We start from the raw sequence: 55,029 nt of genomic DNA, 5'->3' as shown, positions 1-55,029 counted from the left end.
ATCTTCGGCGAGGTCGACGGGGCCGGCCTGGCCACGCTGGACCGGATCGCCGCCGGGGGAGTGGCACCGACCGCCGAGGACCCGGCACCGGTCGACGGCGCGCCCGCGCTGCCGGTGACCATCCGCAAGGCCGTCCGCTGGCACCACCACCACTGACCGTGCGGCGCGGTGGGTGACCGTCGGTCGCTCACCGCGTCCACCGTCGGTGACTCTCGGTCGGGCCCGGCCTCGTCGGAATTTTCGGGAACGGACCGGAACCGGTCCAACCGGTTTCCGACGCAGTTCCGGCCGTCACGCCGAGGCGGGCGACCCGGTCAGCGGGGCGGCGGTGCTGTCCCGAACGACCAATTCGGTGGCGAGTTCCACCCGGGGCGAGTCGATGCCCTCGCCCTGGGCCAGGCGCAGCACGGTCCGGGCGGCCAACCGTCCCATCTCGACCAACGGTTGGCGCACGGTGGTCAGTGGCGGTGAGGCCCAGCGGGCTTCCGGCAGGTCGTCGAACCCCACCACGCTCACGTCGTCCGGCACGCGGAGCCCCCGGCGCCGGATGGCCTCGTAGACGCCGAAGGCCATCTGGTCGCTGGAGGCGAAGATGCCGGTCGGCGGGTCGGCGAGGTCGAGCAGAGCCGTCCCGCCGGAGAACCCGGAGGCGTGGTAGAAGTCGCCCGGGTAGATCAACGCGTCGTCCACCGGCACCCCGGCGGCCTCCAGCCCGGCCCGGTAACCGTCAAGCCGGGCCCGGCTGCACAGCAGGTGCGTCGGCCCGGCCACGAAACCGATGCGCCGGTGCCCGATCGCGAGCAGGTGTTCGGTCGCGGCGAGCCCGCCGGCCCAGTTGGTGGCGCCGATCGTCGGCACGTCCATGGCCGGCACCCCGGCCGGGTCCACGACCACCACCGGCACGTTGAGGCGACGCAGCTGCGCGTGCAGCGGCGGGCTCAGGTGCGAGGTCACGAAAATGACGCCGTCGGTGGCCCGGGTGCGCAGGTTCTGCAACCACTGCCGGGCCGCGGTGGGCTGCCGGTGGATCGCGGAGACCACAGTGCCGACGCCCGCGCCGTGCCCGACATCCTCCACGCCCCGGATGATCTCCACGGCCCACGGGCTGTCCAGGTCGTTGAAGACCAGGTCGACGAGACCGGCACGGCGAACGCTGCGGCTGGTGCGACGCCGGTAGCCGTGGTGGCGCAACAACTCCTCGACCCGCTCCCGGGTGTCCGGGGCCACATCGGAGCGCCCGTTGAGCACCCGTGACACGGTCGGCACCGACACCCCGGCCTCCCGTGCGATCGCGGTGATGGTCACCCTGCGTCCGTCGTCCGCGCCCACCCGCGTCTCCTTCACCGAGCCGGAGGAACGACCGTCAGGCGTCGCCCACCGTGTGTCCCGAAACGGCGTGCCCGTTCCACGCGCCATCTTGCCTCACCGATGGGGGTTGACGACATGCCAGGTCGTTCGAAGGTTCGCTTGAGTTGCGGAAAAGTTCCGGAGTTTTTCCGGTTACTTTCGGTCTGCGGACCACATCGATCCTGGGATGGTTACCCCAACCGGGCTGATAGACAGGACTCGTGCGCTACCGCCTGGCCGTCGTGCTCGCGCTCGCCGCGCTGCTCGGCGGCTGCTCGCGGCCGGAGCCCCGCCCCCCGCCGGCCACGCCGCAGCCGACGTCGGCGAGCCCCACACCCGCGCCGACCCCGTCCACCTCCGTGGCAGCCCCACTGCCGGGGTTCGTGGTGCTGACCGACCTCGACCCGCGCATCCACGCCGACATCCGGTACGCCACCCCGCACAACTTCGTCGGCCGACCGATCACCGGCTACCGCGAGCCGCTGTGCCTGCTCGCCCGGCAGGCGGCCGAGGCGTTGCGCCGCGTACAGGACGCCGCGCTGGCCGGTGGGCACAGTCTCAAGGTGTACGACTGCTACCGCCCGCAGCCGGCGGTGGACGACTTCGTCGCCTGGTCGAAGCACCCCGGTGAGCAGCAGACCAAGGCCGAGTTCTACCCGGACCTGGCCAAGAACCGGCTCTTCGCCGACGGTTACATCGGCGCGCCCACCGCGCACAGCCGCGGCAGCACAGTGGACCTGACACTGGTCGACGAGCCCGCCGCCAGCCAACCTCCGTACCGGGTCGGGCAACCGCTGGTCGCCTGCACCGCGCCGCGCGGGCAACGCTTCCCGGACAACAGCATCGACATGGGTACGGGCTTCGACTGTTTCGACTCGCGGGCGCACACCGCCGACCCCCGCATCACCGGGACGGCGCGGGACAACCGTCGGTTGTTGCAGCGTCTGATGACCGACGCCGGGTTCGTCAACTACGACCGCGAGTGGTGGCACTACAGCCTGCGCGACGAGCCGTACCCGGACACCTTCTTCGCCGCGCCCGTCGCCCGCTCGTCGGTCGGCTGACCGTCAGGTCCAGCCCCGCGGCCCTGACCCCCGTCCCGGCACCGCGGCCGCCCGTGCCATCCGGCATGATCGTTTCAATGACCACTGAACGGATCGGCCCCCCGGTTACCGGCGACGAGCGGGAGACGCTGCGCGCGTTCCTCGACTTCCACCGCGCCACGCTGGCCCTCAAGTGCGCGGGTTTGTCCGACGAGGACCTGCGTCGGCAGTCGATGCCGCCCTCCGCGCTGTCCCTGCTCGGCCTGGTGCGACACCTGGCCGAGGTGGAGCGCGCCTGGTTCCGGCGGGTCATCGACGGCGAGGACATCGGGTTGGTCTGGTCGGAGACCGGCGACTTCCAGCAGGCGTACGACGCCACCTCGGCCACTCGGGCAGAGGCGTTCGACGCCTGGGAGCGTGAGGTCGCGCATGCCCGCCGGATCGAGCGGGCGGCCGCGTCGCTCGACGTGACCGGCCTCAACGCCCGCTCCGGAGAGACCGTGTCACTGCGGCTGGTGATGCTGCACCTGATTCACGAGTACGCCCGGCACAACGGCCACGCCGATCTTCTCCGTGAGGGCGTCGACGGCACCGTCGGCGTCTAGCCCGCGAAAGGGCGCGTCAGGTCCAGTAGAGGATTCGGCAGGCGGGCACGCGGGCGGTGAGTTCGGCGGTGAACCAGTCGCGCAGCTCGGCCATCTGCTCACGAGGGTAGACGTACTTCACCGCGCCGAACTTGCCGTGCTTGCGGGTGCGGGACTCCTCGTCCATCTCCAGCCGGGTGCGCGGGTACCAGCCGAGCAGCACCTCCTTGCTGCCCGGCGTGAACCGGTGGGTGATCAGCTCGGCGGTCAGGTCCAGGTCCGGCACCCCGTCGACCGCCGCGCGGACCTCGTCGAGCAGTTCGCCGTAGCGCTCCCGCCAGTCCGGCAGCGCGATGATCGGCGCGATGGTCAGCCCGACCGGGTAGCCGTCGAGGGCGAGCCGGCGCAGCGCGGCCAGCCGGTCCGGCACCCGGGCGGTGCCACCCTCGAACCGAACGCTTACCGGGGCGCAGTTGACGCTGAAGCGGACCCGGGTCCGGCCGGCGTGCGGCAGCCCCACGAAGGTGTCCACGTCGGCGTACTTGGTGGTCCAGCGCAGTTGCACGGGGGCGTCCCAGTCGGCGAAGTGCTGCACCGCGCGCCGCCAACTGCCGGTCAGGTGCTCCAGGGCGAGCGGGTCGGTGTAACAGGACGCCTCGAAGGTGGTGCCCTCGTCGGCGCGTCGCGCGTTGCGGCTGGTCACCGTGCCGCGCCCGGCGTACGCGGCCAGCCCGGCGAGGATGTCGTCGAGGTCCGCGTACACCCGGGTCACCGGTGGGCCGGACAGGGATCCGGCGAGGTAGCAGTACTGGCAGTGTGCAGGGCAGCCCTCGGCCAGGTCGACCCGCCAGTCCGCGCTGGGCGCGATGGGTTGCAGGACGCGCCGCGAGGGTGGGCTCACCACGATCGCCATTGTCGACTTGGCCCGGGCGTAGGTCTCCCGGTCGGTCTGCCCGCGTACCCCGGTGAGCCGGTTGGCGCGCAGGTGTTCCACCTCGATGCCGAGCGCCCGCACCCGCTCGACGATCCGTTGGCCGTGCGGGTGGTCGAGCGCGGCGGGGGTGGCCACCACCCTGCTCGGGGTCCAGCGGCGCGCCGGCCGGGCCGGCGGCGCGAGGCCGGCCAGGTCGCGGGTCGGCACCCGTTCTCCGCTGGCGTCGTGCGGCGCGGTGGGTACGTCCACGGCGAGCGGCTGGTCGACGTCGACGGCGTCCGGGCTGGTCATCCGGCCGGGGTACCCGTTGCCGTAGGAATCCCACCCGATCGGCCGCCCCACGATTGACGCCGCCCAACCGGAGCGCATAACCTTCCATCTATCTGTAAACCTTGTGAACAGATGCACATCGACGCGGCGGCGCGCGTCCCGACCGAAGGGACGATCAGGTGATCGCAGAACTCTCCTCCCGTACCAGACGGATCCTGTCGGCATTCGTCGCCCTGGTCGTCGCGTTGACCGCCGGTCTCGCGGTCAACGCCTCGCGCAGTGCGCAGGCCGCGCCGACGTTCAAGGTCCTGGCCTTCTACAACGGCACCTGGGACGCCGCGCACATCGACTTCGTCAAGGACGCCCGGGCCTGGTTCCCGCAGGCCGCCGCCCAGCACGGTTTCTCCTGGGAGGCCACAAACAACTGGGGCCTGCTGAACACCGCCAACCTGGCCCAGTACAAGGTCGTCATGTTCCTGGACGACGCGCCGCCCACCGCGCAGCGGGCCGCGTTCCAGCAGTACATGCAGAACGGCGGGGCGTGGCTGGGCTTCCACGTCAGCGCGTGGACCGACAACCCGTCGAGCTGGAGCTGGTACTACAACACCTTCCTCGGCACCGGCTCGTTCCAGACGAACACCTGGGGACCCACCCGGGTCACGATGCGCGCCGACAACCGCACCCACGCCGCCACCCGGAACCTCCCGGCGACGTTCCCGTCGTCGATCAGCGAGTGGTACTCCTGGAGCAACGACCTGCGGCAGAACCCCAACATCGACATCCTCGCCTCGGTCGACCCGTCCAGCTTCCCGGTCGGCACGGACCCCAACCAGTCCTGGTACGGCGGCTACTACCCGCTGGTCTGGAGCAACCGGCAGTACAAGATGCTCTACGCCAACTTCGGCCACAACGCGATGAACTACAGCACCAACACCGGGCTGTCCTCCACCTTCGACAGCGCGCAACAGAACCAGCTGCTGATCGACGGGCTGCACTGGCTGGCGGGCGTCGGCACCGTCCCACCGACCACGCCCCCGCCGTCCGACGGCATCTCGCCGACCGCCTGGCACACAGTGGTCAACCGGGGCAGCGGCAAGTGCGTGGACGCCCGGGCCGCGGCCAGCGCGAACGGCACCGCCATCCAGCAGTACGCGTGCAACAGCAGCACCGCCCAGCAGTACCAGTTCGCGCCGACCAGCGGCGGGTACCTGCGGGTCAACAACCGCAACAACAGCGCCCAGGTGCTCGACGTGACGAACCGGTCGACCGCCGACTCGGCGCCGATCCAGCTCTGGTCCTACAGCGGCGGAAACAACCAGCAGTGGCGGGCCGAGCCCGAGGGCGCCGGCTACTACCGCCTGGTCAACCGGTCCAGCGCAAAGTGTCTCGACGTGCCGGGAGCGTCCACGGCGGACAGCGTCCAGCTCGTCCAATACACCTGCAACGGCACCGCGGCGCAGTCCTTCCGGCTGGTGCCGCAGTCCTAGAACCGTCCCGGTAGCCTCCCGCCATGGCGATTCCCGACCGCGTGCCGATCGCGTACGAGCCCGACTACCACACTCGCAACATCGGCCGGTACGACAAGGGTCAGTTCTTCGGCTCCGTCACCGCCACGCTGGAGGATGGTGCCGGAGCCGAAGACGACTGGTATCGCCACAAGCGCTGGTACGCGGTGCTGCACCGGTTCGACGCCGACGGCGTGCACACCGACTCGGACATCTGGTTCGCCGGCACCAGCGAAGACGAGGAAGCCTCGGTCGATCGGGCCGAGGCTCGCCTCGTCGAATGGCTCGACGCGCTGCCCGGCCGGGTCTTCGGCGACATCTCGATCGGGCTGTTCCACGTCGAGGTCGACGGGCACGTCTTCGGGCTGGTAGACGGTTCAGCGGACTACGACGGCGAGGACCACGCCGAGTTCGTTCCGGACGAACTGGGCTTCGATCCGCCCTGGGACGGCCTCTACGACACCTGAGCGGCGCGAGCGAACCGGGCGGCGACGTCCCGGATGACGGCGCGCAGCTCCGGTGGGTCGAGCACGTCGAAATCGACAGCCAGGGTGCCGAGGAAGGCGGCGAGATTGCCCAGCGACTCGCCGCCCGTGTGCAGGAGGCAGGCCCGCTCGTCGATCGCCTCCAGCAGGCCCGCCGTGGTGGGGATCCGCTGCGCCATGGTCTCGGCCGACGCGTGCAGGCGTACCCGGGCGGGGTGTGGCCAGGCCGCGGAGCCGACGCCGCGCAGCACGTGCGCGACCCCGTCGCCACCTGGCGGCTCCCGCGGGGCGAAGCGTGGGCCGGTCGGCACCCGGGGTTGGATCCGGTCGGCGCGGAACGTCCGCCAGTCGGCCCGGTCGGTGTCCCACCCCAGCAGGTACCACCGCCGCCCGGTGTAGACCAGACGGTACGGCTCGACGTCGCGCACGCTGACCGTGCCGTCATGGCCGGCGTAGTCGAACCGCAGCCGCTCCCGGCGGTGCGCGGCCGTGGAGACGGCGGTGAGCGTGTCGGCGTCCACTGTCGGGCCACCGCCGGCGGCGGAGACCGTCGCCGAGCGCAGGGCGTCCACCCGGTGCCGCAGCCGTGACGGCAGCGACTGCTCCAGCTTGGCCAACGCCCGCAGCGAGGTCTCCTCGATGCCGGTCACCGAGCCGCCCGCCGCGGCCCGCAGCCCGACGGCCACCGCCACGGCCTCGTCGTCGTCGAGCAGCAGCGGTGGCAGCGCCGACCCGGCACCGAGCCGGTAGCCGCCGGCGACCCCCGGGTGTGACTCGATCTGGTAGCCCAGCACCCGCAGCCGCTCCACATCCGTGCGTACCGTGCGGGTGGTGACCGCGAGCCGCTCGGCCAGCTCCGCTCCGGACCACTCCCGGCGCACCTGCAGGAGAGTCAGCAACCGCAGCAGCCGCACCGAGGTCTCCACCATCCCGGTAAGTCTGCCAGCGACCACCGATGGGGTCTGGGAGCGCCGGTTATTCGGTTGCCCGACCCGACGACGGCCTGCTGAACTACCCGAAACCGCCACCAACCTCCAGGGAGTAACAATGCGTGCTGCGTCGATGTCCGACCAGAAGGGATCTGTCGCCTACCTGAAGGACCTGACGCTGCGTGAAAACCCTGAACCTCGGCATCCTGGCTCACGTCGATGCCGGTAAGACCAGCCTGACCGAGCGGCTGTTGCACGACGTCGGTGTGACCGACCAGCTCGGCCGGGTCGACGCGGGCAGCACCCAGACCGACACCCTGGCACTGGAACGGCAACGCGGGATCACCATCCGCTCGGCTGTCGTCTCCTTCGTGCTGGACGACGTGACCGTCAACCTGATCGACACGCCCGGTCACCCGGACTTCATCGCCGAGGTCGAGCGGGTGCTCGGTGTGCTCGACGGCGCGGTGCTGGTGGTCTCCGCGGTGGAGGGGGTGCAGCCGCAGACCCGGGTGCTGATGCGGACTCTGCGCCGGCTGCGCATCCCGACGCTGATCTTCATCAACAAGGTCGACCGGGCCGGAGCGGACCCCGAGAGGGTCTTCCAGGCGGTCGCGGAGAAGCTCACGCCGACCGTCGTGGCGATGGGCGCGGTGGCGATGCCGGGGACCCGTGGCGCCCACTGCACGACGTACGGCCCCACCGACCTCGCCTTCACCGACCGGCTGCTCGACCTGCTCACCGGCCAGGACGACGTGCTGCTCGCCGACTGGGTGGCGGACACGTCCTCGCTGCCGTACTCACGGCTACGCGCTGCGTTGGCGACGCGGACCGGCCGCGCGCTGGTGCAGCCCGTCTACGCCGGCTCGGCGATCACAGGTGCCGGGGTGGACGCGCTGATCGCCGGGATCACCGAGCTGCTGCCCACCGTCCAGGGTGACGCCGACGCCCCGGTCTCCGGCACCGTGTTCGCCATCGAACGGGGTCCAGCCGGAGAGAAGATCGCCCTGGTCCGGCTCTTCGCCGGCACGATCCGGATTCGCGACCGGGTCCGGGTCGGCGCGGTCGACGCGGAGCTGGTCACTGCCGTGCGAGTCGTCGCCCATGGGGCCGACGTGGTGGCGTCGGCGGTCGAAGCCGGCCACATCGCCCGGTTGTGGGGCCTCAAGCACGCTCGGATCGGCGACCCGATGGGCGTACCACCCGAACGTGCCGGCACTGACCGCCACTTCGCGCCACCCACCCTGGAGACCGTGGTGGTGCCGACGCGCCCCGCCGACCGGGTCGCGCTGCACGCCGCGCTGATCCAGCTCGCTGAGCAGGACCCGCTCATCAACCTGCGGCAGGACGACCGGCAGCACGAGATCACCGTGTCGCTCTACGGCGAGGTGCAGAAGGAGGTCATCCAGGCCACCCTTGCCGACGACTTCGGCGTGGGGGTGACGTTCCGGGAGACCAGCACGGTGCACGTGGAGCGGGTGTGCGGCGTCGGTGAGGCGGTCGAGGTGATCGCGGTGGCGCCCAACCCGTTCCTGGCCACCGTCGGGCTGCGGATCGCGCCGGCGCCGACCGGTGCCGGCGTGACCTTTCGGCTCGGCGTCGAGCTGGGTTCGATGCCACCGGCCTTCTTCACCGCCGTGGAGGAGACCGTGCGCCGAACCCTGCGCCAGGGCCTTCACGGGTGGCAGGTCCCCGACTGCGAGGTGACGATGACCCACGCCGGTTACTGGGCGCGGCAGAGCCATTCCCACGGCACCTTCGACAAAAGCATGTCCAGCACGGCGGGGGACTTCCGCAATCTCACCCCGTTGGTGCTGATGGCCGCACTCGCCCGTGCCGGCACCCGGGTCCACGAGCCGGTACACCGCTTCCGGCTGGAGGTGCCGGGTGACGTCCTCGGCACGCTGCTGCCCGCGCTCACCCGGCTGGACGCGGTGCCGACCGACACCACCGGGCAGGGCGCGTCCTACCTGGTGCAGGGTGAGATCCCGGCCGGTCTGGTGCACGCGCTGGAGCGTCGCCTGCCTGCGCTGACCCGGGGGGAGGGTGTGCTGGAGACCGAGTTCGACTGCTACCGGCCGGTGCGTGGCCCCGCCCCCGTGCGGACCCGCTGGGACAACAATCCGCTGGATCGCAGGGAGTATCTGCTGGCGGTCGCGCGCCGGGTCGGCGGCCGGTAGCGGCGATATCCATTGCGGACGCGCCGCAGCCCTCCTACTGTCGTCGGTGCACCGCCAACCGAGCAACCCGGAGGGAGTACGCCATGTCGCGACGCGTCCGCACCGACGCCCGCTGGTGCCTGCTCCCTGCCAACACCCCTTTGCAGCTCACCGCCAATACCCGTGCCTACTGCCCATCGCGGCGCAACGAGCCGGGGTGGCGCGACTGACGCCGACGCTGACGCGTCCGCCGGCCGCCCATCCCACCGGGATCGGGCGGCCCTTTCGTATCCGCGCACCGCCGCTGGCGACCAAAATCTGATCATTACCGGTCACGGCACGACTGAAGGAGTCCACCATGGGATTCACCCCTCTCGCCGGTACCCGGGCACCGGTCCGGGTCTGGACCGACCCGTACGCCATCGAGCCGCAGGCCGCCAAGCAGCTGCGCAACATCGGTGCGCTGCCCTGGGTGCAGGGTGTCGCCGTGATGCCCGACGTGCACTTCGGCAAGGGCGCCACGGTCGGCTCGGTGATCGCGATGCGGCAGGCCGTCTCGCCGGCCGCGGTCGGCGTCGACATCGGCTGCGGGATGTCGGCGGTCCGTACCTCGCTGACCGCCGCCGACCTGCCGGACGACCTGGCCGGGCTGCGCTCCGCGATCGAGGCCACCATCCCGGTCGGCTTTGCCCAGCGCAAGGACTCGGTCGACACGCGTCGGATCCGGGGCCTGGAGCAGGCCGGCTGGGACGACTTCTGGGGCCGGTTCGCCAGCCTGGACCGGCGGGTGGTGCAGCTGGAGACGCGGGCGCAGCGGCAGATCGGCACCCTCGGCGGGGGCAACCACTTCATCGAGGTCTGCCTGGAGCAGGGCGGCGCCGACGAGGGGCGGGTCTGGCTGATGCTGCACTCCGGGTCCCGCAACATCGGCAAGGAGCTGGCCGAGCGGCACATCGGGGTGGCCCGGGGGCTGCCGCACAACGCTGACCTTCCGGACCGGGACCTGGCCGTGTTCCTCGCCGGGACGCCGGAGATGGACGCGTACCGGCGGGATCTCTGGTGGGCGCAGGAGTACGCGCGGCGCAACCGGGCGGTCATGCTGGCCCTGCTCTGCGGTGTGGTGCGCGAGCACTTCCCGCAGGTCGGCTACGACGAGCCGATCAGCTGCCACCACAACTACGTCTCCGAGGAGAGCTACGACGGGGTGGACGTGCTGGTGACCCGCAAGGGCGCCATCCGGGCCGGCCGGGGTGACCTGGGCATCATCCCCGGGTCGATGGGCACCGGGTCGTACATCGTGCGGGGGCGGGGAAACACTGACGCGTACTGCTCGGCGTCGCACGGGGCGGGGCGTCGGATGTCCCGGGGGCAGGCCAAGCGGACGTTCAGCACGGAGGACCTGGCCGCGCAGACCGCCGGGGTGGAGTGCCGCAAGGACGCCGGGGTGGTCGACGAGATCCCCGGAGCATATAAGGACATCACCGAGGTGATGGCCCAGCAGGAGGACCTGGTCGAGGTGGTCGCGCACCTCAAGCAGGTGGTCTGCGTGAAGGGCTGACGCGCCGTGCGGGCCGGGGAGACCGGCCCGCACGGCCGCTGGTCAGAAGCCGACGAAGACTCGGCGCAGGTCGTCGAGGGTCACCGAGCCGGTCACCTGCACCCCGTCGGGGGTGTGCTGGGGGCCCAGCCGTCCGGTGGCCAGCCGCAGCCACGCCTCGGCCGGGGCCACCAGTTCCCCGTCGGGGCGCTCCGGCGCGTCGACGATCTCGACCTTCTCGCCCAGCCGCAGCCCGAACGTCCGCTCGGGCGCGTGCAGCCGGACCAGCACTGTGGCCTCCCGGCCGGCCAGCTCCTGGGGTCGGCTGGTCCAGGCCAGCATGCCGCCGATCTGGTCGAGCAGCAGCGCCACCGCACCCGGCGTCACCGCCGCGAAACTGTTGAACGCCACCTCGGCGTCCCACTGGTGCAGGGCGAACTCGCTGAGCCGGAACCGGGCCGCGGTGGCCACGTCGACGGGCTCCGGCAGGAAGCCGAGGTCGATCCGCATCGAGGCCCGGGTCTCGGCGTCCAGCGCCTCGTACGCCTCGACCAGCCGTTCGTTGGTGGCGAGGAACCCGGCGGCGTGCTCGGCCGGGGACATCGCGTCCCAGCGTGCCCACACGCCCCGGTTGAAGTCCCCGTCCGGGCCGGGTGCGCCGGAACGGGCGGCGTCCAGCGTCGCCAGGTTGATCTCGGCGCCGCTGCCCAGGTGGCTCAGCACCTGGGAGACCTGCCACTCGCTGGCCCCCGACGGCCGGAGCAGGTCGTCCTCCTTGAGGTCCCGTACGAGCGCGGCGAGCTCCTCGTGGCCCGCGCGCAGAGCTGTGATGATCTGGTCAGCAGGGGTCGACATGGATCTCCTCAAACGAGATTTTCGACGATGATCGGGACGCTACCGGACGTGGCCGCCGGCCGGCCCGCCCCGGGGTAGGGGCGCTCCGGACGGCGGCCACGGTGGTCAGGCTCAACCCATGTGCACGGTGTTGCCGGTCGGGATGTCCTCCTTGCGGACCTTCACCAGGACCAGGGTGGCCAGTCCGGCGAGCACGATCAGCGCCGCGCCCCAGGCGAAGGCCACCCGGTAGCCGTGCACCAGCGCCTCGACCTGGTTGACCGGGTTCGGCGCCCGTCCGACCAGATAGGCGGCGACCGCGCTGGTGTAGAAGGTGTTCAGCAGCGCGGTGCCGAGCGAGCCACCGATCTGCTGGGTGGCGTTGAGCGTCGCGCTGGCCGCGCCGGCGTCGTGCTCCGGCACCCCGACCAGGGCGAGGCTGGACAGCGGGACGAAGGTGAAGCCCAGCCCGAGGCCCAGGACGACCTGCGCGGGCAGCAGGTGGGTGAGGAACGAGGTGTCCACGTCGATCTGGGTGAGCACCAGCATGCCCAGGGCGGCGAGCGCCGAACCGGCGACCATCAGCGGCTTGGCACCCAGCCGAGGCATCAGCTGGCTGGCGCCACCCGCGGCGATCAGCACACCGGCGGTGACCGGCAGGGACGCGAGACCGGCTTCGAGGGGCTTGTACTGCAACACCACCTGGAAGTAGAAGGTCAGGAAGAGGAACGCCCCGAACAGGCCGGCGCCGATCAGCGTCGAGGTGAGGAACGCCCCGCCCCGGTTGCGGTCCAGCAGGATCCGCAGTGGCAGCAGCGGGTGGCTGGAGCGCAGCTCGATCACCACGAAGACGGCGAGCAGCACCACGCCCGCGGCGATGAAACCGAGCGTCGCGGTGGCGTCCCAGCCGTCCTCGGCCGCCTTGGTGAAGCCGTAGACCAGGGAGACCAGGCCGGCGGTCACCACGATCGCACCGGGCACGTCGTAGCGGGTGTTGCCGTGGGCCCGGCTCTCCGGCACCAGCGGCAGCGCGAAGGCGATGGCGATGGCGGCGACTGGGATGTTGACCAGCAGGCACCAGCGCCAGTCGGCGTACTCGGTGAGCACCCCGCCGAGCAGCAGGCCGACCGCCGACCCACCGCCGGCGATCGCGCCGTACACCGCGAAGGCCTTGGCCCGCTCGGTGGCCTCGGTGAACAGGACGGTGAGCAGCGCCAGCGCGGCCGGGGCGAGCAGCGCGCCGAAGGCGCCCTGCAACGCGCGGGCGGCGAAGAGCATCTCACCGGTGGTGGCCAGACCGCCCAGGGCGGAGGCGAGCGCGAAACCGGTCATGCCGACCAGGAAGGTGCGCTTGCGCCCCCAGTAGTCGGCGATGCGACCGCCGAGCAGCAGCAGACCACCGAAGGCCAGCGTGTAGGCGGTGATCACCCACTGCCGGTTCGCGTCGGTGATCCCCAGGTCGGCCTGGGCCTGCGGCAGCGCGATGTTCACGATCGTGGCGTCCAGGACGACCATCAGCTGTGAGATCGCGATGACCGCCAGCGCGATCCAGCGCCGCGGGTGCGGTGCGCCTGTCGACGCCCCGGCGTTGGGCGCGCCGGGCGCGGTCGAGGTGGTTCCGGGCATGGTGAAGCCTTCCGTGTTGCGAATATTCGGTGAATCAGGCCGGCGACGGACGGTCGTGCTGATAGCGGAGTACCGGGATCAGCACCTGGTCGACGACCTGGGTGAGGAACGCGTCATCGGCGGGTAGGCCGTGCGCGACGATGCGGGACATGGTGAGCGCGGGCGCCAGATCATGGAACAGCTCCCGCTCGCCGGCCTCCGGCGGGATCTCCCCGCGGGCGGCGGCCCGGACCAGGATGGCGGTGCTGGCCACCCGCCCGGCCGGCAGCACCTGGTGACGCACCAGCCGTTCCAGCTCGGGGTTGGTCCGCATGGCGAAGGTCAACGCCTGCATGAGGTCGCAGTCGGCCGTGCAGATCGCGGCCGTGGCCCGCAGCAACTCGATCAGGTCGCCGCGGAGGGAGCCGGTGTCCGGCGGGTTGTGCACACCCACCTGCCGGTCGCGCAGGGCGGCGACGACCAGCTCGGCCTTGCCGTCCCAACGTCGGTAGATGGTGGCCTTGCTGACGTGGGCGCGAGCGGCGACGGCGTCGATCGTCATCCGGTCGAAGCCGACCTCGCGCAGGGTGTCGATGACGACGGTGAACAGGTCGCTGTCGGTGCAGCGCGGAGCCCGGGCTGCCGGCACCCCGGCACCCGCGCCCACCTGCTGACCACCCAGCATCCCGACCCCCCGCGAAACGATGTCGTACTGACCCTAGTTCGCGGTTGGCTGATCGTGCAGGCTTTCGTGAGTTGCCTCGCACCCAGCCGACGAAACGATTGCGTTTCGAGCGGGAGTCCGGCGGGTGAACGGGTGGTCAGCCGCCGGGGGCGAGGACCACCGGCACGGCCATCGTGTTGATCCGCGCGCCGTTCTCGGCGGACACCTCGTACACCTCGACCGTGCCCTTCTGCTCGCGGACCGGGCGCCAGCCGACCACGACCCGGTAGCCGCCCCGGCAGCCGCTGCCGCAACTGGCGGTGCCGAAACCGGTGGCCACCTCCCGGCCGGCGGCGTCCAGGACCCGGACACTCACCGTGGCCTCGAACACGGTGGCGGTGCCGGTGACGACGAGCGGGGCGGAGACGCGCTCGCCGGGGATCGGGCCGGTGACCACGATCGGTGGCAGCAGGTCCGCGTAGTCCGCCCGGTCGACCGGGGCCGCGCCGTCGAGGCGGACCTGACGCACGCTGGGAAACTGGGTGAGCGTCCACACCACCTGCGCCTCGCGCAGCCGCCGGGTGGCCGGGTCGCCGACGGACGGCACCCGCAGCGTCGCCACGCCGTCGGCGATGCGGGTGACCTCGACGCCGGCCGGAAGCAGGGTGGTCATCCCGGTGGCGGCCTCGGCCGGGCTCGGCCCGGTGGCCAGTTCGGTCAGCGCCAGCCGGGAAGTCGCGAGCGTGGCCGGCCGGGTGCGCCGGGTCGGCACGAGCATTCCGGCGCGGACGTACCACAGCTCGATGGTCACCGGCCCCGCCCGGCGCGTACCGGTGGACGCCGGTGTCGACGGAGCCGGCGGCCGATTCGTGGGTGGTGGCGTCGGTGCCGCGGCCCGGGTCGGGGTGGGTTCCGGGCGGTCGGTGGGTGCGACGCTCGGCGGCGGCGCGGTGGGCGCCGGGCCCAGGTCACCGGAGCGGGGAGTGCCGCAGCCGCCGAGCAGGAGCGCCGCGACCAGCGCCGATGCGCCCAACCCGACAGTGCCGCGGCCGGTCATCCCACACCGCCCGGCGTGCCGGCGGTACGCCCAACCGGACCCGGGTGGGCGCGGTCGTCCGGGTGCGGCACGTCACCGTGCGGGCCGGCGGGACCGTCAGCGGGCAGCTCCAGCCGGAACCGCGTGCCCTCGCCCGGTTCGCTGCGCACGCTCAGCGCGCCGCCGAGCAGCTCGGCGTGCTCCCGGGCGATGGCCAGCCCGAGCCCACTGCCCGGCCCGGAGCGGGACGGATCGACCTGGTGGAACCGGTCGAACACGCGGGGCAGGTGCTCGGCCGGGATGCCCGGCCCCTCGTCGGTGACCTCGAAGACGACCAGCGGGCCCGCGCCCGCCACGCTGGCCGTGATATCGCCACCCCCGTGCTCGACCGCGTTCGCGACCAGGTTGGCCAGCACGCGCTCCAGCCGACGCCTGTCGGTGCGCGCCACGACCGGCTCGCCGCTGATCCGCACCCGCGGCGACCAGCCGCGCGCCGCGACGATGCCGTGCAACAGCGCCAACGCGTCGACCGGCCCGACGGCCAACTGCTCCCGCCCGGCGTCCAGCCGGGAGATCTCCATCAGATCCTCGACCAACCGGCGCAGCCGGACCACGTCGCCGACCAGCAGCCGGGCCGCCGGCCGGGCGTCGTCGGGCAGCTGGTCGAGGTGCTCGCGCAGCAGCGACGCCGCGGCCACCAACGCGGTCACCGGGGTACGCAGCTCGTGCGCGACGTCGGCGGTGAACCGCCGCTCGCGGGCCTGCGCGGCCGACAGCGCCGCGATCTTCGACTCCAGGGCCTCGGCCATCTCGTTGAAGGTCGCCGCCCAGACGCTGAACTCGTCGCGCCCGCGTACCGGCAGGCGGGTGGCGAGCAGGCCCTCGGTCAGTGCCCGGGCGGCCCGGCTGGCCCGGCCCACCGGCTCCAACGTGCGGCGGGCCAACGCGTGACCCACTGCGGCGGCGAGCAACACCACGAGCACCCAGCCGGCCACCAGCGCTGTGCGTAGCTGACCCAGGTCGGTGGCGACGTCGTCCTCCACGGTGAGGACGTACAGCTCGGCGGTCGAGCCGGGAATCCGCCCACCGATCACCAGCAGCCGAGGACGCTCCTCCGGCGCGGAGCGCTGATAGCCGAGCCGCCCGTCCGCGACGACGGCCCGCAACCGGGTCCCCAGCACCGGGGCGTACGCGGGGTGCGAGGCGTGAGTCGGGCCGTCGACGAGCAGCACGTGCCGACCGCTGGCCTCGAAGCTGGTGAGCAGTTCGGTGCTGCGCTGCTCGGTCAGTGGCAGGAACTGCCCAGCGAGAACGAGTTGGTAGCGGGCGTCGGCGGCGGCCTCGTGCAGCGACGCGTCCAACCAGGACTGCCGCAGCAGCAGCCCGGTCCCGCCGGCGAGTAGCCCGGCCGAGACGCCGGCGACCAGGACGAACGCGATCGTCAGCCGGCGCCGCAGGCGTCCGGGGAACACCGCGCGTCCGGCCATCGCCGCCCTCCGTCAGCCCGTCGACAGTTTGTAGCCCGCGCCGCGTACGGTCCGGATCAGCCGTGGCTGCGCCGGGTCGTCCTCGACCTTCGCGCGTAACCGCTGCACCGCCACGTCGACCAGTCGGGAGTCGCCGAGGAAGTCGTGGTTCCAGACCAGGTCCAGCAGCAGCCCCCGGGTGAAGACCTGACCGGGCCGGCGGGCCAGCTCCAGTAACAGGCGGAACTCGGTGGCGGTGAGCGCCACCTCTCGGCCGTGCCGGCGGACCACGAAGCCGCCCGGGTCGATCTCCAGGCCGCCGACCTCGATGACGGCCGAGGGGGTTGGCACGCTCACCCGGCGCAGCACCGAGCGAACCCGGGCCACCAGCTCAGGCAGGTCGAAGGGCTTGCGCAGATAGTCGTCCGCGCCGCACTCCAGCCCGACCACCACATCGATGGTGTCGGTGCGCGCGGTCAGCATCAGGATCGGTACCTGGCTGGTCCGCCGGATCTCCCGGCAGACCTCCAGACCGTCCAGACCCGGCAGCATGATGTCGAGCACGATGAGGTCGACCGGGTGGGCGCGGAACGCGGCCAGGGCCTGCCGCCCGTCGACTGCGGTGTCGACACGGAAACCGGCGCGGCGCAGACCGAGGGCGGTGACCTCCCGGATCGAGAAGTCGTCCTCGACCACCAGCACGCGGCCCTCCATCACCCGAGGGTAGACCCGGCGCCACAGTGCGTAGTCCTGGCAGAACGGTCGACATCGGGGGCCGGCTGGCCCCCTCCGGGCACGGTCCGACCGCTACGGTCAGGTGCCTTCGGCACCCCTGAACCAGCTCACACGAAAGGGCACGACGTGAAACGTCATGGCTGCGTGATCCGACTCCGCCCCGAGCAGCGGGAAACCTACCTGCGGTTGCACGCCGCCGTCTGGCCGAGCGTGGAGAAGACGCTGCGCGAGGCGAACTTCCGCAACTACACCATCTTCCTCCACGACGATCTGCTCTTCGGCTACTACGAGTACGTGGGCGACGACTACGAGGCCGACCTGCGGCTGATCGCGGCGGACCCGCAGACGCAGGAGTGGTGGAAGCTGACCGACCCGTGTCAGGAGTCGATCGCCGAGCCCGGATCGGGGGACTGGTGGGCCCCGATGCGGGAGGTCTGGCACCTGGCCGACGAGGCTTAGGTTGACGGCGTCGATCATGGAGGTGTGGTGCCCAAAGTGGTGACTGGTGCTCACTTTGTCGCCCACCACAACTCCATGATCGGCGAGGCGGGGGCACTCATCCTCAGCTACCGTGCCACTGACGGGTCGTCCGCTCCCGCCCCGCCGCGCAGTCGACTCCTGCTGGCGTTGCTCACCGTCCGTGGTGTGTAGACCGCACTACTATGCGGGTGTCGAGATTGCATCCGAGTGGTCCGGTGTGACAACGGATCACCGAGGCATTGCGGGAGCGACGGTGACCGACGGTGGGAGCGGGGGCGGCGCCGACAAGCGCGAGCGCGGGACGACGCCACAGCGCACCAGTGCCGGGGTAGCTGTCGCACTAGCGCTGTTGGCGGTCCCGCTACTGCCGATCATGTGCCTGTCGGGCCTGGCACTTGTCATGACCATGGCTCCGTCTGAGCCTTGCCGGCCCCCTTTCGTGCAGGATCCCTCCGATTGCGGACCCGAGCCGTTGGCACTGTTGCCGACCGCGTTGCTGGCCGGCGGCTACGGCACAGCGGCCATCGTCCTGGCCCTCAGAACTGGCCTGCCACCCTGGGTGCGCATCGGCGCATTGTGCGCGGCGCCGGTGGTCGCCGTTCCACTTCTCTGGGCGCTGTTCGTCTAACTTCGCTACTGATCGCGCTCGGAGTTGTGGCGGCGGCACCGCACGTCGGCCAGCGTGCCGTCGGATGTCGACCAGTCGAGCTGCGAGAATCGGTGGTCGGGCTCGTCCGCTATGTCCCGAGACTCCGTCGTCTCACGCCGAAGTCAGAACTCGTCGACAAAAATTCTGGGCGTGCTGTCGATTGGGAGCGGTTCAGTTCGTAGCCCTGGTGAGAGCCCGGCATCGCAACGGGCCGCACACTCACTGGAGGGCACGATGACCGCCACTGCGAACACGACCCGCGCCACCGCGTCGACCGTCGGTGCGGTGATCCGGACCGGTGTCGTCGCCACGGCCGCTGCGAGCGCCGCCACCATGACCGTCGCCGCCGCCGGACACCTGGCCGGGATCAGCCTCGATCTGGGAGGCGCCCCGATCCCCGTGACCGGGTTCGGCGTGCTGACCGCAGTCTTCTCGCTGATCGGCGTGGCCATCGCCGCGTCGCTGGCACGTTTCGCCCGGCGCCCCCGGCTCACGTTCGTCCGCACGACCGTGGTGCTGACGGTGCTGTCCCTGGTGCCGGACGTGATCGCCGACGCCGGGGCGGCCACCAAGGCGCTGCTGATGCTCACCCACCTCGTCGCGGCCGCGATCGTGATCCCCGCCGTCGCGCGCCGCCTGGCCGCCTGACCTGTTCCTATCCCACCGAGCTACCGGAGGACCATCATGAAGCAGTACCTGCTGTCCGTGCACTTCGTCGAGGGCGCACCGACGCCGTCCGACGAGGAGACGCAGGCCATGTTCAGGGAGACCGGCCGGATCAACGACGACATGCAGGCCGCGGGCGCCTGGGTCTTCGGCGGGGGACTCACCTCGCCGGACAGCGCCACCGTCGTCCGGGTCGAGAACGGCACCACAGCCATGAGCGACGGGCCGTTCGCCGAGACGAAGGAGCACATAGCCGGGTTCTGGGTCATCAGGTGCGCGGACCTGGACGCGGCGCTGGCCTGGGCCGAGAGGTGCGCGGCGGCCTGCGGCCCGGTCGAGGTGCGCCCCTTCGACGACCTGTCCCAGGCCTGACCGACAGCCGGTCTCCCCGACATGGACCTGGCGAGCATCTACCGCGCGGAGTACGGGCGCTGCGTCGCCACCCTGGCCCGCCTCCTCGGCGACATCAACCTCGCCGAGGAGGCCGTCCAGGACGCCTTCACCACGGCGCTGCAGAAGTGGCAGACCCTGCCGCCGAACCCGGGGGCCTGGATCGTGACCACCGCACGCAACCGTGCCGTCGACCGCCTTCGCCGGGAGTCGACCCGCGAGGCCCGGCACGCCCAGGCCCTGCTGCTGTATCACCAGGATGAGCCCTCTGAGGTGGGACCGGTGCGCGACGACCAGCTGCGACTCATCTTCACCTGCTGTCACCCGGCACTGGCGCCGGAGGCGCGGACGGCTCTCACCCTGCGCCTGCTGGGCGGCCTCGACGTACCGGAGATCGCCCGTGCCTACCTGGTCCAGGAGGCGACAGTCGCCCAGCGGATCGTGCGCGCCAAGAAGAAGATCCGCGACGCCGCCATCCCGTACCGGGTGCCGGCCGAACATGAGCTGCCGGACCGGCTGCCGCCCGTCCTCGCGGTGCTCTACCTGATGTTCAACGAGGGCTACGCGTCCACCGCCGGCCCGTTGATCAGAACGGACCTGTGCGCCGAGGCGATCCGGCTGGCCCGCGAACTCGCCGCGTTGATGCCCGACGAGCCCGAGGTCCTGGGCCTGCTCGCCCTGCTGCTGCTGACCGAGGCGCGCCGCCCGGCCCGGCTCGGCCCGACCGGCGACCTGGTGCTGCTGGCCGACCAGGACCGATCACTGTGGAACCGGCCGCTCATCGCCGAGGGCCACGACCTGGTCCGCCGATGCCTGCGCCGCAACCGGCCCGGCCCGTACCAGATCCAGGCCGCGATCAGCGCTGTGCACACCGACGGCGCCGCCACCGACTGGCCGCAGGTCCTGGCGCTGTACGACCAGCTCCTCGCTCTCGCGCCGACCCCGGTCGTGGCGCTCAACCGTGCGGTCGCCGCCGCCGAGGTGCACGGGCCGGCGGTGGCCCTCGCCGCGCTGGAGGGCATCGACCTCCCGAGCTATCACCGGCTACCCGCCACCCGGGCCGAACTGCTCGCGCGGCTCGGACGCAACGACGAGGCCATGGCCGCCTACGACCAGGCCGCGGCACTGGCCACCAACGAGACCGAGCGCGCCTACCTGCAGACCCGTCGTACCGAACTCACCCGTGAACGGAGAACATCATGACCGCTACCTACACCATCGACGTCTTTTCCAGCCTCGACGGCTTCGGAACCACCAGCGGCAACTGGGGCGGCTACTGGGGTAAGCAGGGCCCCGAACTGCTCGCACACCGCCTGTCCGTGTACAGCGCGGAGCAGCGCATGGTCTTCGGGGCCAACACGTACCGGGTGTTCGCGCAGATGCTGGCCGCGAGCACCGAGGAGTCCGATGTCCGCGACGCCTGGGTCACCCAGATGAGGAACCTCCCGGCGACCGTGGTGTCGAACACGCTGGAAGGTCCCCTCGACTGGCCGGACGCGACAGTCGTGCGCGGTGACGCGGTCGCCGTCGTCGCCCGGCTCAAGGAGGAGTCCGCCGTGCCCCTGCGATCGCACGGCAGTCTGTCGTTGAACCGGGCGCTGATGGCCGCCGGGCTGGTCGACCTCGTCCAGGTGACGCTCTTCCCGGTGCTCACCGGACAGACCGGCACCGAGCCGATCTTCCAGGGAGCGGCCGACTTCGACCTGGAGTTGATCGAGAGCCGGACCCTCGACGGTCGTACCCAGGAGCTCGTCTACCGACCCACCCTGCACGTCTGAGTCACTGTTCGTCAGCGACCTGGATGATCGTCTTGCCGGGTGCGCGCTGGTGACGGGCGAACGCCGAGGCCGTTTCGTGCAGCGGCCGGACGCCGCCGACGATGGGTTTGAGCCGTCCGCTGCGCAGACGCTGGGCGAGGTCGATCAGCCGGACGCGATCAGGCTCGACGACGAAGAAGACGGCTCGCCCGTCCTTCGGCTGAACGGTGGGCGGCGCGGCGATGGTGACGACGGTGCCGCCCGGGCGTACCAGGTCGGTCGACCGCTGGAGGATATCGCCGCCGATGACGTCGAGCACCACGTCCACCTCGCCGACCTGGTGCAGGTCGTCGGCGTCCAGGTCGACGAAGGTCTGCGCGCCGAGAGCGAGCGCGAGGTCACGGTCGTCGGCCCGGCCGGTGCCGATCACGTGGGCGCCCACCTCCCGGGCGAGTTGAACGGCGATCGAGCCGACGCCGCCCGCGGCACCGTGAATCAGGACGGTCTGGCCCGGCGCGAGGTGGGCGTGGTCGAACAGTGCCTGCCATGCGGTCAGTCCGGAGATGGGCAGCGCCGCAGCCACGGCGTGGTCGATGTCGGCCGCGAGCGGAGCGAGGTTGCGAGCCTCCACCGCCGTGTACTCGGCCAGGGATCCGTTGCGCGCCCAGTCGGTCAGCCCGAACACCCGCTGGCCCACGGTGAGCCCGGTGGTTCCGTAACCGAGTTCGACAACGACTCCGGACAGCTCGTGCCCGGGGATGCTGGGTGTCCGGTCGTGGCCGGCGCGATCGGTCCACGTCGCCGGCCAGGTGAGTTCGCCCGGGGTGAAACCGGCGGCGTGGACGCGCACGATGACGTCGTTCTCCGCGGCATGGGGGTACGGCATGTCGGTCAGGGTGAGCCCGCCGACACCCGCGTCACGGTCGCTTACGGTGATCGCTCGCATGGGCGTCCAATCAACTCGGCCAGGGCGAACCGACGATGCGTTCGACAGTCGTCACGCGCTGGAAGCCGGGAATGAAGTGTTCGAGGATGTCGGAGTTCACGGTGCCGTTCGTGGTCTCCGGGCGGTTCTTCAGCCCGTCGACGTGGGCGCGCAGGAACTCGTTCTTGAAGTCCCCGCGTGGGTGGGCGGCGAGAATGTCGCCCAGTTGATCGTGTTCCAGCCCGTCCAGACCGAGGCCGAGCACGTCGGTCAGGACGCCGAGGTACGTGGTGGCGATCTCCGGACCCATCCGGTCGGGAATACCCGGCGAGGTGTGCAGCGCGATCGCCGTCCACACGGTCTCGGCGGCGGCGGTCGAGAAACCCCGGCCCAGAAGGAACGCGCGCGCGTGGTCGGCGCCGTCGATCTCGAAGCGCTGCTCGACGTCGGAGAACGGGGTCAGGAGGCCGGTGTCGTGGAACATGGCCGCGAGATAGAGCAGCTCCGGGTCCGGTGTCACGCCAAGCCTGCGAGCGTGAATCAGACCGAAGAGGAAAACCCGCCGGGAGTGGTGGTAAATGACCGGTCTGGTGGTCTCCTGGATGTGCCTGGTCGCTGCGGCTACCGCCGCCGTCTCAGGAATCTCCAACCCCCCGATGACCTCTGACATGTCCTCCGACCTTTCGGCAGTCTGCTGACGTGCTGACGTCCTCCATGCTGCCCACCGATCGTCGTACGCCGCCGCCCTCGTCCGGCCAGGAATCCCTCATATCCGGACACGGTTCACGGTCGGTAACGGCGTGCTACGAATGAGCGGTGCTGAACACCGGTCCGCATCGCGTCGCGATCTTCGTCTACGACGGGGTGACGTTGTTGGATGTCGCCGGGCCGGCGGAGGTGTTCAAGGAGGCGAACCGCTTCGGCGCCGACTACCGGATCGTGCTGTTGTCGCCGACCGGCGCGGATGTCACATCAAGTCTCGGGGTCCGGATGGCGGTTGACGGTGCCGTTGCTGCCGAGCCCGCCTTCGACACGCTCCTGGTGGCCGGGTCCGACCACTTTCCGCGCGCCCAGGTGCCTGCCGACCTCGCCGACGCCGTACGCCTACCGGCGGCGGTGGCGGGGAGGGTCGCCTCGATCTGCACCGGGGCGTTCGTGCTCGCCGCCGCTGGTGTCCTCGACGGGAAGCGTGCGACCACGCACTGGCAGGTCACGCACGAGCTCGCCGCCCGCTATCCAGCGTGCCGCGTCGAGCCGGACGCGATCTACGTTCGCGACGGCACCACGTACACCTCGGCAGGGGTGACGGCCGGCATCGACCTCGCGCTCGCGATGGTCGAGGAGGACCACGGGCCCGACCTGGCGCGCGACGTCGCACGCGCCCTGGTGGTGTACATGCAGCGTGCGGGCGGCCAGTCCCAGTTCTCCGCGCCGCTGCAGGGACCGCCGCCCCGCTCGGCGGCGCTGCGGACGATCACCGACGTGGTGACGGCGAACCCGCGTGGCGAGCACTCGCTCACCGAACTCGCCAGACACCTCAACGTGAGCACCCGGCAGCTCACCCGACTCTTCCACGACGAGTTGTCCACCACGCCGGCCCGCTACGTGGAGAACATCCGCTTCGACATGGCGAGGGCGTTGCTCGATCAGGGCCACAGCGCGACCCAGGCCGCGACCCTCGCCGGTTTCCCCAGCTACGAGAGCATGCGACGGGTCTTCGCCCGGAAGCTGTCGATCAGCCCGGCCGCCTACCAACGCCGGTTCGCTACGGCGCGCCGCGCCCAGCCGGGTTAGTGCCTCGCCTGGCCGTCCGCCTCACCTCGGCGGACGGCCAAGCGGATCGGCCGGTTCCGGTCACCACTGGTGGGCGACGTCGAGCACCACCCGGCTGTGGGTGCCGGGACCGGCGAGCACGAGCACCCGGAACGGCAACCGCGCCCGTACGCCGACGGCGAAGGTGCTGTAGCCCTCGAAGCTGCCGCCAAACACCACGTCACGCAGCGTGGAGTAGCGCAGCAGGTTCCCCACGTGCTCGCCAACCGCATAGGGCACGGTGCCCAGGTGGTCGTCGTCGTACGCCGGGGCCCGCAGCGAGACCCGCAACAGCGCCCCGCCGGCGGTGTACGGCGACAACGCCAACCCTTCGCCCTCGGTCCACGTCTCGCCGTAGCCGATCGCGTAACCGTCGACCGGGCCGTTGAACTCGAACACCACCCGGTCGTAGCAGTCGTGCCGGCCGGTCCGTACGTCGACCAGCGGCGCTCCGCTCAGCGCGCCGGCCGCCTTCTCCGCGCTGCCCCAGGTGATCCCGCAGTACGCCGCTCCGGTCGTGGTGCCCGCGGCGGTGCTGCTGCCGGCGCTGGCGACCAGCCCGGCGAGGACGACCGCCAACGCGGTCAGTGCGCTCCTGATCCTCATTGTGGTTTCTCCGTTCGGTACCGGGGTTACGTCGCGGCGGCGCTGCCGGTGACCCTCTGCCGCCACCGTCGTCCGGCCCCGGCACGGGCGCTTCGCCGCGGCGTAACCGCTGGGTAACAGCGTCCACGTCGCCGGTATGACGCTTCCGCTATGCCGAACATCGACCGTCGTCACATTAATATCTACGTGCATCGATGAACCGGTGGCCGACGGCCGCCGGACGACCGCAGGGGAGTACCCGATGTTCCGAGGACAACTGAGACGCGCGGCGCTGGCCATGCTGGCGGCGATCCTGGCGGCGGCCGGGATGCAGCTCGCCACCGGTACGCCGGCCGCCGCCGTCCGGACCGTCTACTACGACGCGAGCCGGACCGGCGAGTTCCGCACCAACTTCGACCAGGCGGCGCAGATCTGGAACAGCCGGGTCAGCAACGTCCGACTCCTGGCCGGCACCCCGGCCAGCATCACCATCTACGTCGACGACGGCTGGCCCCGCGCGCAGCCGACCGGTCTCGGCTCGGGCCGGATCTGGATGGGCCGCACGGCCGTCAACCAGGGTTACGACCGCACCCGCATCGCCACCCACGAAGTCGGCCACATCCTGGGCCTGCCGGACCGGCGCACCGGCCTCTGCTCCGACCTGATGTCCGGCAGCAGCGCACCGGTCTCCTGCCGCAACGCGAACCCCAGCGCCGCCGAGGCGAGCCGGGTGAACTCGCTGTTCGCCGGCACCCTGGCCGGGCCGGCCAGCACGACGTACACCTGGAACGGCGCCTCGGACATCAGCCCGCTGGTGGTCGGCGGCCGACCGGCCACGGAGAACTACCCCTTCATGGTGTACGTCTCAGGCTGCACCGGCACGCTGATCAAGGGCAACTGGGCGGTCACCGCCAAGCACTGTTCGACGCCGTCCTCGGTGCGGGTGGGCAGCATCAACCGTTCCAGCGGCGGGACCGTGGTGCGGGTGACCCGGGCGGTGAACCACCCGAGCGTCGACGTCAAGTTGCTGCAACTGGCCAGCTCGGTCACGTACGCGCCGGCCCCGATCCCGAGCACCTCCGGCGCGGTCGGTACCGCCACCCGGATCATCGGCTGGGGCCAGACCTGCGCCCCGCGGGGCTGCGGTTCGGCCCCGGCGGTGGCCAACGAACTCGACACGTCCATCGTGGCCGACAGCCGGTGCTCCGGCATCAACGGTCCGTACGAGATCTGCACCAACAACACCAACGGCAACTCCGGCGCCTGCTACGGCGACTCGGGTGGTCCGCAGGTGCGCCGGGTCAACGGAGTGTGGAACCTGATCGGCGCCACGAGCCGGGCCGGCAACAACAACTCCACCTGCGCCACCGGTCCGTCCATCTACGTCGACCTGCCGTCGATCCGACCGTGGATCTCCACTCAGGTCGGTGGCCTGCCGGTCTGACCATCAGCGACATTCGCGGGCGGGGGCGAGCGCCAGAAGCGTCCCCGCCCCGGTGTGCCGGTGTCACCCACGCGATCCCACGATGCGGTACGGTGCGTGGCATATCGGCACATCGGAGGTGGCGTCATGCCTACCGTCGTCGTTCTCGCGCTGACTCTCGCCCTCGCACCCGCGCCGTCCCCGTCGGCCACCACCAATCCGCTCGGTGACATAGTCGGCGGCGTCGGCCGGATCGTCGACGATCTGCTCGGTGGCGACACGCCGAGTGCCGCTCCGACGCCGAGTGACACCCCCACCGGGGCGGCCACGCCGAGTCGGCCACCGGTCGCCGGTCGGCCCAGCCCGGCGGAACCCATCACGATCCCCAAGCCAGCCCGGTCGGCGGGCGGTGGTGGTGTCCCCGCACCCGCAGCATCCGATCGCCGCACCGCCGGGGAGGGCACCGGCACCCGCGAGGCCGCCGTGCCGCCGCGTGACGGCGACACCCCCGCGCCGACCGTCCCGCCGGCGCTCGCCAGCCCCACCCGCAATGCCTGGCCACCCGCGTCGTACCTGCTGGTCGTGGCGGTCCTCGCGGTGCTGGCGCTGTTGCTCCTGCGCCGCCGGGCCCCGGTTCCTGCCGTCGCCGCGCCCCGGCCGGACCCCGGACCCGTACCGGATTCCGGCCCGGAGCCGGATTCCGGCCCGGTGCCCGACAACGTCAGCCGATTGCCGACCAGTCTCAACGCCATCTACGAGATGGGCCGGCAGGACGAGCGACTCGAACAGGAGCGCCGTCGGCAAACCTGAGGGCACGCCGTCCTCACGACGCCGAGTACGCGCCCTCACGCCGGGGGATCGCGTCGTCGTACGCCCCGACCGGCCCGCTGTAGCGGGCCTTTCCCTTCGGGTACGGCCAGGCGTTCGCGGTGCAGCCGTGCAGGCCCAGTGTCTGCTGCTGCATCACCGGTGCCGGTCGGCCCCGTCCGGGGCACCGCTCGTGGCCGTACCCGAGTTTGTGCCCCACCTCGTGGTTGACCATGTACTGCCGGTAGGTCTCCACTGTCGCGCCGTAACCCGGCACCCCCTTGACCCAGCGCGCCACGTTGAGCACCACCCGGCCACCGTTGCGACAGGAGGTGTAGGCGTCCGGCACGTCCTGGCAGAGGGTGTCGCGGGTGCCGGGGGTCGCCAGGTAGATGGTGAAGTCGGTCGGTTCGCCGGCACCGACCCGGCGCAACCGCCACGCCCCGCCCGCCGTCCACCCGCGTGGGTCGTTCAACGTCGTGGTGATTGCCGTGGCGATGTCCTTCGCCGGCAGGCCCCGGATGTCGCGCTCCACGGCGACCCGGTAGCGCAGCAACCGGCCGGCCGTCGCGCGCCCGGGGGTCGTCTCGCCGGGCGCCACCGACCAGCGGTTACCGCCGGTGGCGGGGTAGCTGACCGGGATGACGGGCGCGGAACTGGGTCGGACCTCGGCGGCCCCGGTCGGCCGACCGACAGGTGTCGCCGGTCCATCGGGCAGCGGCCCGGCGGCGACCGGGTCGGTGGCGGGTTGCCCGGCGGCGGGCAGGCCGCACCCGGTGAGCAGCGCCACCACCAGCAGCGACGCCATCGAGGCGCGACCCCATCGGCGGGTAGCCTTCGTCGACATGTCTCTCCCCTCGCGCGTCGCTCGGCGGCGGCGCGGAGGAGAAGACGGGTGACAGTGGCGAAAAGTTGATGTGACCCAGGGCTCAACCTTTTGCCGACCTCGCCCGTCTCTAGCTCTGTGGCACGGGGAGGGTTCGCGGTGGCGCGGGGTGACGCGGATTTCGTCGAGTTCGCGCGGGCGGCGTCCGCGCGACTGGTGCACGCCGCGTTCCTGATGACCGGTGACCACCATCAGGCCGAGGACGCCGCGCAGACCGCACTGGTGCGCACCTACGCGTCGTGGTCGCGGATCCACGACGACGACGCCTACGGGTACGCCCGCCGCACGCTGGTCAACCATCTGGTCGACGGGTGGCGACGGCCGATGCGGGAGTACCCGACCGACGCGGTGCCGGAGCAACGGCGTGGCGATGTGGCCGACGACGTGGCCACCCGGCGCTGGTTGATCACCATCCTCGGTGCGCTGAGTCCCCGGGAGCGCGCCATCGTCGTCCTGCGCTACTACTTCGACCTGCCGGAGGCGCAGGTGGCCCGGGAACTCTCCGTATCCGTCGGCACGGTCAAGAGCACCAGCTCGCGAGCGTTGGAGAAGTTGCGCACCGCCGCGCCCCGCACGGCCGATGAGGAGGCGCGCCGATGAGCGAGCTGGACCGGCTCCGCCACGCCATGCGGGCGACCGAGCGCCCCGACGCCGTGCTCGACCTGACCACCGTGATGCGCGAGGGGCGTCGGCTGCGTACCCGTCGGCGCGTCGCCGGAGCCGGGGCGGCGTCGCTCGCGACCGGCCTGGCCGCCGTGGTCGTGGTGGTGGCGGTCGGCGCGTCCGGGCCCGGCGATCCGGCGCCGACCGAGCACCCACCGCCGGTCGCCGTCGCTCCACCGTCGGTCGGTGTCTCGCCGTGGGCGGAGAAGTCGCTGGGCTCCACGCCACCGCCGACGGTGGGCCGCGACGAGCCGCCACCGAAGCCGCTGGGCCAGATCGTGGACAGCGGGGTGCGGCACGGCGCCGAGCGTCGGGTCTACTACTTCGTCCCGGTGTCCGTGCCCGGCGAACCCGAGGTGTCCATCGGACTGGCCGCCGGTCGCCAAGCTCCGGACGGCTCGTTGAGCACCGACATCCTGGTCAACGACGTGGAGGGTAGCGACCGCAGCGCCGGGTTCCACCAGATCGGCTACGACGAGCGCTTCGCCGCGCCGGTGCCCACCTTCGGTTACTTCGTCGGCCCCGCCAAGCGGATCATCGGCACCGTCGACGGTCGGCAGGTCGACGCCCGAGTGGCGCCATGGAGCGGCGACAAGCAGGTGCTGATCTTCTGGTTCGACCCGGCGCGGCTCACTCCGGGGGAGCGGCTGGACGGCATCATCGCCCGCGACGCCAGCGGCCGCCGACTCTGACGCGCCGCCGGCGATCAGGCCAGTCGACGCTCGATGGTCACAGTCGTCCCCTCGGCGGTGGAGACCAGCCGCACGTCGCCGTAGGCGTTCATCAGCAGCGCGCCGCGCCCCCGGTCCATCGCCGGCCGGCGGTCCCGCCAGGTGCCGAAATCTCGTACCGAGATCCGGACCAGACCGCCACCCACCTGGACGCGCACCCGCACCTCCGGGCGGCTGGGCCGCTGCGCGTGCTCGACGGCGTTGTTCATGGCCTCCGAGGCGGCGAGCAGGAGATCTTCCAGCACGTCCGGGTCGACGTCCAGCTCGCCCAGTGAGCCCCGGACGTCCCGACGCATCGCGGCGGCGGAGGTGGGTGCGGACGGGTACGTCCATCCGACGTCCAGGAGGTCACCCAGCCCGTCCGGGTCGGCCGGCCCCTCCACGACCACGGACGCGTCGCGGACGGGTTCGACCACCGGGGTCGGCGGAACGGGCCCGACCGGGGCAGGTCGGGCCGACGGCGCAGGGACAGTGCCCGTCGTCGGGTCGCTGCCGATCACCGCGGCGGGGGAACGGTCGCGGGCTCGGCGGATGCTGGCCCGGATCCGGGCGATCAACTCGGCCGCGGCGAACGGTTTGACCAGGTAGTCGTCGGCGCCCAGGCTCAGGCCCTCCACGCTGGCCTCCCCACCGGCGCGGGCGGAGAGCACCAGCACCGGCATCGTCCGGGTCGTCGGGTCAGCGCGTAGCCGGCGCACCAGGTCGAAGCCGTCCAGCACCGGCATCATCACGTCGGTCAGGACCAGGTCTGGTGGATCACGGTGGATCTCGTCGAGGGCCTGCCGGCCGTCGGTGACGGCCCGCACCCGCCAGCCCTGCCCGGCGAGCAGCCGGGTGAGGTACGCCCGCATGTCGGCGTTGTCGTCGGCGAGCAGGATCCGGGCGCCGGCCAGCTCGTCCGTGGCCGGCCCGGACGCGGGATCGGGCTCGGTCAGCACGTCGTCCGCTTCGGTGAGCCAGCCCATCGCCTCCTCGACGGCGGCGCGGGCCGCGTCACCCCGCCCGTCCACCGCCGGCCCGGTGACCGCTGTGCGATGCGCCGCCGACCAGGGCAGCGTCACGGTGAACCTGCTGCCGACGCCCACCTGGCTGATCACGCGCACGTCGCCGCCCTCCAGCCGGGCCAACTCGTGCACCAGGGCCAGGCCGATGCCGGTGCCCTCGTGACTGCGCGAGCGCGCGCCCCGCACCCGGTGGAAGCGTTCGAAGAGTTTTGGCAGGTCCCGTTCCGCGATGCCGATGCCGGTGTCCGCGACGGTGAGGCGCACCTCCTCGTCGTCGGCGTCGACGGTGACCCGGATGCGGCCGATGAACGTGTACTTCAGCGCGTTGGAGAGCAGGTTCGTGACGATGCGTTCCCAGTTGACCGGGTCGACAGCGACCGGCCGGGGCAGCGGTGGGCAGCTCACCTCGAGAGTCAGCCCGGCCCGCTCGACGGCGGCCCGGAACACCCCGGCGAGCTCGGCGGTCAGCGCGGCCAGGTCGACCACCCGGGCGTCGCTGCGCGCGCGCCCGGCCTCCAGGCTGGAGAAGGTGAGCAGGCTGTTGACCAGCGTCAACAGCCGGGTGGCGTTACGCCAGCCGGTCTCCACCCGCTCCCGCTGCACCGCCGGCAACGGGGCGGTGGCGTCGGTGAGGGCGTCGGTCAGCGGGCCGAGGATGAGGGTCAACGGGGTGCGGAACTCATGGCTGACGTTGGCGAAGAAGTCGGTTTTGACCCGGTCCAGTTCCGCCATCGCCTCGATCCGGCGCCGCTCCTCCTCGTACTCCTGGGCGTTGCGCAACGCCACGGAGATCTGCTGGGCGAGCAGTTGGTGGAAGGAGCGGTACCCCTCGTCGAGCCCTCGGCTGGGGCTGACTCCGGCGAGCAGGACGCCGAGCGGCTGATCCTCGTCGGCGGAGGGCAGCGGCAGCGCCAGCGCGGTGCGGACCGGATCGTTCCACGGGCCGGCGGGCAGCGGCAGCAGGTCGGCGACGTGGGTCACCTGGGTCGCCCGGCCCTCGGCGGCGTCCGCCAGCCCCCAGGCGTACGCGGGCGGGCCCGGGTCGGTCAGCTCGACGGCGTCCGGCAGGGCCCGGGCGTGCCCCTGGTCGCCGCCGGTGCAGGCGACCCGGCGCAGCGCCGTGCCGTCGCGCAGGTAGATGGCGGCGAACGGCACGTCCAGGGGGTGGCCGTCGATCACGTCGATCAGCCGAGCGCCGGTGGCGTCCACGTCGACGGTGCGTCCGTCGCCGAGCACTGACAGGTCGCGCAGGAGACGGAGCCGACGTTCGCCGACCACCTGTTGGGTGACCTCGCTACACACGGTCAGTACGCCGACGGTGCTGCCGTCGTCGTCGCGGGCCGGGGCGTGCGAGACGCTGAAGTACGCCTCCTCGCGGTAGCCGGCCCGCTCCAGCAGCAGTTGCAGCGCGGGGACCCAGCTGGCCACGCCGGTCGCCATGGCCTCCTCGATCAGCGGGGCGAGCACGTGCCAGCCCTCGGCCAGCGTCACCCGGACGTCGTCGCCGAGCGCGGCGGGGTGCTTGTCGCCGATCAGCGCCGAGTACGCGTCGTTGTAGAGCTGGGAGTAGCTCTCGCCCCAGAGCAGCAGCATGGGATACCGGGAGGAGAGCACCATCCGGACGGCGGCGCGAAGGCTCTGCGGCCATCCGCCGACCGGGCCCAGCGGGGTGCCGGCCCAGTCCAGCTGTGCCATCAACCGCCCGGTGTCGCCGCCGCCGACGAACAGGTCAATGCTGGGTCGCGTCACGCTCGATCCGACCCCATCGCAAGCCCCCGTTCCGGGCCCGACGACCCCTGCCGCGTTACCTACCCATCCTGACACCTCTACTCACCTGTGCCGACGCCGGTACCCACCGTCGAACCGGCGGCGGTTCGGGACGAACGACCGATGCTCAAGAAATAGATATCTGTCAGTGTCTCGGGTATCTCTCTCCAACCCCGAGGAGCCCCCATGAGAGGCAGAACGCTGAGCGCGGGAATCGCGCTCGCCGTGTTCGCCGGAATGACGGTGCCGCTGGCCGCCCAACCGGCGACCGCGTCACCTCCGACCGCCACGACGGTGACCCGGCCGATCGCCGCGTCCGCCGCCGCGTTGGCCGCGCCGGACATCTCCATCACCAACGTCCAGGCGCACCTGACCCAGTTCAACGCCATCGCCACCAGCAACGGTGGCAACCGACGGGCCGGCTCCGCCGGCTACACCGCCTCGCTCAACTACGTCAAGACCAGGCTCCAGTCGGCCGGTTACACCGTCAGCGAGCAGTACTGCTCCAGCTGCCGGTACCCCTCGAACAACCTCATCGCCGAGTGGCCCGGCGGCCCGGCCGACCAGGTGGTCATGTTCGGCGCGCACCTGGACGGCGTCTCGGCCGGCCCGGGCATCAACGACAACGCCACCGGCTCGTCGACCCTGCTGGAGAACGCCCTCGTCCTGGCCGCGCAGAACCCGACAGTGACCAAACGGGTGCGGTTCGCCTGGTGGACCGACGAGGAGCAGGGGCTCAACGGCTCCCGGTTCTACGTCAACTCGCTCAGCGCCACCCAGCGCGGTTACATCAAGGGTTACTACAACTTCGACATGGTCGGCTCGACCAACGGCGGGTACTTCATCAACCGGGTCACCTCGACCACGGCGGCGCCGCTGAAGGCGTACTGGGACTCGTTGGGCCTGCAACCGGAGGAGAACGTCGAGGGCCAGGGCCGCTCCGACGACTACTACTTCCAGCAGGCCGGCATCCCCACCTCGGGCTACGCCGCCGGCGCCAGCGCCCGCAAGACCAGCGCCCAGGCCGCCAAGTGGGGCGGCACCGCCAACTCCGCGTACGACCCGTGTTACCACCGGTCCTGCGACACCACCGCCAACGTCAGCGCCACAGTGCTGAACCGGGCGGCCGACGGTGTCGCGTACGCGCTGTGGCAGCTCGCCGTGGGCGGCGGCACCCCGACCTGCACCGGCGGCCAGGTGGTCGCAAACGGTGGCTTCGAGAGCGGCAGCACGCCGTGGACCGCGTCCTCCGGCGTGATCACCAACGCCAGCGGCCAGCCGGCCCGGACCGGGTCGTACAAGGCGTGGCTCAACGGGTTCGGCACCACCCGCACCGAGAGCCTGTCGCAGTCGGTGACCCTGCCGGCCGGCTGCTCCACGTACACGCTGTCGTTCTGGCTGCACATCGACACCGCCGAGACCACCAGCTCCACGGCGTACGACCGGCTCACAGTGCAGGCGGGTTCGACCACCCTCGCGACGTACTCGAATCTCAACGCCGCGACCGGTTACGTGCAGCGCAGCCTCAACGTGGGCGCGTTCGCCGGGCAGACGGTGACGCTGCGGTTCACCGGCACCGAGGACTCGTCGTTGCAGACCACCTTCGTGATCGATGACGTGACGTTGCAGGCGAGCTGACCGCGTACCCGGGAAGGGGCCGCCACCGGTTCTTCCGGTGGCGGCCCGTCGCGTGGTGGGTCAGGGGAGCTGTGGGTAGAGCGCGGCGACGCCGCCGGCCAGCCCGGCCTGCACCTGGCGGCTGAGGTCGTCGGCGAGGATCTCGTACGCGTCGGCCTCGACGCCGTCGACGCCGATGCGGGCGATCGCCGCCGGGTCCGACTTCGGGCCGGTGATGTCCGCGGCCATGTCGGTGTCCAGGTATCCGACGTGCAGGCCGGCGACCCGGACGCCCCGGTCGGCCAGTTGGACGCGCAGCACGTTGGTCATCGCCCACTCGGCGGACTTGGCGGCGCTGTAGGCAGCGTGGGTCGGGGAGCCGAACCAGGACAGGACCGAGAGCACGTTGAGGATCGTTCCGCCGCCGTTGCCGGCGATGACCGGCGCGAACGCCCGGATCGTCGACAGGGTGCCGATGTAGTGGGTCTCCAGCTCCAGCCGGACGAGGTCCAGGTCGCCGTCGAGGAGGTCGGTCCGGGTGTCGATGCCCGCGTTGTTGATCAGCAGGTTCACGCCGCCGGCCAGCTCGGCGGCGGCGGCCACCGAGGCGGGGTCGGTGATGTCGAGGCGGACCGGCGTCACGCCGGGTAGGTCGACGCTGTCGGGGTTGCGGGCGCCGGCGTAGACGGTGGCGCCCCGGGCGAGGAGTTCGGCGGCCAGGTGCCGGCCGAGGCCACGGTTGGCGCCGGTGACGAGGGCGGTGCTTCCAGCGATCTTCATGGCCGTCACGTTAGGCGACCTGACTTCTGTTGAGCAAAGTCAGCCATCTCACGGGGTTGGCCGGCCGGATCGGGAATACGACCCGGACGCGCTCACACCCCGACCCGTGACGACTCGTATCCTTTCCGCGAACCTTCGCACGAGCCGAGATGGGAGACGGTGTGAGCAACCAGGCCGAAACGTTGGAATTCCAGGCCGAGGCGCGTCAGCTCCTCCAGTTGGTGGTCCACTCGATCTATTCGAACAAGGACGTCTTCCTGCGGGAACTCATCTCGAACGCGTCCGACGCACTGGACAAGCTCCGGCTGGCCACCCTCGTCGACAAGGACCTCGTCGCCGACACCGACGACCTGCACGTCGCCCTGGAGATCGACCGCGACGCCCGCACCCTCACCGTGCGCGACAACGGCATCGGAATGACCCGCGACGAGGTCGTCCAGCTGATCGGCACGATCGCCAAGTCGGGCACCGCCGAGCTGCTGCGCCAACTGCGCGAGTCCGCCGACGCCCACGCCAAGCAGGACCTCATCGGCCAGTTCGGCGTCGGCTTCTACGCCGCGTTCATGGTCGCCGACCGGGTCACCCTGCTGACCCGCAAGGCCGGCGAGACCGGCGGCACCCGCTGGGAGTCCACCGGCGAGGGCACGTACTCGATCGAGGCGGTCGACGAGGCGCCGCAGGGCACCACTGTGACGCTGCACCTCAAGCCGGCCGACACCGAGGACAACCTGCACGACTACACGGCCGAGTGGACCGTCCGCGAGATCGTCAAGCGCTACTCCGACTTCATCGCCTGGCCGATCCGGATGAGCGGCGAACGCCAGGGCGCCGACGGTGAGGCCGCCACCCGCGAGGTGCAGACCCTCAACTCGATGAAGGCGCTCTGGGCGCGGCCCCGCGACGAGGTCGACGCCGCCGAGTACAACGAGTTCTACAAGCACGTCAGCCACGACTGGGCCGACCCGCTCGAGGTCGTGCACATGAAGGGCGAGGGCACCTTCGAGTACGAGGCGCTGCTCTTCCTGCCCAGCCACGCCCCACTGGACCTGTTCTCCCCGCAGGGCCGCCGTGGCGTCCAGCTCTACGTCAAGCGCGTCTTCATCATGGACGACTGCGAGGCGCTGGTCCCGACCTACCTGCGCTTCGTCAAGGGCGTGGTCGACGCGCACGACCTGTCGCTGAACATCTCCCGGGAGATCCTCCAGCAGGACCGGCAGATCCAGATCGTCCGCCGCCGCCTGGTCAAGAAGGTCCTCGCCACGGTCAAGGACCTCAAGGCCAACCACGCCGAGCGCTACCGCACCTTCTGGACCGAGTTCGGCGCGGTGGTCAAGGAAGGGCTGATCGACGACACCGACAACCGCGACACCCTGCTGGACATCCTGTCGGTGGCGTCCACCAACGACCCGGCCGAACCCACCGACCTGGCCGGCTACGTGTCGCGGATGAAGGACGGCCAGAGCGACATCTGGTACGCCACCGGCGAGTCCCGGGCCGCCATCGAGAACTCTCCGCACCTGGAGGCGTTCCGGGCCAAGGGGCACGAGGTGCTGCTCCTCACCGACCAGGTCGACGAGGTGTGGGTCGAGCGGGTCGGCACGTACGACGGTCGGCCACTGCGCTCGATCGCCAAGGGTGAGATCGACCTGGACACCGACGAGGAGAAGCAGCAGGCCGAGGCCGAGCGCGAGCAGCAGCGACAGGAGTTCGCCGGGCTGCTCGACTGGCTGGGGACCACCCTCACCGACAGCGTCCGGGAGGTCCGCCTGTCGTCGCGGCTGACCACCTCACCGGCCTGCGTCGTCGGCGACGCCCACGACCTCACTCCGACCCTGGAGAAGATGTACCGGGCGATGGGGCACGAGATCCCCACGACCAAGCGGATCCTGGAGATCAACCCCGGTCACCCGCTGGTGTCCGGGCTGCGCAAGGCCCATGAGCAGGGCACAGACACCGCCGCCCTGACCGAGACCGCCGAGCTGCTCTACGGCCTGGCGGTGCTCGCCGAAGGCGGTGAGCTGACCGACCCGGCCCGCTTCACCCGGACGCTCGCCGACCGGCTGGCCCGCACCCTGTAGGTGTACCTCTTCGGCTGTGGGCTCCCGGATCACCGGAAGCCCACAGCCCGCCGTGGACGTTCGGGCGTACGAGGCGCCCGGGCATCGGGAGTTGCTGCGGCGCAAAGTGGCCTGGCTCTGCCACGACAGCTGAACGCTCGGCCGGACAACCGGCCGAGCGTTCGCCTGTGCGGTGCGGATCAGTTCAGATGTTGGTGGCCCGTCACGCCGCGGAGGCGGTCTTCGCCCCTCGGTGCGACGCTGCGGGGCCGGCGTTCCAGCCCCAGCGCGCAGCTGGCACCGCTGCGTCGCGGCGCCCGTCCGTGTCGACGTCCTCGCTGTCAGTGCCGTCGATGGTCACCTCGACGGAGCTGGGAGTGCTGCGCGCCAGTCGCAGCGAGTGCTCGGCGCCGGTGCGGGCCGCGCACGGCCAGGACTGCCCGGCGCACTGGAGGTTGCGGCACTGGCCCTCGTCGTCCGGCTCGTGTGCGCTCAGCACGTCGATTGCCAACTGCCACAGCAGCGGGTCGGTCACGTCGTGCGGACGCTCGGCGGTGCGACTCGGTCGGTTGCTGGTGTCGTCGGACATGGTGGGCCCCCCTCGTCAGGCTGTACCCCCCAAGGGTCACCCGTCAGCCGCCGGCTAAACCGCCGACCTGCTGTGATGTGTCTCTGATCGCAGCTCGGTCGTGGACGCCGCACGCTTATCGGTCAGTCCGGCAGAAGTGGCATCTCCACGCCCGGCTCCCGGCCGAGCAATATCGCCCGCGTGAGCGCTGCTGATCCGAACCGGTCGCGGACCGCGTCGACCGCAGCGTCCAGATGGGACCCTGGGTCCGGCTGGAACGGCAGCTCAGGCTGGACCGGGTTGTCGTCGAGGTTGCCCACGGAGACACCGATCAGGGTGATGCCACGGCGATCGATCTCGGGCAGCGCCGCGCGTAGCAGCGCACGCGCGGCGGCGAGCAGTGGCGTCGTGTCCGCCGTCGCCTTACCCACCGTGTGCGAGCGGGTCGCCCGGGTGTAGTCGCCGAAGCGCAGCCGCAACACCACGGTGCGGCCGGACCGCCCGGCCGTCCGCATCCGCCGGCTGACCCGGTCCACCAGGCCGGCGAGGATGGCGTCCAGTTCCGTCGAAGCGTGCGGGCTGCGACTCAGCGCGTGCTGCGCGCCCATCGAACCGCGCCGCCGCCCCACCTGCACCGCCCGGGGGTCGCGATTGTGCGCCAGCGCGTGCAGGTGCCGGCCGGCGCCCGCACCGAGCAGCGACACCAGCGCCGCCTCACCGAGGCGGGCCACCTCCCCGACGGTACGGATCCGGCGTTCGCGCAGCTTCGCGGCCGTGACCGGGCCGACGCCCCAGAGCCGTTCCACCGGCAGCGGGTGCAGGAACGCCAGCTCGGCGTCCGGTGCGACGACCAGCAGGCCGTCCGGTTTCGCCACGCCGCTGGCCACCTTGGCCAGGAACTTCGTGCGGGCCACCCCCACCGTGATCGGCAGGTGGACCCGGTCGCGGACCTCCCGGCGCAGTCGTTCGGCGATCTCGGCCGGTGGCCCGACCAGCCGCCGCAGACCACCCACGTCGAGGAACGCCTCGTCGATGGAGAGCCCCTCGACCAGCGGTGTGGTCTGCCGGAAGATCTCGAAGACCGCGCGGCTCGCCGCCGTGTACGCCGACATCCGCGGCGGCACGACGATCGCGTCCGGGCACAGCCTTCGCGCCTGCTGGCCGCCCATCGCGCTGCGGACGCCCCGCGCCTTCGCCTCGTAGCTGGCCGCGAGCACCACGCCGCCACCGACGATCACCGGCCGCCCACGCAGGCGCGGGTCGTCGCGCTGCTCGACCGACGCGTAGAACGCGTCCAGGTCGGCGTGCAGGATGCTGGCGCCGGGCGACACGTACACATGTTCGCATGGCGTCCGGCGAGTGCGGCAGTGAGCTGGGGGAACGTCCGATCAGTCGAGGCAGAACTCGTTGCCCTCGGGGTCGGCCATGATGAGATGACCGGCGCCCAACGGGGGAGCGGGCTCGTGCCGACTGAGCCGCTTGGCACCATGCGAGACGAGCCGTTCGGCTTCGGCCTCCAGGGCCGCCATCCGCTCGTCACCCTCCAGCCCGGGGGCCGCGCGTACGTCGAGGTGGACGCGGTTCTTCACCTGCTTGTGCTCCGGCACCCGCTGAAAGAACAGCCGTGGCCGCGTGCCCTCGGGGTCGACCACCGCCGACGCGTCGTTGCGGTTCTCCGGCGGCACACCCATCGCCTCCAGCGCCTGGTCCCACGACTCGAAGTCTCCGGGTGGCGCCTGCACCTGGTAACCGAGCGCCTCGGCCCAGAACGTGGCCAACCGCGCCGGGTCGGCGCAGTCGAACGTGATCTGGACGTCGCGGGTCACGGCGGATCCCTGCTTCCTGTTCTGATCGGTCATGATCCCAGCCTCTCGCGGATAGCGGACAGGGTTGTTCCGCTATCCGTGCAACGATCGACGGGTGACCGTCGAGGCGACGACCGAGCGGGTGCTGCGCCTGCTGGCGCTGCTGCAACGACGACTGTCCTGGACGGCCGCCGAACTCGCCGCCGAGCTGGGGGTCACCGGCCGGTGCGTGCGCCGCGACGTGCAGCGTCTGCGGACGCTCGGCTACCCGGTGCGCGCGGTGTCGGGCGTCGGCGGTGGCTACCAACTCGGTGCGGGCACCCGGCTGCCGCCGTTGCTTCTCGACGACGAGGAGGCGATCGCCACGGCGGTGTCCCTGCGCCTCGCCTCCGGGGGCACGATCGCCGGGGCGAGCGAGGCGGCGCTGCGGGCACTCGCGAAGCTCGACCAGGTGATGCCGTCGCGGCTCCGCGCCGAGGTACGGGCGGTGCACGGCTCCACCGACACCCTCATCGGCCCGGTCGCCGAGATCGACGCGGAGCTGCTGGTGACACTCGCCCGGGCCTGTCGGGACGGGGTACGCGTTCGATTCCACTATCCCGGCCAAGACGCTGGTGAGCGGGAACGGACGGTCGAGCCGATCCGGATGGTCACGACCGGCCGCCGCTGGTATCTGATGGCCTGGGACGTCGACCGCGCCGACTGGCGGACGTTCCGGCTGGATCGGATGCGGGCTGCCGTGGCGACGACCTGGCGTTTCCCGGCGCGCCAGCACCCGGATCCGGTCGCCTTCGTGCAGCGGGCCGTGACCGGGGCGCCGTACCGCTACCTCGCCCGGGTGCGGGTGCACGCCCCACCGGAGCGGTTGCGGGAGGTGGTCCCACCACAGGTGGGGCGGGTCGAGGACGACCGCGACGGATGGTCCGTGCTGGTCGTCGGCGGCGACAACCTGGACTGGCTCGCCGCGCACCTCGCCCGACTGGATCACGAGATGGAGGTGCTGGAGCCTCCGGAGCTGCGCGAGGCCGCAGGCCGGCTCGCCCGTCGCCTGGCGGTGCTGGCCGGTGCGACGTCGGAGCCCGGCGCGCGGTGACGCAGCGTGTAGTGGCGCAGCGACACCGGGCTGCCGTCGGGTGCGGCCCATGGTGCCGTGGTGGTGCCGACGCACCGCCATCCTGCGCGCTCGTACAGCGCGGCGGCCGCGGTGCCATCGGCGGCCAACTCCAGCACCAGATCCGTTGCGCGTTTGTCCGCCCACTGGCGGGCCCGGTTCAGCAGCGCGCTGCCCAGCGCCAACCCACGGGCTTTCGGCACCACGAAGAGACGAGCCACCTCGGCCGTCGGCCGGCCGGGCGGCCCGTCCACCTTCTCGGGGATCCGATGCACCGCCACGTGTCCGACAACGGCCGCGTCGGCATCAACGGCGACCCAGGCTCGCGCCGGGTGCGGCTCGCGCAGCCAGCGGTGCGGGTCGGCGGGCCAGTTCAGCGGGTACCCGTCGGCCCGGTGAACCACGGCGAGCGCCGCGACGCAGCCGTCCAGGTCGGTGGCGCGCCGCCGACGGATAGCGGGTCGGTTCACAGGTCGTCGAACGAGCCGGCGTAGCGGAACTCGCCCTGGATCGACTCGCGCCACGCGTGCAACGGGCGAGCCATGAAGTACTGCGGCCCCCACGGCTGCGGAGGGGTGACGCCCAGTTCGACGGCCGGCCGGAACCCGAAGCGCGGGTAGTAGTCGGGATGCCCGAGCAGCACCACAAGCGGTTCGTCCCGCGCGTCGGCCGCGCCGAGCACGGCGTGCATCAACGCACTGCCGACCCCGCGCCGCTGCCAGTCGGGCAGCACGCCCAGCGGCCCCAGCCCGAGCGCCACCGGCGCACCACCCACCCGGCCGCGGGTGGCCACCACGTGACCGACGACCTGGCCGTCCGAATCGGTCGCCACCAGGGAGTACGCGGGCAGCCAGCCCTCGTCGGCGCGCAGCGCGTCGACGAGGGTCGCCTCGACCGGTACGTCGTCACCGCCGTCGGCCTTGGCGAAGGCTGCGGAGTGCACCGCCCGAATGGCGTCGACGTCAGCGGGTGTCTCGCGTCTGATCAGCACCGCGCCACCATACGGGTGCCCTCGGCAGCGGCTCCACGCGTTATCCCCGTCAAAGCCGGACGACGCGGCGTCCTCGGCCCGCCCCACCCGAGGCGCTGGCGGCGATCGTCAGGATGTCCGCGGGGTGTCGCGGCAGGCCACGCGCCCAGCACCGCACCGCCGAGCAATGCCGGAGCGGCGCGGGCCGGTCGGTCGCTGAGCCCGGGCTGTTGCCGCATCGGCGGCGGCTGGAGGGCATGTCGCGAAAACGGGCTATACCTCTGAGTCGTATTTATGACTCAGAGGTATATCGCTCAAGGGCGAATATGGCTCCCCGGTCGGAGACCAGCGGGTCGGAGCCCAGGCCTGGTCGGAGAGCAGCGGGTCAGTGGCCGGCGGGTCGGAGGCCGACGGGGTCGGAGTCCAGGTCTGGGCCGAGGCCGGGGTGGGCTGGCGGCCAGGGCCGGTCCCAGGCCGGCCAGGTTCGGGCGTTATCTCAGCCGACGGCGGTGGCGGAGGGTGGGGCGCTGCCGCCCTGGGGTGCCTCCGGGATCATCAGCCGGATGATCTCCGCCTGGTCGGCGGGCGAGGGCAGTCCCCATTCGGGCCGGTAGCCGTACACCTGGTGTAGTGGGGTGGAGCCGGTGCGGCCGTCCAGGATCTCCACGGCGTCGGTGCCGATCAGGCCGGGGTGTTCGACGCCGCAGGCCTCGGCGACCTTGGTCAGGTCGCGGCGCAGCGTCCGCAGGTAGTTGGCCGCCCGGACCGACTTCAACGTCGGGTCCAGGCCCCGGGCGAGCCACGTGTTCTGTGTGGCGACGCCGGTGGGGCAGGTGTCGGTGTGGCACTTCTGCGCCTGGATGCAGCCGATCGCCAGCATCGCCTCCCGACCGACGTTGACCAGGTCGCAGCCGAGCGCGAACGCCACAATGGCGTTGTCCGGCAGGCCGAGCTTGCCGCCGCCGACGAAGACCACCTGTTCGTGCAGATCGTGCTCGGCGAAGACTTTGTACACCCGGGAGAAGCCCTGTTGGAACGGGAGCGACACCGAGTCGGTGAAGATCAGTGGCGCGGCCCCGGTGCCGCCCTCGCCGCCGTCGATCGTCACGAAGTCCACACCCCGGCCGGTGTCCCGCATCAGGGTGGCCAACTCCTGCCAGAAGACCAGGTCACCGACCGCCGACTTGATGCCGACCGGCAGTCCTGTCTCGGCGGCCAGCAACTCCACCCAGTCGAGCAGGCTGTCGCAGTCGGAGAACTCGGCGTGCCGGGACGGGCTGACGCAGTCCTGACCGGCCGGGATGCCCCGGGTGGCGGCGATCTCGGCGGACACCTTCGCCCCGGGCAGCAGCCCACCGAGGCTCGGCTTGGCGCCCTGGCTCAGCTTGATCTCCAGTGCCCGCACCGGTGCGCCGGCGACCAGGTCCTTCAGGCTGTCGAGGCTGAACCGGCCGTGCTCGTCGCGGCAGCCGAAGTACGCGGTGCCGAGTTGGAAGACCAGCTCACCACCGTTGCGGTGGTACGGCGACAGGCCGCCCTCGCCGGTGTTCTGCAGGCAGCCGGCGAGCGCCGCCCCCTTGTTGAGCGCGGTGATGGCGTTGCCGGAGAGCGAGCCGAAGCTCATCCCGGAGATGTTGACGACCGACTCCGGTCGGAACGCCCGGGCGCGTCCCCGTGCCGCGCCGAGCACCTTCGCGCAGGGCAACCGCACGTCGTGCCCGGCGGCCGGTGACGACGGCGGCACGGCACGACCGAACGTGCGGTGCTTGATGATCGGGTACCCGGGGGTGTACTCGATGTCGTTGTCAGTGCCGAAACCGAAGTAGTTGTTCTCCTGCTTGGCCGACGCGTACACCCAGCGGCGCTGGTCGCGGGTGAACGGTCGCTCCTCGTTGTTGCCGGCCACGATGTACTGCCGTAGCTCCGGCCCGATCGTCTCCAACAGGTAGCGGGCCCGGCCGAGGACCGGAAAGTTGCGCAGCAACGCGTGGTCGCGCTGGATCAGATCCCGCGCGGCGAGGGCCGCGACGGCGGCGGCGACAGCGGGTACGGCTCGACGGGCCCAGGTCATGCCCGGGACTCTTTCCGCCCGGGCGGCGGATCAAACCGGTGAGCTGGCTGGTGGCGGTGCGGGCGTGGGCCGCGCACCGCCACCACGCGCTCAGCGGTGCCGGAACGACTCGCGGACCGATCCGCCAACGACGGTGCACCACGTGCTCGTGCTGAGCTTGCCGTTGCGGGGCAGACCGTGCAGCGCCTGAAGGTCCTGCACCGCCCTCCGGGTGGCGTGGTCGTACGCCCCGGTGACGGTGACCGCGTACCCCTTGGTGGCGAGGATTTCCTGCACGGCCGTGACCGGCGCTCCGGCGGCGTGCTGGTCCAGCTCCGGCGCCAGGGTCTCCCAGGTCGGCGTGGTGAGTGTGGCGTCCACGTCCACCGCGATGCCGTTGCGGGCCTGCCAGTCCTGCACTGCCGCGACGGTCGCGGCGTCGAACGTGCCGCTGACGGTCACCGGGTAGCCCCGGTGGGCGAGCAGGTGCTGCACCACCCGGACCGAGGGGGAGTTGACGAAACGCCACAGGTCCGGCCAGCGACGCGCCGGCACGTCACCGAGCCTGGTGCCCAGGGCGGCGTGCACCCGCCGCCGCAGCTCGGGGAACTGCCGATAGAAGGCCGCGCCCGGGCACTGGGTGGTGCGGAAGTCCCAGTGGCCGAAGATGTCGTGCGCGTGCAGCCCGTACTGCCGGCAGATCGCGACGCAGAGCTTGACCAGCGAGTCGGTCAACGCCTCGGGTGGCGTCTCGGTGACGTAGGTGCCCTCGTTCTCGATGCCGATAGCCCGGCCGTTCTCACCTGGACAGTGCGCCGAGATCATCTGCCGGTCGCCGGCTTCCAGGCGCTCCAGGCTGCCCCGGCGGCCCTCCAGCACGTACCCGCCACGGCTCACCGTGAAGTGCTGGCCGGTGTCCGACCAGCCGTTGCCGTCCATGTGCAGGTCCTGGCAGTCGTGGGCCAGCTTGACCGCCTGCTCGCGGGAGTAGTCGGTGACGTTCGGGAACGCCATGTGATGCACGATGATCTTGTTGGTGGCGATGGCGCTCACCGACAGCGGGTCCTTCGGCGGGCGGGCGGCCCACTCGTCACAGCTGATGATCCAGTCCAGGTCGGTGCCCGGCGCGGCGTGCGCCGCGCCCGGGAAGGCGAGTTCGCTCCCGACGACGGCGACCGTTGCGGCGCCGAGACCGGCCCGCAGCAGCGTCCGGCGATCCACTTCGGAATGGTCGACGTGCATTGCATCTCCTCCTGCGGCCGACGGCGGGGGGATGAAAAGTAGCTCCAGTGGCCGCACGTACTCCGGAGAATATTGCCAAGACTCGTCCGCGCGCTAGAGGGCGCCCACCCCTGACGGGCAGCCGGAAAACCGGTCGGCCGAAAGATCAACGTTCGGCTAACCTGGCCGCTGACTCGGGGGTGGAAGATGAAACTTGGTGAGGCCCTGACCGAACGCGCCGAGGCGGCACGACGGGTCGAGCAGCTGCGGGCCCGGATCAACGGCAGCGCCCGGTACCAGGAGGGCGAGCTGCCTCCGGAGGACGCCGCGGTGCTCATGACGGAGTTGGACCAGGTTCTCGACAACCTGGAGACGCTGATCCGGCGCATCAACCGGACCAACGCCACGGTGCCGGTCGACGACCTGGGCACGCTCACCGACGCGTTGGCCCGGCGGGACGTCCTGCGACTGCGGCACGCGGCCGTCACGGCGGCCGCCGACGCCGCAGCCGGCAGCGGGCGTGGTCACCTGGCCCGGCAGCTCCGCTCCGAGCTGAAGATGCTCGCCGCGTTGCCGGTCGCCGAGCTTCGGGAACGCGCCGACGGGCTCGCCGGGCAGCTGCGCGAGCTCGAGGTGCGGATTCAGCGCACCAACTGGGAGGCTGACCTGCTGGACTGAGTGACTCCAGCAGCGATGTGGAGCAGGTAGCCGTCGTGGAGGCGTGTACACACAGGGCCGGGCTGCAATCCCGGCACCCTTCTTGGCGCGCGGTGGGCAGCGCGGGGTTCGACTCCCCACGCACGACGCAGCCCAGCACCGAGGACAGGTCACACCGCAACACGCACACCTCATCACCACGTACAGATCCTCGACGGCGAGGGCGGGTTCGGGGCACTCCACATCCGCGCGGCCGCGTGCTGTTCGCTCACCAGCACCCGGTCGTGAGGGCGGCCCTGCCTGGTCGGCGTTTCCGAGCGTCGGGTCGGGGGTAGGTCGGGGCTGACCGTTCCGGCTGCCCCATTTAAGGAATGACCAGATGAGTGACAACGTCAGCGACGCGGTGGGCGACGCTCTCCGCTCGGTGATGCTCTTCCTGCCCAAGGCCGTCGCCTTCCTGGCGATCCTGGTGGCCGGATGGCTGATCGCCAAGGCCGTACTGAAGATCGTGGAGAAGGTCCTCGAACGGGTCGGCTTCGACCGCGCCGTCGAACGCGGCGGCATCCGCCGTGCGTTGAGCCGCTCCCGGTACGACGCCAGTGACATCGTCGCGAAGCTCGTCTACTACGCGGTGCTGCTGTTCACCCTTCAGCTCGCCTTCGGCATCTGGGGCCCGAACCCGATCTCCGACCTGCTCGGCGCGGTGATCTCGTGGCTGCCCCGCGCCTTCGTCGCGATCGTCATCGTCGTGGTCGCCGCCGCCATCGCCAACGCGGTCAAGGACATCATCAGTGGCGCGCTCGGCGGCCTGTCGTACGGCCGGGTGCTGGCCACCATCGCCTCGGTGTTCATCCTCGGCCTCGGTGTCATCGCGGCGCTGAACCAGATCGGTGTGGCCACCGCGGTCACCACTCCCGTGCTGATCGCCGTGCTGGCCACGATCGGCGGCATCCTCGTCGTCGGTGTCGGCGGCGGTCTGATCCGTCCGATGCAGAGTCGGTGGGAGTCGTGGCTGACCCGCGCCGAGCAGGAGTCGCAGCTGATCGCCGAGCACGCCCAGGCGTACCGGGCCGGTCGCCGCGACGCCGAGGCCGAGCTGGCCCGCCGGTCGGCCACCACCACCAGCGGCGCGGAGGCCACCCAGGTGGTGCCCCGGCCGGCCGACGCCGACGCCACCCAGGTGGTGACCCGGCCCACCGACCCGGAGGCCACCCAGGTCGTCCACTTCCCGGTCAGCTCCGACGCCACCCAGGTGGTCAATCGCAGCGCCGTCGACGAGGTTACGCCGACGCCGGCCCGGCCCTCCGCGACCGACGACACGACCCAGGTGGTCAGCGGCTCGACCGACTCGGACGTCACGCAGGTGGTGGGCGCCGGCGCCGACCCGGACGCCACCCAGGTGGTCACGGGCGGCACCGATCGCTCGGTGCCCGGGCAGCGCACCAGCGACGACAGTGAGACCACCACTGTCATTCCGCCGGTCGACCGGCGCTGACACCAGCGGTACGGCGGCGGGGCGGGATCGATCTGGTCCCGCCCCGCCCCTCGTCGTGCGCCCCGCCTCGCTCACCCGCCACGCCTCGCTCACCCGGCACGGTCGCGCTTCCCGGCACGCCGAAAGCGCTGGCCGCGGCCGCGTCGGTTGTCTAGCATCGCGGGCATGACCTGGCGACATTGATCCAGCAGCGTCGGCCGATCCCGTGGGCCACCACGGGCACCGCACGTCCGGTGTCCGTCTCCACTCCCACGGGAAGGCCCCATGACCCCCATCGCTTCGCGTGTGCCCGAGCCGGCGGTCCGTCAGTTGACGGCGACCCTCTACGGGTACGCGTTCCTCAGTGACCTCGTCCTGCTCTACCCGCTGTACGTGGTGTTCTTCGCCGACACCGGGCTGTCGGTGGGGCAGATCGCGTCGCTCTTCGTCATCTGGTCCGCCGCCGGCATCCTGTTCGAGGTGCCCTCCGGCGCCTGGGCCGACGTGCTGTCCCGCCGGCTGCTGCTGTGCCTCGCCCCGCTGGTGGCCGCAGCCGGTTTCGCGCTCTGGGTGCTGCTGCCGTCGTACCCGGCCTTCGCAGTCGGCTTCCTGCTCTGGGGCGCCGGTGGCGCACTGGTCTCCGGTGCGCTGGAGGCCCTGGTCTGGACCGAGTTGGACCGGCTCGGCGCTGTCGGCCGGTACGCCCGGGTGCTCGGGCGGGCGCGGACGGCGGGCGTGCTGGGCGTGGTGGTCTCCGGAGTGCTCGCCGGCCCGGTGCTCGCCGTCGGCGGGTACCCGGTGGTCGGCGCGGCCAGCGTGCTCGCCTGCCTGCTCGCCACGATCGTCGCCACCCGCTTCCCGGAACACCGCGCGCCCGCCGCCGTACGCGTTCCGGTCGCGGAGCCGGCGATGGCCGCCCGGCCGGCGGGCGCCGCACCATCCCGGCCGGACGAGCTGGACACCGCCCCGCCCGCGAGCCCGGACGACGATGGTGACCTGGGGTGGTGGGACACGCTGCGGGCCGGAGTGTCACAGGTCCGCACCCGTCCGCCGGTACGGGCCGCCGTGCTGCTGGTGGCCGTGGTCGCCGCCGACTGGGGTGCCCTGGACGAGTACACCCCGCTGCTGGCCCTGGACACCGGCGTCGGGGCGCAGGCCGTGCCCCTGTTGTTGCTGCTGCTCTGGGCCGGAGTGACAGTCGGCGGGCTGCTCGCCCCGGCGGGGGAGCGGCTGGGCAGCCGAGGCTACGCCGCGCTGCTGGCGCTGGTCGGCGTCGCGCTGGCCGCAGGTGCCCTGCTTCGGCATCCGGCGGGGTTCGTGCTGCTCGCGGTGGCCTTCGGCGCCGCGCAGTTGGCCACCGTGCTGGCCGACGCGCGGCTCCAGGCCCGGATCACCGGCACCAGCCGCGCCACCGTCACCTCCCTGGCCGGGATGGCCACCGACGTGCTGATCATCGTGACGTACGCCGGCTACGGTCTGCTCGCCACGGCGGCCGGCAACGCGGTGGCGTTCGCGCTGACCGCCGGGGCGTACGTCGTGGTGGCGCTGGTGCTGCTGACCCGTCGGCGCCGGACGGCCGTGCCCGCCGGCGTGGTCGCGGTCGTGCCGGGCGGCCCGGACTGACCGGGGCCCGGCGGCGGCCTTTTCGGGCCGCCGCCGGGCCGCACTGTCAGCGGGCCATGTGCAGGAACGACCACTGGTGGCCGTCGAGGTCGCGGAAGCCACGCATGTACATCGGCCCGTTGGCCATTCCCGGCCCGAGCGACTCCCCGCCGGCGACCGCCGCCTGGTCGACCAGTTCGTCGACCTGCCCTCGGCTGGACGCCGACAGCCCGACGATGACCTCCCGGCTGGTCGCCGTGTCCGTCGTGGCGACCCCGGTGTACGCCTCGAAGCCCGAGCGGAGGTGCAGCACCAGCCGGGTGGTGTCGGAGATGGTGAGCACCATGCTGTCGCCGTCCGGCTCGGCCTGGTCGCTGGTGAAGCCGATCGCCCGGTAGAACTCGGTGGCGGTGGTCAGGTCGCGCACCGGCAGGTTGATGAATGTCATGGTCATCGGTGGTCTCCGTCCGTTTCGAACAACACCTTCAGTGCGGCGAGCCGGTCCCGCCAGTACGCCTTGAGCTCCGCGGCCTGCTCGGCTCCGGTCAGCTTCTCGTGCAGGACGTTGACCCGGGCCTTTGACTCGCCGACAGCGTCGATGCCGACCACGATCCGGGTGGGGCCACCGGCCCAGTCGGCCCGGAAGATGCGCGGCGCGGTGGCGGTGCGGACGCGCACCTCGACGTCGGGCAGCCAGCGGGCGCGTGCCGTCTCGTCGGCGAACGCCTCGAACAACCGCAGCGCCGGCACGGCCACCGTCCGGCTCGCGCTGGCCTCGAAGCCACCGCCGCGTCGTTGACCCGGCGCACGCAGGCCGCGTGACTGCTCGTACCCGACGGTGATGGTCTGCGCCCACCAGCCCGGCACCTCGTGTTCGGTGGCCAGGTGACGGGCGATCCGGGTGTGCGTCCACTCGGTGGCGGACGCGGCGTCGAGCACTGCGAACCACTCGTCCCAGCCGCGGCCGGTCCGGGCGCGGATCAGATCGTCGGCGATCCGCTCGGTCTGCGCCACGGCAGCCGCGGCGGTCGGTTCGGTAGGCGCTGGCGGGGACGCGGCGGTGGACGCCGGCTCGGCGGCCCGATTGATCAGGTGCCGGCGGGCGGTGGTGTAACTCTCGCCGGTCTTCTCCATCCGGGCTCGAACCCGGGCCTTGAACGATCTCTGGGTGGTCATCACATGCTCCCGGTCAACGGCACGGTCACCGGGACTCACGCTCCCGCCGACCCCGCCGGAGTGGGGCATGTGGCACCACGTCCCGAGGGCTCAAGGCCCCCTTTGCCTCCGCGTTGCCGGCGGCGTGAGCGCCGGGAGGGAGGTGCGGCGCAGGACTACGCCGACGTCATCCTACGCCCAAACAGCGCCGTCAGGGTTGGTCACCGTCGAGGTAGACCCACCGGCCGTTCTCGCGGACGAACCGGCTGTGTTCGGTCAACGTGCCGGGCCGGCCCGCGTCCCGGTAGTGGGCGTGGAAGGTCACCGTGCCGGCGGTGTCGAGCAGGCCGCCCCGCTCGGTCTCCACGATCTCCAGTCGGGTCCACCGCTGCCCCGGGTCGAGCTCCAGGGAGGCGGGTCGGGTCGAGGAGTGCCAGCTGCGCAGCAGGTAACCGGAGTCGCCGAGGGCGAAGGCGCTGAACCGGGAGCGCATCAACGCCTCGGCCGTCGCCGGGGTGTCGCCGCCGTGCGCCGGCGCGCAGCAGTCCGCGTACGCCCGGCCGGAGCCGCACGGGCACACCCGTCCCGTCGTCGCATTCGCCCGCCGACGTCCCGCACCCTTACCCACGTCGCTAATCCTGCCGCACCCGACCTAGTCGAGCGGCACCGGCAGCGGCACCGGCCGCTTGGCCACCCGGTCGTCGCCCGACGAGCGGCCGCGTAGGTGCCGGGCGATCCAGGGCAGCAGGTGCCGGCGGGTCCAGGCCAGCTCGGCGCCGAACACCTCGCCGCGGCGGCGCCGGGGTGCCGGCGGCAACGGCCGCGTCCAGGAGTCGTCGAACCCGGGCAGACCCGCCGTGTACGCCAGTGCGGCGGCGATGCGCTCGTGCCCGGCGCTGTTGGCGTGCAGCCGGTCGTCGCTCCACAGCCGGGGATCCGAGGAGACCGGGTGCGCGCCCAGGTCGAGGAGGGTGGCGCCGGTCCGTGCGGTGGCGGCCCGCAGCGCCTCGTTGAGCGCCAGCATGCGACCACGGAGCGGCCGGGCCAGCGGCATGACGGGTGCCGGATCCGGCATCGTGAAGGTCAGCACCGTGGCACCCTGCTCGACCAGTGCCTGCTGCATCGCCGCCACATCCCCGGCGACCTGGTCCGCGTCGAAGGAGGGGCGCAGCACGTCGTTCATGCCGGCGACCACGGTGGCCAGGTCGGGGGCCAGGTCGAGGGCGGGCTGGAGCTGCTCGGCCCGGATCAGCGCGGTGGTCCGGCCACGGATGGCCAGGTTCGCGTATTCCAGACCCCCTTGGGCACGGGCCACCGCCAGGGCGAACCGGTCGGCCCAGCCCCGGTAGCCGCCGGCGCCGTCCGGGTCGTCGAGCCCTTCGGTGGTGCTGTCGCCGATCGCCACGTACCGCTGCCACATCACCCGCGCGAGGTTAGCGCTCCGTCAACCCAGGCGGGCCGCCGGTCGGTCGAGAACGACAGTTGACGATCGCTCCTAGACTCGCGACATGACGCGAGCCCCTGCGGTGCCACTGGCCCCGAACGTCTGGCGTATCCCGACGGTGGGCCGCTCGGCCGTCAACTCGTACGCCTTCGTTGACGACGACGGCAGTGTCACGCTTGTCGACTGCGGGCTGGCCAAGGCGCCGGCCCGGATCGTGCGCGGGCTCGCGGCGATCGGCAAGGCGCCGGCGGACGTCACCCGGATCGTGCTCACCCACGCGCACCCCGATCATGCCGGCGGAGCGGCGGAGCTGGCCCGCCGCACCGGCGCGCCGGTCGCGGCGCACGCCGCCGACCTGCCGTACGCGGAAGCGGGCCGCGCGCCCGTCAGCGACCCGACCGTGACCGGCGGGCGGCTCTTCGCCCGGCTCAACAGCGGCCGGTTTCCGGCAGTCGAGGTGGCGCAGCCGCTGGCCGACGGGGACCTGCTCGACGTCGGTGGTGGCCTGCGGGTGGTGCACACCCCCGGGCACTCGCCCGGGCATGTGTCGCTGCTGCACGAGCCGACCCGCCTGCTGATCACCGGGGACGCGTTGTTCAACGTGCTCGGCGTCCGGTGGCCGATGAAGTGGCTGTGCAGCGACTTCCAGATGACCCGGGAGACCGCGCACGTCCTCGGCGAGTTGGATTACGACCTGGCGGCCTTCACCCACGGCCCCGAGTTGACCGACAAACCCCGCGACCACATCCGCGCCTTCCTCTCCGCGCGCCGCTGAACAGCCCGTCGGCGAGGGTTCACAGCCAGCCGGAGCGGCGGAACAGCCGGTACAGGAACAGGGCCGCCGCCGCCATCAGGGTGAGGGCCCCGGCGTAGCCGTAGCGCCAGGCCAGCTCGGGCATGTGATTGAAGTTCATGCCGTAGATGCCGGCGATGCCAGTCTGGGTGGCCGCGATGGCAGCCCAGGCGGCGATCTTGCGCATGTCGTTGTTCTGCTCGACGGCGAGCTGCGCCAGTCGCGACTGGACGATCGAGGTGAGCAGGTCGTCGTACGCGGCCACCCGATCCACCGCCCGGCTCAGCCGGCCGTCGACGTCGACGAACCAGCGGTGCAGGGCGCGGGGCGGGCCGTCGGGTTCGAGCAGCGTACGCATCGGTGCCTGCAATGGCAGGACCGCCCGCTTGAACTCCACCACCTCGCGTTTGAGCTGGTAGATGTGCTGGATGTCGGTCGTGCGGTCGCGGGCGAACACCGCCTCCTCGACGCGCTCCAGGTCCCGTTCCACGTGCCCGGCCACCTCCAGGTAGGAGTCGACCATGCGGGCGCAGACCGCGTACGCCACCGCCCACGGTCCGGCGGCCAGCAGCGTGGGGCGGCGCTCGATGTCGGCGCGGACGCTGCGCAGCGCCCCGGCGGCGCCGTGTCGCACCGTGATGGCGAAGCGGTCACCGAGCAGCACCATGACGTCCCCGGTGTCGATCACCTCGGAGGTGTCGGTCAGCTCGTCGTGCTCTACGTACCCGGCGGTGCGCAGGACCAGCAGCGTGACCGGCCCGTGGCGCTGGACGGTGGGCCGGTGCCCGTCGGCGAGCGCCTGTTCGACGGTCAGCTCGTCGAGGCCGAAGGTCTGGCCGACCGCGGCGAGCACCGCCGGGCCGGGATCGTGCAGTCCCAGCCACACGAAGGCGTCGCGGCCGTGTCGCGCCCGGGCGTACGCGTCGGCGTAGTGCGGTTGACCGGGTTCTCGCCGGCCGTTGACGTAGACGGCGCAGTCGACCACGGCGTCCGGGTTGGACCGGCGGGGGGTGGGGGAGTCGCCCTCGACCCGTCCGAGCAGTCGCCGGGCCAGGGCGCGTACGCCTCGACCGGTCCGGTCCCGTACCGGTCGCTGATCCACCGCGTGCCTCCCCGTCGCCGGCGTACCGTCCCGATCAGGGGATGGTGCCATCGCATTCTGCCGAGCGGGGTCCGGCTCCCGACAGCGGGGAGGCGGCTCGGGCGGTGCGGGCGGCTGGGGCCTGCGGCACGGCTCAGGCGAGCGGTCCGGTTTCAGGCGGGCGGCGCGGCTCAGGCGGTGCGGGTGGCGAAGACGACGACGTTGTCGACGTAGTTGCCGGTGGCGGCGTCGAACCGGCCGCCGCAGGTGATGAGGCGCAGCCCGGCGGCGTCCGCCGGGCCGTAGACCAGGGTGGTCGGGAAGTGCTCCTTGGGGTACGCCCGGACGTCGTCCACTGTGAACGTGGCGACCCGTGCGTCGGCGCGGGTGACCTGTACCTGCTGCCCGGCGCGGAGCCGACCGAGGTCGAAGAAGACCGCCGGGCCGGACGGTGCGTCGACGTGTCCCACCAGGACGGCGTTGCCGGTCTCACCGGGGCTGACCCCGTGCCGGTACCAGCCGGCGAGGGTGGGCCGGTCCAGCGGTGGCACCTCCAGCACCCCGGCGGCGTCGGCGCCGACGGGGACGATGTCGGCGCGTACGTCGATGGCGGGGATCTGCACCCGGACCGGCGCGGCGGGTGGCAGCGGCGCCAGGTCCGGTGCGGGGTGGGTGCGGGCCGGCGCGTCGGCCGACGGTCGTGGTGGCCGCGCCGGGTCGGCGGTGAGGCCCACGGTGATCAGCCCGAGCCCGGTCACGCCGAGCAGGGCGACCGCTGCCGGTAGGGTCCGCCGCCACCGCACGTGTGCACCTCCGTACCGGATCGTCGGGGTGCCCGCACCGGTGTCACCGGCGCGGGCACCCGTCTCAGGGATGGAACGGTCGCCGATCAGGCGACAGTGGACACCGGACGGCGCCGGCGGATCAGGATCACCGCGCCGGCGAGGGCGGTGCCGAGCAGCGTGCCGCCGGCGGCGAGAGCGCCGGTGTCACGGTTGTCGCCGCCGGAGCCGGCCGGCGCGCCGCCGATCGGGGTGACGGCGAAGGTGGCGGTGCCGGCCGAGCTGCCGTCGCCGCAGGTCGCCGCCACCGTGTACGTGCCCAGGGTGAACCCGGCGGTGAAGAGTTCGGCGCTCAGCCCGCCGCCGGCGGCGGCCGTGGTGGATCGGACGTTCTGGTCGCGGTTGGGGCCGGTGACCCGGAAGAGGGCGTCACCCGACTTCGGGTTGCAGGTCGTCGCGGTGAGCACGACGGTCCCACCGACCGGAGTGGTGGCCGGTGACACAGTGGTGTCGGCCAGTGCGGCGCCCGGCAGCAGGAGCGTGCCGAGGCCCACGCCGAGCGCCGCCGAGCAGAGTGCTGTTGAGACCTTCATACGCGTCTTCCCTCACTTTTCGTCCGCTGACTGCGTGGGACGTCGTTCGGGTGGCCAACTCCGTGACTAGCACCGGTGTGCCCAACACTAGGTGGGTTGGGTCCTCGATCAGGTGAAAATGAGAAATCCTCGTTGCCGTCACGTGTCCACCCGAAGGCGGGGAGAGCTGCGGAAAGGCCCGGACGGCCCGACCGGCACCGGTGCTCCGATCGATGTCTGCTCCGGCCGGGCTGTCGCCGCTGGGCCGATGGCGAGGTATTGCCGACGACGGCGGAATGCACCACCTGGCCGGCGCGATCCGCGCTCGGGTCAGCGGGCCTGGGCCTGGGCCTGGGTCGGGTCGGGCATCGGCTCGCCGGTCTCCAGCAGGGTCTTGAGGCTGGCCAGCAGCTCCGGCCAGCCGCCGCTGCCGTCGAGGTGGCCGCTGATCGCCCGGTGCATCTCACTGTCGGGGGAGAAGTCGTCGTGGATGACGGTCAGCCGGACGGTCGACCCGCTGTGCGGCTCGATCTCGAAGGTCACCTTCGACCGGCGCTCACCGAGCCGGGCGGCCAGCTCCTCGGCGGACCAGCCGAAGTGCGCGGCGTGTTCGGCCTGGAAGCCGTGCCAGCTGTAGGAGAGACGGCGGTACGGCTCGGCGACGAGCACCCGCTGGCCGAGGTCGCGCGGCTCGGCGTCCGGTGCGTCCTGCCACAGCACGGGTGACCCGATCTGCCAGTCCGAAACCAGCGCGACTCCACCCCAGTAGCGACGGGTGAACGCCGGTTCGGTGAGCGCGGACCACAGTCGCTGCGCGGTGGTGGTGACGTAGGTGGTGTAGACGAAGGTCGGGCTCTCCATGGGTTGTCGCTCCAATGCGGTGGTCAGGTCGGCCAGGGTGGCGGCGCGCTCGCGGTCGTAGCGGCTGAGCCACCGGTCGGCGATGGCGTTGATCGGGGCGGCGTTGAGGTAGTGCAGCTTCTCCCGGCCGCGCCGCACGGTCGTGACGAGATTGGCCGCCTCCAGCACCGACAGGTGCTTGCTGACGGCTTGTCGGGTGCCGGCCAGCCCGTCGCACAGCTCCCGCAGGGTCTGGCCGTTGCGTTCGTTGAGCCGGTCCAACAGTCGACGCCGGCTGGGGTCGGCCAGTGCCCGAAACGCGTCGTCCATCGACCCTCCCCGCAACAGGCAACCATTCGGTTGCTTGTCAACTTAGGCAACCAATGGGTTGCCTGTCAACCCGGCCGCCAGCGGTCTTCTGACGGCGGGATAAATCCCCGGGCGGCCAGGGGAGACGCTGGTAGGTTCGCTCGCCGTGACACGGAACGTGGGAGATGGCCTGGGAACGGTGTTCGCCAAACTCTGGGCGGCGAGCACGCTCTCGGCCCTGGGCAGCGGCCTGGCCACCGTCGCCGCGCCGCTCTTCGTCGCGTCGCGTACCGACGACCCGCTCGTGGTCGCCGGGGCGTCCGCAGTGGCGTGGCTGCCGTGGCTGCTCTTCGCCCTGCCCGGCGGGGTGCTGGTGGACCGGATGGATCGGCGCCGCCTGATGATCGTCATCGACCTGGTCCGGGTGGTCGCGCTCGCCGTTCTGGCCACGGCGATCCTCAGC

The 55,029-nt window shown here is 71.7% G+C and carries 57 protein-coding genes and 1 pseudogene (2 of these 58 cut by a window edge); 28 read left to right on the top strand and 30 right to left on the bottom strand.

The features are described 5' to 3' along the window. Positions 1-156: the 3' portion of a peptidylprolyl isomerase gene (locus GUI43_RS07610; protein ID WP_225855077.1), read on the top strand. 693 nt of this gene lie to the left of the window's left edge; the window shows 156 of its 849 coding nt (coding positions 694-849); its start codon lies off the left edge, out of view; the stop codon is at positions 154-156. Positions 157-291: 135 nt separating this feature from the next. Here the strand turns inward: GUI43_RS07610 and GUI43_RS07605 are convergent, their stop codons facing one another. After that, positions 292-1,329, bottom strand: a complete 1,038-nt coding sequence (locus tag GUI43_RS07605; RefSeq protein WP_112587802.1) for a LacI family DNA-binding transcriptional regulator — start codon at positions 1,327-1,329, stop codon at positions 292-294. Between the two features lie 239 nt (positions 1,330-1,568). On the opposite strand from GUI43_RS07605, the gene GUI43_RS07600 reads away from it, so the two are divergent. Then, positions 1,569-2,411 (top strand): M15 family metallopeptidase, encoded by an 843-nt coding sequence (locus tag GUI43_RS07600; RefSeq protein ID WP_249037678.1) that lies wholly within the window; start codon positions 1,569-1,571, stop codon positions 2,409-2,411. A gap of 77 nt (positions 2,412-2,488) precedes the next feature. Beyond that, positions 2,489-2,995, top strand: a complete 507-nt coding sequence (locus GUI43_RS07595) for a DinB family protein (protein ID WP_112587800.1) — start codon at positions 2,489-2,491, stop codon at positions 2,993-2,995. 16 nt (positions 2,996-3,011) lie between these two features. On the opposite strand, the gene GUI43_RS07590 is transcribed toward GUI43_RS07595, so the two are convergent. Beyond that, complete coding sequence (locus tag GUI43_RS07590) at positions 3,012-4,199, bottom strand: spore photoproduct lyase family protein (protein WP_211326659.1); 1,188 nt, start codon at positions 4,197-4,199, stop codon at positions 3,012-3,014. A gap of 158 nt (positions 4,200-4,357) precedes the next feature. Between GUI43_RS07590 and GUI43_RS07585 the strand changes: the two genes are divergently transcribed. Then, the gene (locus GUI43_RS07585; protein ID WP_249037677.1) at positions 4,358-5,665 is read left to right on the top strand and encodes an RICIN domain-containing protein; all 1,308 of its coding nucleotides are present in this window, start codon (positions 4,358-4,360) and stop codon (positions 5,663-5,665) included. A 23-nt stretch (positions 5,666-5,688) separates the two neighbouring features. Continuing rightward, positions 5,689-6,150, top strand: coding sequence for a hypothetical protein (locus tag GUI43_RS07580; protein ID WP_112587798.1), 462 nt, complete (start codon positions 5,689-5,691; stop codon positions 6,148-6,150). Here the strand turns inward: GUI43_RS07580 and GUI43_RS07575 are convergent. Next, positions 6,138-7,097: a helix-turn-helix transcriptional regulator gene (locus GUI43_RS07575; RefSeq protein WP_112698428.1), complete on the bottom strand. Its 960-nt coding sequence runs from the start codon at positions 7,095-7,097 to the stop codon at positions 6,138-6,140. The two genes, GUI43_RS07580 and GUI43_RS07575, sit on opposite strands and share 13 nt — an antisense overlap. 182 nt (positions 7,098-7,279) lie before the next feature. Between GUI43_RS07575 and GUI43_RS07570 the strand changes: the two genes are divergently transcribed. Next, positions 7,280-9,277, top strand: a complete 1,998-nt coding sequence (locus GUI43_RS07570) for an elongation factor G (RefSeq protein ID WP_112698427.1) — start codon at positions 7,280-7,282, stop codon at positions 9,275-9,277. Positions 9,278-9,614: 337 nt separating this feature from the next. Continuing rightward, entirely contained in the window at positions 9,615-10,814 is a 1,200-nt protein-coding gene (locus GUI43_RS07565; RefSeq protein WP_112698426.1) for an RtcB family protein, read from the top strand. A gap of 42 nt (positions 10,815-10,856) precedes the next feature. Here the strand turns inward: GUI43_RS07565 and GUI43_RS07560 are convergent, their stop codons facing one another. The 6 genes from GUI43_RS07560 to GUI43_RS07535 form a co-directional block, all read right to left on the bottom strand. Further along, positions 10,857-11,648 (bottom strand): maleylpyruvate isomerase family mycothiol-dependent enzyme, encoded by a 792-nt coding sequence (locus GUI43_RS07560; RefSeq protein WP_112676427.1) that lies wholly within the window; start codon positions 11,646-11,648, stop codon positions 10,857-10,859. A gap of 111 nt (positions 11,649-11,759) precedes the next feature. Further along, on the bottom strand, positions 11,760-13,253 hold the full coding sequence (locus GUI43_RS07555) for an MFS transporter (protein ID WP_112587788.1): 1,494 nt from the start codon (positions 13,251-13,253) through the stop codon (positions 11,760-11,762). Positions 13,254-13,287: 34 nt separating this feature from the next. After that, on the bottom strand, positions 13,288-13,917 hold the full coding sequence (locus tag GUI43_RS07550; protein WP_112587786.1) for a TetR/AcrR family transcriptional regulator: 630 nt from the start codon (positions 13,915-13,917) through the stop codon (positions 13,288-13,290). 136 nt (positions 13,918-14,053) lie between these two features. Further along, positions 14,054-14,953 (bottom strand): Gmad2 immunoglobulin-like domain-containing protein, encoded by a 900-nt coding sequence (locus GUI43_RS07545; protein WP_112587784.1) that lies wholly within the window; start codon positions 14,951-14,953, stop codon positions 14,054-14,056. Beyond that, a complete protein-coding gene (locus GUI43_RS07540) occupies positions 14,950-16,419 on the bottom strand; it encodes a sensor histidine kinase (protein ID WP_112698425.1) in 1,470 nt (489 codons plus the stop codon). Before GUI43_RS07540 ends, GUI43_RS07545 begins: the two co-directional genes overlap by 4 nt. Before the next feature lie 12 nt (positions 16,420-16,431). Next, positions 16,432-17,112 carry a response regulator gene (locus GUI43_RS07535; RefSeq protein WP_112698424.1) on the bottom strand — a complete coding sequence of 227 codons (681 nt, stop codon included), beginning with the start codon at positions 17,110-17,112 and terminating at the stop codon, positions 16,432-16,434. Positions 17,113-17,277: 165 nt separating this feature from the next. Between GUI43_RS07535 and GUI43_RS07530 the strand changes: the two genes are divergently transcribed. From GUI43_RS07530 to GUI43_RS07510, 7 genes are all read left to right on the top strand, one after another. Next, the gene (locus tag GUI43_RS07530; RefSeq protein WP_225855080.1) at positions 17,278-17,592 is read left to right on the top strand and encodes an L-rhamnose mutarotase; all 315 of its coding nucleotides are present in this window, start codon (positions 17,278-17,280) and stop codon (positions 17,590-17,592) included. A gap of 27 nt (positions 17,593-17,619) precedes the next feature. Continuing rightward, positions 17,620-17,784, top strand: a complete 165-nt coding sequence (locus tag GUI43_RS33775; protein ID WP_170158694.1) for a hypothetical protein — start codon at positions 17,620-17,622, stop codon at positions 17,782-17,784. Positions 17,785-17,866: 82 nt separating this feature from the next. Then, positions 17,867-18,241 (top strand): hypothetical protein, encoded by a 375-nt coding sequence (locus GUI43_RS33445; RefSeq protein ID WP_112587776.1) that lies wholly within the window; start codon positions 17,867-17,869, stop codon positions 18,239-18,241. Positions 18,242-18,496: 255 nt separating this feature from the next. Beyond that, positions 18,497-18,910 (top strand): DUF6069 family protein, encoded by a 414-nt coding sequence (locus GUI43_RS07525; protein WP_112587774.1) that lies wholly within the window; start codon positions 18,497-18,499, stop codon positions 18,908-18,910. Positions 18,911-18,946: 36 nt separating this feature from the next. After that, on the top strand, positions 18,947-19,300 hold the full coding sequence (locus tag GUI43_RS07520; protein ID WP_112587772.1) for a YciI family protein: 354 nt from the start codon (positions 18,947-18,949) through the stop codon (positions 19,298-19,300). Between the two features lie 21 nt (positions 19,301-19,321). Then, entirely contained in the window at positions 19,322-20,521 is a 1,200-nt protein-coding gene (locus GUI43_RS07515) for an RNA polymerase sigma factor (RefSeq protein WP_112698423.1), read from the top strand. Beyond that, entirely contained in the window at positions 20,518-21,096 is a 579-nt protein-coding gene (locus GUI43_RS07510) for a dihydrofolate reductase family protein (protein WP_112587768.1), read from the top strand. The genes GUI43_RS07515 and GUI43_RS07510 overlap by 4 nt, the downstream gene beginning before the upstream one ends. A 1-nt stretch (position 21,097) precedes the next feature. Here the strand turns inward: GUI43_RS07510 and GUI43_RS07505 are convergent, their stop codons facing one another. Further along, a complete protein-coding gene (locus GUI43_RS07505) occupies positions 21,098-21,961 on the bottom strand; it encodes an NADP-dependent oxidoreductase (protein WP_249037676.1) in 864 nt (287 codons plus the stop codon). A 70-nt stretch (positions 21,962-22,031) separates the two neighbouring features. Continuing rightward, positions 22,032-22,670 carry an HD domain-containing protein gene (locus GUI43_RS07500; RefSeq protein ID WP_112698421.1) on the bottom strand — a complete coding sequence of 213 codons (639 nt, stop codon included), beginning with the start codon at positions 22,668-22,670 and terminating at the stop codon, positions 22,032-22,034. A gap of 146 nt (positions 22,671-22,816) precedes the next feature. Between GUI43_RS07500 and GUI43_RS07495 the strand changes: the two genes are divergently transcribed. Further along, on the top strand, positions 22,817-23,794 hold the full coding sequence (locus GUI43_RS07495) for a GlxA family transcriptional regulator (RefSeq protein ID WP_211326658.1): 978 nt from the start codon (positions 22,817-22,819) through the stop codon (positions 23,792-23,794). A 60-nt stretch (positions 23,795-23,854) separates the two neighbouring features. Here GUI43_RS07495 and GUI43_RS07490 read toward each other — a convergent pair whose 3' ends face one another. After that, the gene (locus tag GUI43_RS07490; protein ID WP_112698420.1) at positions 23,855-24,418 is read right to left on the bottom strand and encodes an AMIN-like domain-containing (lipo)protein; all 564 of its coding nucleotides are present in this window, start codon (positions 24,416-24,418) and stop codon (positions 23,855-23,857) included. A 136-nt stretch (positions 24,419-24,554) separates the two neighbouring features. Here GUI43_RS07490 and GUI43_RS35110 point away from each other — a divergent pair. From GUI43_RS35110 to GUI43_RS07480, 3 genes and pseudogenes are all read left to right on the top strand, one after another. Next, positions 24,555-25,133, top strand: a pseudogene (locus GUI43_RS35110) (snapalysin family zinc-dependent metalloprotease); the annotation flags it as partial. A gap of 18 nt (positions 25,134-25,151) precedes the next feature. Next, a complete protein-coding gene (locus tag GUI43_RS35105; RefSeq protein ID WP_428842203.1) occupies positions 25,152-25,841 on the top strand; it encodes a S1 family peptidase in 690 nt (229 codons plus the stop codon). Between the two features lie 126 nt (positions 25,842-25,967). Next, positions 25,968-26,630 carry a hypothetical protein gene (locus tag GUI43_RS07480; RefSeq protein WP_112698419.1) on the top strand — a complete coding sequence of 221 codons (663 nt, stop codon included), beginning with the start codon at positions 25,968-25,970 and terminating at the stop codon, positions 26,628-26,630. Positions 26,631-26,643: 13 nt separating this feature from the next. On the opposite strand, the gene GUI43_RS07475 is transcribed toward GUI43_RS07480, so the two are convergent. Beyond that, a complete protein-coding gene (locus GUI43_RS07475) occupies positions 26,644-27,474 on the bottom strand; it encodes a DUF3152 domain-containing protein (RefSeq protein WP_112698418.1) in 831 nt (276 codons plus the stop codon). Between the two features lie 138 nt (positions 27,475-27,612). Here GUI43_RS07475 and GUI43_RS07470 point away from each other — a divergent pair, with 138 nt between their 5' ends. Both GUI43_RS07470 and GUI43_RS07465 read left to right on the top strand, forming a co-directional pair. After that, the gene (locus tag GUI43_RS07470; protein ID WP_112587967.1) at positions 27,613-28,113 is read left to right on the top strand and encodes a SigE family RNA polymerase sigma factor; all 501 of its coding nucleotides are present in this window, start codon (positions 27,613-27,615) and stop codon (positions 28,111-28,113) included. Beyond that, positions 28,110-28,868 (top strand): hypothetical protein, encoded by a 759-nt coding sequence (locus GUI43_RS07465; RefSeq protein WP_112587756.1) that lies wholly within the window; start codon positions 28,110-28,112, stop codon positions 28,866-28,868. The genes GUI43_RS07470 and GUI43_RS07465 overlap by 4 nt, the downstream gene beginning before the upstream one ends. Positions 28,869-28,882: 14 nt before the next feature. Here GUI43_RS07465 and GUI43_RS07460 read toward each other — a convergent pair whose 3' ends face one another. Then, a complete protein-coding gene (locus GUI43_RS07460) occupies positions 28,883-31,660 on the bottom strand; it encodes an ATP-binding protein (RefSeq protein WP_112698417.1) in 2,778 nt (925 codons plus the stop codon). A 204-nt stretch (positions 31,661-31,864) separates the two neighbouring features. On the opposite strand from GUI43_RS07460, the gene GUI43_RS07455 reads away from it, so the two are divergent. Beyond that, positions 31,865-33,316: a M28 family peptidase gene (locus GUI43_RS07455; protein WP_112698416.1), complete on the top strand. Its 1,452-nt coding sequence runs from the start codon at positions 31,865-31,867 to the stop codon at positions 33,314-33,316. A gap of 60 nt (positions 33,317-33,376) precedes the next feature. Here GUI43_RS07455 and GUI43_RS07450 read toward each other — a convergent pair whose 3' ends face one another. After that, positions 33,377-34,075: an SDR family oxidoreductase gene (locus tag GUI43_RS07450; protein ID WP_112587750.1), complete on the bottom strand. Its 699-nt coding sequence runs from the start codon at positions 34,073-34,075 to the stop codon at positions 33,377-33,379. A gap of 149 nt (positions 34,076-34,224) precedes the next feature. Between GUI43_RS07450 and htpG the strand changes: the two genes are divergently transcribed. Further along, complete coding sequence (gene htpG, locus GUI43_RS07445) at positions 34,225-36,153, top strand: molecular chaperone HtpG (RefSeq protein ID WP_112698415.1); 1,929 nt, start codon at positions 34,225-34,227, stop codon at positions 36,151-36,153. 202 nt (positions 36,154-36,355) lie between these two features. Here the strand turns inward: htpG and GUI43_RS07440 are convergent, their stop codons facing one another. From GUI43_RS07440 to GUI43_RS07430, 3 genes are all read right to left on the bottom strand, one after another. Then, the gene (locus GUI43_RS07440) at positions 36,356-36,721 is read right to left on the bottom strand and encodes a hypothetical protein (RefSeq protein ID WP_112698414.1); all 366 of its coding nucleotides are present in this window, start codon (positions 36,719-36,721) and stop codon (positions 36,356-36,358) included. A gap of 122 nt (positions 36,722-36,843) precedes the next feature. Continuing rightward, a complete protein-coding gene (dinB, locus tag GUI43_RS07435) occupies positions 36,844-38,031 on the bottom strand; it encodes a DNA polymerase IV (RefSeq protein WP_112698445.1) in 1,188 nt (395 codons plus the stop codon). A 57-nt stretch (positions 38,032-38,088) separates the two neighbouring features. Beyond that, the gene (locus GUI43_RS07430; protein ID WP_208646759.1) at positions 38,089-38,559 is read right to left on the bottom strand and encodes a VOC family protein; all 471 of its coding nucleotides are present in this window, start codon (positions 38,557-38,559) and stop codon (positions 38,089-38,091) included. A 61-nt stretch (positions 38,560-38,620) separates the two neighbouring features. On the opposite strand from GUI43_RS07430, the gene GUI43_RS07425 reads away from it, so the two are divergent. After that, on the top strand, positions 38,621-39,598 hold the full coding sequence (locus GUI43_RS07425) for a helix-turn-helix transcriptional regulator (protein WP_112587745.1): 978 nt from the start codon (positions 38,621-38,623) through the stop codon (positions 39,596-39,598). Here the strand turns inward: GUI43_RS07425 and GUI43_RS07420 are convergent. The 4 genes from GUI43_RS07420 to GUI43_RS07405 all read right to left on the bottom strand — a co-directional run bounded on the left by GUI43_RS07420 (position 39,490) and on the right by GUI43_RS07405 (position 43,878). Further along, the gene (locus tag GUI43_RS07420) at positions 39,490-40,086 is read right to left on the bottom strand and encodes a GNAT family N-acetyltransferase (RefSeq protein WP_112698413.1); all 597 of its coding nucleotides are present in this window, start codon (positions 40,084-40,086) and stop codon (positions 39,490-39,492) included. The two genes, GUI43_RS07425 and GUI43_RS07420, sit on opposite strands and share 109 nt — an antisense overlap. Then, a complete protein-coding gene (locus GUI43_RS07415; RefSeq protein ID WP_112698412.1) occupies positions 40,083-40,607 on the bottom strand; it encodes a GNAT family N-acetyltransferase in 525 nt (174 codons plus the stop codon). The genes GUI43_RS07420 and GUI43_RS07415 overlap by 4 nt, the downstream gene beginning before the upstream one ends. Positions 40,608-41,082: 475 nt before the next feature. Next, positions 41,083-42,657: an FMN-binding glutamate synthase family protein gene (locus tag GUI43_RS07410; RefSeq protein ID WP_112698411.1), complete on the bottom strand. Its 1,575-nt coding sequence runs from the start codon at positions 42,655-42,657 to the stop codon at positions 41,083-41,085. A 90-nt stretch (positions 42,658-42,747) separates the two neighbouring features. Next, a complete protein-coding gene (locus GUI43_RS07405; protein ID WP_112602493.1) occupies positions 42,748-43,878 on the bottom strand; it encodes a peptidoglycan recognition protein family protein in 1,131 nt (376 codons plus the stop codon). A gap of 186 nt (positions 43,879-44,064) precedes the next feature. Here GUI43_RS07405 and GUI43_RS07400 point away from each other — a divergent pair, with 186 nt between their 5' ends. The 3 genes from GUI43_RS07400 (at position 44,065) to GUI43_RS07390 (ending at position 47,611) form a co-directional block, all read left to right on the top strand. Beyond that, a complete protein-coding gene (locus GUI43_RS07400; protein ID WP_112587734.1) occupies positions 44,065-44,535 on the top strand; it encodes a DIP1984 family protein in 471 nt (156 codons plus the stop codon). Positions 44,536-44,893: 358 nt separating this feature from the next. Further along, entirely contained in the window at positions 44,894-46,009 is a 1,116-nt protein-coding gene (locus tag GUI43_RS07395; protein WP_112698410.1) for a mechanosensitive ion channel family protein, read from the top strand. A 264-nt stretch (positions 46,010-46,273) separates the two neighbouring features. Further along, positions 46,274-47,611 carry an MFS transporter gene (locus GUI43_RS07390; protein WP_112698409.1) on the top strand — a complete coding sequence of 446 codons (1,338 nt, stop codon included), beginning with the start codon at positions 46,274-46,276 and terminating at the stop codon, positions 47,609-47,611. A gap of 46 nt (positions 47,612-47,657) precedes the next feature. Here the strand turns inward: GUI43_RS07390 and GUI43_RS07385 are convergent, their stop codons facing one another. From GUI43_RS07385 to GUI43_RS07370, 4 genes are all read right to left on the bottom strand, one after another. Next, positions 47,658-48,044, bottom strand: coding sequence for a VOC family protein (locus GUI43_RS07385; RefSeq protein ID WP_112602490.1), 387 nt, complete (start codon positions 48,042-48,044; stop codon positions 47,658-47,660). Further along, positions 48,041-48,766 (bottom strand): DUF4287 domain-containing protein, encoded by a 726-nt coding sequence (locus GUI43_RS07380; protein WP_167457779.1) that lies wholly within the window; start codon positions 48,764-48,766, stop codon positions 48,041-48,043. Before GUI43_RS07380 ends, GUI43_RS07385 begins: the two co-directional genes overlap by 4 nt. A 190-nt stretch (positions 48,767-48,956) precedes the next feature. After that, a complete protein-coding gene (locus GUI43_RS07375; protein ID WP_112698408.1) occupies positions 48,957-49,373 on the bottom strand; it encodes a YchJ family protein in 417 nt (138 codons plus the stop codon). A 24-nt stretch (positions 49,374-49,397) separates the two neighbouring features. Continuing rightward, on the bottom strand, positions 49,398-50,165 hold the full coding sequence (locus tag GUI43_RS07370; protein WP_112698407.1) for an SGNH/GDSL hydrolase family protein: 768 nt from the start codon (positions 50,163-50,165) through the stop codon (positions 49,398-49,400). A gap of 88 nt (positions 50,166-50,253) precedes the next feature. On the opposite strand from GUI43_RS07370, the gene GUI43_RS07365 reads away from it, so the two are divergent. Then, complete coding sequence (locus tag GUI43_RS07365) at positions 50,254-50,964, top strand: MBL fold metallo-hydrolase (RefSeq protein ID WP_112587719.1); 711 nt, start codon at positions 50,254-50,256, stop codon at positions 50,962-50,964. Positions 50,965-50,983: 19 nt separating this feature from the next. Here GUI43_RS07365 and GUI43_RS07360 read toward each other — a convergent pair whose 3' ends face one another. The 4 genes from GUI43_RS07360 to GUI43_RS07345 form a co-directional block, all read right to left on the bottom strand. After that, the gene (locus tag GUI43_RS07360) at positions 50,984-52,084 is read right to left on the bottom strand and encodes a magnesium and cobalt transport protein CorA (protein ID WP_112587717.1); all 1,101 of its coding nucleotides are present in this window, start codon (positions 52,082-52,084) and stop codon (positions 50,984-50,986) included. 170 nt (positions 52,085-52,254) lie between these two features. Further along, entirely contained in the window at positions 52,255-52,866 is a 612-nt protein-coding gene (locus tag GUI43_RS07355; RefSeq protein ID WP_112587715.1) for a class F sortase, read from the bottom strand. A gap of 86 nt (positions 52,867-52,952) precedes the next feature. After that, entirely contained in the window at positions 52,953-53,438 is a 486-nt protein-coding gene (locus GUI43_RS07350; protein WP_091406610.1) for a hypothetical protein, read from the bottom strand. 309 nt (positions 53,439-53,747) lie between these two features. Further along, complete coding sequence (locus tag GUI43_RS07345; protein ID WP_112698406.1) at positions 53,748-54,587, bottom strand: ArsR/SmtB family transcription factor; 840 nt, start codon at positions 54,585-54,587, stop codon at positions 53,748-53,750. 145 nt (positions 54,588-54,732) lie between these two features. Between GUI43_RS07345 and GUI43_RS07340 the strand changes: the two genes are divergently transcribed. Beyond that, a protein-coding gene (locus GUI43_RS07340; RefSeq protein WP_249037675.1) for an MFS transporter crosses the window boundary here: on the top strand, positions 54,733-55,029 show its beginning. Its footprint extends 972 nt past the window's final position; only the first 297 of its 1,269 coding nucleotides appear in the window; its start codon is at positions 54,733-54,735; its stop codon lies beyond the right edge, outside the window.

This window comes from Micromonospora noduli (genome assembly GCF_003264365.1).
Lineage (GTDB): Bacteria > Actinomycetota > Actinomycetes > Mycobacteriales > Micromonosporaceae > Micromonospora > Micromonospora noduli.
This window is presented reverse-complemented; position numbering and strand designations above follow the sequence as displayed.

Excerpts from the sequence above, each read along its gene's own strand:
- GUI43_RS07490 (WP_112698420.1), bottom strand. The coding sequence starts at position 24,418 with ATGAGGATCAGGAGCGCACTGACCGCGTTGGCGGTCGTCCTCGCCGGG.
- GUI43_RS07535 (WP_112698424.1), bottom strand. The coding sequence starts at position 17,112 with ATGGAGGGCCGCGTGCTGGTGGTCGAGGACGACTTCTCGATCCGGGAG.
- htpG (WP_112698415.1), top strand. The coding sequence starts at position 34,225 with ATGGGAGACGGTGTGAGCAACCAGGCCGAAACGTTGGAATTCCAGGCC.
- GUI43_RS07545 (WP_112587784.1), bottom strand. The coding sequence starts at position 14,953 with ATGACCGGCCGCGGCACTGTCGGGTTGGGCGCATCGGCGCTGGTCGCG.
- GUI43_RS07410 (WP_112698411.1), bottom strand. The coding sequence starts at position 42,657 with ATGACCTGGGCCCGTCGAGCCGTACCCGCTGTCGCCGCCGCCGTCGCG.
- GUI43_RS07465 (WP_112587756.1), top strand. The coding sequence starts at position 28,110 with ATGAGCGAGCTGGACCGGCTCCGCCACGCCATGCGGGCGACCGAGCGC.
- GUI43_RS07475 (WP_112698418.1), bottom strand. The coding sequence starts at position 27,474 with ATGTCGACGAAGGCTACCCGCCGATGGGGTCGCGCCTCGATGGCGTCG.
- GUI43_RS07390 (WP_112698409.1), top strand. The coding sequence starts at position 46,274 with ATGACCCCCATCGCTTCGCGTGTGCCCGAGCCGGCGGTCCGTCAGTTG.
- GUI43_RS07525 (WP_112587774.1), top strand. The coding sequence starts at position 18,497 with ATGACCGCCACTGCGAACACGACCCGCGCCACCGCGTCGACCGTCGGT.
- GUI43_RS07365 (WP_112587719.1), top strand. The coding sequence starts at position 50,254 with ATGACGCGAGCCCCTGCGGTGCCACTGGCCCCGAACGTCTGGCGTATC.
- GUI43_RS07345 (WP_112698406.1), bottom strand. The coding sequence starts at position 54,587 with ATGGACGACGCGTTTCGGGCACTGGCCGACCCCAGCCGGCGTCGACTG.
- GUI43_RS07380 (WP_167457779.1), bottom strand. The coding sequence starts at position 48,766 with ATGACCACCCAGAGATCGTTCAAGGCCCGGGTTCGAGCCCGGATGGAG.
- GUI43_RS07540 (WP_112698425.1), bottom strand. The coding sequence starts at position 16,419 with ATGGCCGGACGCGCGGTGTTCCCCGGACGCCTGCGGCGCCGGCTGACG.
- GUI43_RS07595 (WP_112587800.1), top strand. The coding sequence starts at position 2,489 with ATGACCACTGAACGGATCGGCCCCCCGGTTACCGGCGACGAGCGGGAG.
- GUI43_RS07590 (WP_211326659.1), bottom strand. The coding sequence starts at position 4,199 with ATGACCAGCCCGGACGCCGTCGACGTCGACCAGCCGCTCGCCGTGGAC.
- GUI43_RS07520 (WP_112587772.1), top strand. The coding sequence starts at position 18,947 with ATGAAGCAGTACCTGCTGTCCGTGCACTTCGTCGAGGGCGCACCGACG.
- GUI43_RS07370 (WP_112698407.1), bottom strand. The coding sequence starts at position 50,165 with ATGTGGCAGCGGTACGTGGCGATCGGCGACAGCACCACCGAAGGGCTC.
- GUI43_RS07515 (WP_112698423.1), top strand. The coding sequence starts at position 19,322 with ATGGACCTGGCGAGCATCTACCGCGCGGAGTACGGGCGCTGCGTCGCC.
- GUI43_RS07405 (WP_112602493.1), bottom strand. The coding sequence starts at position 43,878 with ATGCACGTCGACCATTCCGAAGTGGATCGCCGGACGCTGCTGCGGGCC.
- GUI43_RS07505 (WP_249037676.1), bottom strand. The coding sequence starts at position 21,961 with ATGCCGTACCCCCATGCCGCGGAGAACGACGTCATCGTGCGCGTCCAC.
- GUI43_RS07400 (WP_112587734.1), top strand. The coding sequence starts at position 44,065 with ATGAAACTTGGTGAGGCCCTGACCGAACGCGCCGAGGCGGCACGACGG.
- GUI43_RS07430 (WP_208646759.1), bottom strand. The coding sequence starts at position 38,559 with ATGACCGATCAGAACAGGAAGCAGGGATCCGCCGTGACCCGCGACGTC.
- GUI43_RS07575 (WP_112698428.1), bottom strand. The coding sequence starts at position 7,097 with ATGGTGGAGACCTCGGTGCGGCTGCTGCGGTTGCTGACTCTCCTGCAG.
- GUI43_RS07385 (WP_112602490.1), bottom strand. The coding sequence starts at position 48,044 with ATGACCATGACATTCATCAACCTGCCGGTGCGCGACCTGACCACCGCC.
- GUI43_RS07395 (WP_112698410.1), top strand. The coding sequence starts at position 44,894 with ATGAGTGACAACGTCAGCGACGCGGTGGGCGACGCTCTCCGCTCGGTG.
- GUI43_RS07500 (WP_112698421.1), bottom strand. The coding sequence starts at position 22,670 with ATGTCAGAGGTCATCGGGGGGTTGGAGATTCCTGAGACGGCGGCGGTA.
- GUI43_RS07560 (WP_112676427.1), bottom strand. The coding sequence starts at position 11,648 with ATGTCGACCCCTGCTGACCAGATCATCACAGCTCTGCGCGCGGGCCAC.
- GUI43_RS07455 (WP_112698416.1), top strand. The coding sequence starts at position 31,865 with ATGAGAGGCAGAACGCTGAGCGCGGGAATCGCGCTCGCCGTGTTCGCC.
- GUI43_RS07510 (WP_112587768.1), top strand. The coding sequence starts at position 20,518 with ATGACCGCTACCTACACCATCGACGTCTTTTCCAGCCTCGACGGCTTC.
- GUI43_RS07350 (WP_091406610.1), bottom strand. The coding sequence starts at position 53,438 with ATGAAGGTCTCAACAGCACTCTGCTCGGCGGCGCTCGGCGTGGGCCTC.
- GUI43_RS07565 (WP_112698426.1), top strand. The coding sequence starts at position 9,615 with ATGGGATTCACCCCTCTCGCCGGTACCCGGGCACCGGTCCGGGTCTGG.
- GUI43_RS07440 (WP_112698414.1), bottom strand. The coding sequence starts at position 36,721 with ATGTCCGACGACACCAGCAACCGACCGAGTCGCACCGCCGAGCGTCCG.
- GUI43_RS07480 (WP_112698419.1), top strand. The coding sequence starts at position 25,968 with ATGCCTACCGTCGTCGTTCTCGCGCTGACTCTCGCCCTCGCACCCGCG.
- GUI43_RS07550 (WP_112587786.1), bottom strand. The coding sequence starts at position 13,917 with ATGCTGGGTGGTCAGCAGGTGGGCGCGGGTGCCGGGGTGCCGGCAGCC.
- GUI43_RS07555 (WP_112587788.1), bottom strand. The coding sequence starts at position 13,253 with ATGCCCGGAACCACCTCGACCGCGCCCGGCGCGCCCAACGCCGGGGCG.
- GUI43_RS07580 (WP_112587798.1), top strand. The coding sequence starts at position 5,689 with ATGGCGATTCCCGACCGCGTGCCGATCGCGTACGAGCCCGACTACCAC.
- GUI43_RS07450 (WP_112587750.1), bottom strand. The coding sequence starts at position 34,075 with ATGAAGATCGCTGGAAGCACCGCCCTCGTCACCGGCGCCAACCGTGGC.